The organism is Micromonospora sp. NPDC050686, assembly GCF_040654475.1.
Classification (GTDB): domain Bacteria; phylum Actinomycetota; class Actinomycetes; order Mycobacteriales; family Micromonosporaceae; genus Micromonospora.
The window spans coordinates 1-41207 of sequence record NZ_JBFAID010000060.1; the positions used below are offsets into that span (position 1 = coordinate 1).

Annotated in this window: 32 protein-coding genes and 2 pseudogenes; 20 read left to right on the forward strand and 14 right to left on the reverse strand. The window is 74.2% G+C overall.

What is annotated here, in order from left to right; all coding sequences use genetic code 11:
• Positions 1–91 (forward strand): annotated as a pseudogene (locus AB0H57_RS27785) (ParA family protein); the annotation flags it as partial.
• An 85-nt stretch (positions 92–176) separates the two neighbouring features.
• On the opposite strand, the gene AB0H57_RS27790 reads toward AB0H57_RS27785, so the two are convergent.
• Complete coding sequence (locus tag AB0H57_RS27790) at positions 177–1319, reverse strand: class I SAM-dependent methyltransferase (RefSeq protein ID WP_357511434.1); 1143 nt, start codon at positions 1317–1319, stop codon at positions 177–179.
• A gap of 158 nt (positions 1320–1477) precedes the next feature.
• Positions 1478–3427, reverse strand: a complete 1950-nt coding sequence (locus tag AB0H57_RS27795; protein ID WP_357511436.1) for a hypothetical protein — start codon at positions 3425–3427, stop codon at positions 1478–1480.
• 317 nt (positions 3428–3744) lie between these two features.
• Between AB0H57_RS27795 and AB0H57_RS27800 the strand changes: the two genes are divergently transcribed.
• Positions 3745–4521 carry a sulfotransferase gene (locus AB0H57_RS27800; RefSeq protein ID WP_357511438.1) on the forward strand — a complete coding sequence of 259 codons (777 nt, stop codon included), beginning with the start codon at positions 3745–3747 and terminating at the stop codon, positions 4519–4521.
• 94 nt (positions 4522–4615) lie between these two features.
• Here the strand turns inward: AB0H57_RS27800 and AB0H57_RS27805 are convergent, their stop codons facing one another.
• Genes AB0H57_RS27805 through AB0H57_RS27825 form a run of 5 tightly spaced genes read right to left on the reverse strand, consistent with a single transcriptional unit; the run spans position 4616 to position 11019 of the window.
• A complete protein-coding gene (locus AB0H57_RS27805) occupies positions 4616–5614 on the reverse strand; it encodes a glycosyltransferase (protein ID WP_357511440.1) in 999 nt (332 codons plus the stop codon).
• Positions 5611–7281, reverse strand: coding sequence for a glycosyltransferase (locus AB0H57_RS27810; RefSeq protein WP_357511442.1), 1671 nt, complete (start codon positions 7279–7281; stop codon positions 5611–5613). The genes AB0H57_RS27805 and AB0H57_RS27810 overlap by 4 nt, the downstream gene beginning before the upstream one ends.
• Positions 7278–9113, reverse strand: coding sequence for a hypothetical protein (locus AB0H57_RS27815; RefSeq protein ID WP_357511444.1), 1836 nt, complete (start codon positions 9111–9113; stop codon positions 7278–7280). The genes AB0H57_RS27810 and AB0H57_RS27815 overlap by 4 nt, the downstream gene beginning before the upstream one ends.
• 47 nt (positions 9114–9160) lie before the next feature.
• The gene (gene galE, locus AB0H57_RS27820) at positions 9161–10303 is read right to left on the reverse strand and encodes a UDP-glucose 4-epimerase GalE (RefSeq protein ID WP_357511446.1); all 1143 of its coding nucleotides are present in this window, start codon (positions 10301–10303) and stop codon (positions 9161–9163) included.
• Between the two features lie 53 nt (positions 10304–10356).
• Positions 10357–11019 carry a TetR/AcrR family transcriptional regulator gene (locus tag AB0H57_RS27825; RefSeq protein WP_357511493.1) on the reverse strand — a complete coding sequence of 221 codons (663 nt, stop codon included), beginning with the start codon at positions 11017–11019 and terminating at the stop codon, positions 10357–10359.
• A gap of 195 nt (positions 11020–11214) precedes the next feature.
• Between AB0H57_RS27825 and AB0H57_RS27830 the strand changes: the two genes are divergently transcribed.
• Together AB0H57_RS27830 and AB0H57_RS27835 are read left to right on the forward strand one after the other, a co-directional pair.
• The gene (locus AB0H57_RS27830; protein ID WP_357511448.1) at positions 11215–12111 is read left to right on the forward strand and encodes an ABC transporter permease; all 897 of its coding nucleotides are present in this window, start codon (positions 11215–11217) and stop codon (positions 12109–12111) included.
• On the forward strand, positions 12098–12904 hold the full coding sequence (locus AB0H57_RS27835) for an ABC transporter ATP-binding protein (protein ID WP_357511450.1): 807 nt from the start codon (positions 12098–12100) through the stop codon (positions 12902–12904). Before AB0H57_RS27830 ends, AB0H57_RS27835 begins: the two co-directional genes overlap by 14 nt.
• Positions 12905–12910: 6 nt before the next feature.
• Here the strand turns inward: AB0H57_RS27835 and mgrA are convergent, their stop codons facing one another.
• Complete coding sequence (gene mgrA / locus AB0H57_RS27840; protein ID WP_357511452.1) at positions 12911–13960, reverse strand: L-glyceraldehyde 3-phosphate reductase; 1050 nt, start codon at positions 13958–13960, stop codon at positions 12911–12913.
• On the opposite strand from mgrA, the gene AB0H57_RS27845 reads away from it, so the two are divergent.
• From AB0H57_RS27845 to AB0H57_RS27875, 7 genes are all read left to right on the forward strand, one after another.
• Positions 13959–14930 carry an aldo/keto reductase gene (locus AB0H57_RS27845; protein WP_357511454.1) on the forward strand — a complete coding sequence of 324 codons (972 nt, stop codon included), beginning with the start codon at positions 13959–13961 and terminating at the stop codon, positions 14928–14930. The two genes, mgrA and AB0H57_RS27845, sit on opposite strands and share 2 nt — an antisense overlap.
• A 4-nt stretch (positions 14931–14934) precedes the next feature.
• Entirely contained in the window at positions 14935–15432 is a 498-nt protein-coding gene (locus tag AB0H57_RS27850; RefSeq protein WP_357511456.1) for a hemerythrin domain-containing protein, read from the forward strand.
• Between the two features lie 74 nt (positions 15433–15506).
• Positions 15507–16787 (forward strand): histidine kinase, encoded by a 1281-nt coding sequence (locus tag AB0H57_RS27855; protein WP_357511457.1) that lies wholly within the window; start codon positions 15507–15509, stop codon positions 16785–16787.
• A complete protein-coding gene (locus tag AB0H57_RS27860; RefSeq protein WP_357511459.1) occupies positions 16784–17434 on the forward strand; it encodes a response regulator transcription factor in 651 nt (216 codons plus the stop codon). The genes AB0H57_RS27855 and AB0H57_RS27860 overlap by 4 nt, the downstream gene beginning before the upstream one ends.
• A 287-nt stretch (positions 17435–17721) precedes the next feature.
• Positions 17722–17856: an FxSxx-COOH cyclophane-containing RiPP peptide gene (fxsA, locus tag AB0H57_RS27865; protein WP_357511461.1), complete on the forward strand. Its 135-nt coding sequence runs from the start codon at positions 17722–17724 to the stop codon at positions 17854–17856.
• Entirely contained in the window at positions 17838–19040 is a 1203-nt protein-coding gene (locus AB0H57_RS27870; protein WP_357511463.1) for an FxsB family cyclophane-forming radical SAM/SPASM peptide maturase, read from the forward strand. Before fxsA ends, AB0H57_RS27870 begins: the two co-directional genes overlap by 19 nt.
• Complete coding sequence (locus tag AB0H57_RS27875) at positions 19037–21097, forward strand: HEXXH motif-containing putative peptide modification protein (RefSeq protein ID WP_357511465.1); 2061 nt, start codon at positions 19037–19039, stop codon at positions 21095–21097. Before AB0H57_RS27870 ends, AB0H57_RS27875 begins: the two co-directional genes overlap by 4 nt.
• On the opposite strand, the gene fxsT is transcribed toward AB0H57_RS27875, so the two are convergent.
• Both fxsT and AB0H57_RS27885 read right to left on the reverse strand, forming a co-directional pair.
• Positions 21066–25121, reverse strand: a complete 4056-nt coding sequence (gene fxsT / locus AB0H57_RS27880) for an FxSxx-COOH system tetratricopeptide repeat protein (protein WP_357511467.1) — start codon at positions 25119–25121, stop codon at positions 21066–21068. The genes AB0H57_RS27875 and fxsT overlap by 32 nt on opposite strands.
• Positions 25108–26391 carry a TIR-like protein FxsC gene (locus AB0H57_RS27885; protein WP_357511469.1) on the reverse strand — a complete coding sequence of 428 codons (1284 nt, stop codon included), beginning with the start codon at positions 26389–26391 and terminating at the stop codon, positions 25108–25110. Before AB0H57_RS27885 ends, fxsT begins: the two co-directional genes overlap by 14 nt.
• 285 nt (positions 26392–26676) lie before the next feature.
• Between AB0H57_RS27885 and AB0H57_RS27890 the strand changes: the two genes are divergently transcribed.
• The 4 genes from AB0H57_RS27890 (at position 26677) to AB0H57_RS27905 (ending at position 31978) form a co-directional block, all read left to right on the forward strand.
• A complete protein-coding gene (locus AB0H57_RS27890; protein ID WP_357511471.1) occupies positions 26677–27741 on the forward strand; it encodes a hypothetical protein in 1065 nt (354 codons plus the stop codon).
• A gap of 127 nt (positions 27742–27868) precedes the next feature.
• The gene (locus AB0H57_RS27895; RefSeq protein WP_357511473.1) at positions 27869–29410 is read left to right on the forward strand and encodes a sigma 54-interacting transcriptional regulator; all 1542 of its coding nucleotides are present in this window, start codon (positions 27869–27871) and stop codon (positions 29408–29410) included.
• Positions 29411–29413: 3 nt separating this feature from the next.
• On the forward strand, positions 29414–31366 hold the full coding sequence (locus AB0H57_RS27900; RefSeq protein WP_357511475.1) for a VWA domain-containing protein: 1953 nt from the start codon (positions 29414–29416) through the stop codon (positions 31364–31366).
• A 135-nt stretch (positions 31367–31501) separates the two neighbouring features.
• Complete coding sequence (locus AB0H57_RS27905) at positions 31502–31978, forward strand: hypothetical protein (protein WP_357511495.1); 477 nt, start codon at positions 31502–31504, stop codon at positions 31976–31978.
• Between the two features lie 47 nt (positions 31979–32025).
• Here AB0H57_RS27905 and AB0H57_RS27910 read toward each other — a convergent pair whose 3' ends face one another.
• Complete coding sequence (locus tag AB0H57_RS27910) at positions 32026–33003, reverse strand: helix-turn-helix domain-containing protein (protein ID WP_357511477.1); 978 nt, start codon at positions 33001–33003, stop codon at positions 32026–32028.
• 71 nt (positions 33004–33074) lie between these two features.
• Here AB0H57_RS27910 and AB0H57_RS27915 point away from each other — a divergent pair, with 71 nt between their 5' ends.
• Positions 33075–34373 carry an MFS transporter gene (locus AB0H57_RS27915; RefSeq protein ID WP_357511479.1) on the forward strand — a complete coding sequence of 433 codons (1299 nt, stop codon included), beginning with the start codon at positions 33075–33077 and terminating at the stop codon, positions 34371–34373.
• Positions 34374–34389: 16 nt separating this feature from the next.
• On the opposite strand, the gene AB0H57_RS27920 is transcribed toward AB0H57_RS27915, so the two are convergent.
• On the reverse strand, positions 34390–35145 hold the full coding sequence (locus AB0H57_RS27920) for an RICIN domain-containing protein (protein ID WP_357511481.1): 756 nt from the start codon (positions 35143–35145) through the stop codon (positions 34390–34392).
• Between the two features lie 284 nt (positions 35146–35429).
• Between AB0H57_RS27920 and AB0H57_RS27925 the strand changes: the two genes are divergently transcribed.
• The 4 genes from AB0H57_RS27925 to AB0H57_RS27940 all read left to right on the forward strand — a co-directional run bounded on the left by AB0H57_RS27925 (position 35430) and on the right by AB0H57_RS27940 (position 39678).
• Complete coding sequence (locus AB0H57_RS27925; protein WP_357511483.1) at positions 35430–36827, forward strand: FAD-binding oxidoreductase; 1398 nt, start codon at positions 35430–35432, stop codon at positions 36825–36827.
• A complete protein-coding gene (locus AB0H57_RS27930; RefSeq protein ID WP_357511485.1) occupies positions 36824–38167 on the forward strand; it encodes a class I SAM-dependent methyltransferase in 1344 nt (447 codons plus the stop codon). Before AB0H57_RS27925 ends, AB0H57_RS27930 begins: the two co-directional genes overlap by 4 nt.
• 97 nt (positions 38168–38264) lie before the next feature.
• Positions 38265–38825, forward strand: a complete 561-nt coding sequence (locus AB0H57_RS27935; RefSeq protein ID WP_357511487.1) for a helix-turn-helix domain-containing protein — start codon at positions 38265–38267, stop codon at positions 38823–38825.
• Complete coding sequence (locus tag AB0H57_RS27940) at positions 38818–39678, forward strand: SRPBCC family protein (RefSeq protein WP_357511489.1); 861 nt, start codon at positions 38818–38820, stop codon at positions 39676–39678. The genes AB0H57_RS27935 and AB0H57_RS27940 overlap by 8 nt, the downstream gene beginning before the upstream one ends.
• Positions 39679–39747: 69 nt before the next feature.
• On the opposite strand, the pseudogene AB0H57_RS27945 reads toward AB0H57_RS27940, so the two are convergent.
• Positions 39748–39903 (reverse strand): annotated as a pseudogene (locus AB0H57_RS27945) (transcriptional regulator); the annotation flags it as partial.
• A gap of 89 nt (positions 39904–39992) precedes the next feature.
• The gene (locus tag AB0H57_RS27950; protein WP_357511491.1) at positions 39993–40520 is read right to left on the reverse strand and encodes a DUF6244 family protein; all 528 of its coding nucleotides are present in this window, start codon (positions 40518–40520) and stop codon (positions 39993–39995) included.
• Positions 40521–41207: the final 687 nt, after the last annotated feature.

Consider the following 41207-nt stretch of genomic DNA (forward strand, 5'->3'; position numbering starts at 1 on the left):
GGAGGTCTCGACGATTCTGCTCACCATGTACGACCGGCGTACCCGGCTGGCCGACGCCGTCGAGCAGGACGTCCGAAACCACTTCGGCGACAACGCCGATTCGTTTCGCGTACCCGGGCGGTTGAGCGGGGCCCCCGCCTATACAGAATGCGTTGACAGGGGCCCCTCCTTGCGCCTCAGCCGACCGGCTGGCCGGTGCGGGGTTCGGTGGTCGTCCAGGTGCCGGGGGTGGTGGTGCGCAGCACCGAGGCGTCCTTCTCCAGCTTCAGCCGCTCCTCGGTGATCGCCGGTGCCGCCTCGCGCCAGAGCTGGACCACCTCCTGCTCGTCCTTGCGGATCAGGTCGTCGAGCACCACCACGGCGTCGTCGGCGAGCCGGTCGCCGAGCAGCGGCATGGCGGGGAAGCGGGCGTGCGGGCCGGTGTCCGCGGGCGGACCGTCCACGAAGAGCAGCCCGATGCGGTCCAGGTCCCGCCAGGCGTCGGCGGCGTACCAGCGGTAGGTCTCGCCGCCCACCTCGATCGGCTCCAGCGGCGCGTGCCGCACCTCGGCCAGGTCCGCCACCCCGTGCGCGTTGAGCAGGGCGACGGTGCGCCGGGCGTACTCCTCGTCGTGCTCCAGGGCGACCACCTTGCCGTCGATGCCGAACTGGCGCATGGCCAGGGCGGACCAGAGCGTGGAGAGCCCGCTGCCGCACTCGACCACCAGCTTCGGGCGCTCGTCGCGCAGGATGCTCACCAGCACCAGCAGCACGTCCGGCGAGGCCGCCCAGCCGCGCATCGGGGGGATCCGGTTGCCGACCGGGATCATCGCGTAGAGGTTGAGCAGCGCCTCCACCCCGTGGTACGCGTTGGCGTTCTCCTGCCGGGAGGCCCGCTTGCCGCGCTCCTCGCAGCGGTCGACGGCCTTGGCCAGCCGTTCGACGCCGGCGTCGGCGGCCTTGCGCTCCTTGCCGAAGTGCTCGGTCAGCCGCTGGTCGAACTGGGTGCGCAGTTGCTGGTCGTGGGCCCGCAGCCGCTGGTCGAGGTGGTCACGGCCGGACTCGACGAGCTGGCTGAGCCGCCACAGGTTGTACCGGTGCTGGCGGTTGGAGCGGAGGATGGCGATCACCACCAGCCCGATCAGCACCACCAGCAGCACCGTGTTGGCGTCGCCGGCGCCGGCGGCACCGATCGCGATCGCGGCCACGGCGGTCACGACCGCCACGAGGATCACCGCGGCCGGCTGGCCCAGCTGCCGGCCGAGCGCCGCGAGGCCCTGCCGTGCCGAGCGGGGGCCCGGTGGGGCCGCCGCGCCGTGCCGCTCGTCGGTGCTCTGCATCGGCGCTCCTGGGAATGAGTTGGGAGTCTGCGGGCTGCGGGCATTATATGGCCGCGTGAACGATTCGAATCAAGAGCGCAAACTATTGCGAAACAAGGGAACGGGCGGTCTCGGCGCGCACCGCCGAGGCCGCCCGTTCCAGGGTGCTCGTCCGCCGCTCAGCTCGTGCTGTAGCCGGCGAAGTAGCTGCGGGCCCGGGCCACGTCACCGTGTAGCAGCGCCGCCCAGGCGTCGATCACCGCGGTCGGGTTGACCTTCTCGCGCATCTCGGCCCGGGCCGCGGCGGACCGCTCCGCCCAGACCTCGGGGTCGGCGTTGGCCAGCACCGCGGCGGCGGCGTCCGGCACCGAGTCGGGGATCCACCGGTTGTCGTAGATGTCCCGCGCGCCGGGCCACGGCCGGATCACCGGCGCCGCGCCGGAGGCCATGCCCTCGGCCAGGCCGAGGTGGAAGCTCTCGATGTCGCTCATGGACAGGATGTTGCCGACCTTGCGGTACCAGCGGCCCATGTCCCGGCCGGGGGCGTCGAAGACCACCGCGCCGCGCAGCAGCGGGTCGCGTTCGATGCGCTCCTGGCACCAGCCCACGTACTCGCGTTCCTCGGCCTTCGGCCAGACGTACTCGTTCTGCCACGGCGGCAGGGAGCGGACGAACATGGTGAACCGGCGGTCCTGCCGGCGTACCTCGGCCAGCAGGTCCAGGGCCAGGTCGAACCGCTTGTTGGCCCACTCCATGCCGACGAAGCCGATGTTGAACCGGGCCTCGGGCAGCTTGGGGCGGTCGACCCAGTCCCCGTCGAGGAAGTTGGGGATGTAGACCAGTTTCTCCTGCGGCCAGCCGATCTCGTTGCGGATCCGCCGGCCGATCGGCGGGGAGACGTGCACGACCGCGTCGACCTTGTCGATGTCGATCATCGCCGGGTACGGCGCGTCCAGCTCGAAGCGGTGCAGCCGGACCACCAGGAACTGGTTGGGCTTCTTGCGCTCGGCGAACCAGGCGGCGCTGGGCCGCGCCCACTCCGCGATGATCACGTCCGAGGTGTCGGCGAGCTGCTCGGTGCGGTCGGTCTTCATCGAGACCCGGGGCCAGTCGTCGAGGGTGATGTCCAGGTCGGTGCGGGCGTCCAGGCGGTGTGCCAGCTCGCGGATGAACTTCAGGTCGTACCCCGAGATCATCGTGTCCAGCGTGCGGTCCGGCTGCGCCGGGCCCTGCGGCAGGGTCGCCGCCAGCACCTCCCGGGCCCCCCGCTCCTGCGCCTGCGCCGTCCACTCGGTCGGGAAGGTCTCCGGCAGGCCCGGCATCGGGATGCTCTTGGCCTCCTGGTCCCAGCCGAGCCGGTTCGCCGGGGCCCAGGCCGCGTCCGTGCCGCGCAACCGGGCGGCGGCGAAGGAGTACGGCATCTCCTCCCGCGCGGACGGCGCGGCGGGCCCCAGCAGCCGGCGCCACAGCGCCAGTTCCTCCGCCTCGGGGGCCACGTCGTCGGGGAGCTCGTCCTCGGCCGCGCCCGCGCAGTCCGGGCAGGGCCGATCGGCGGCCAGCGGCGGCAGCACCACGACCCGTGGGCGGGCGCTCACCGTGCCCCGCTCGACCGACTCCCGGGCCAGTTCGCTGTCGGTGATGAAACCGCCGATCTTGCCGGCGACGGCGTCCAGTTCGTCGGCGTACCCCGACTCGGCGCCCTGAATGATCCGCTCGGCCGGCAGGGCCAGTGACCAGATCAGCCGGCCCGGCGCGCCGCCGGCCAGCGCGGCCGCGGCGGCGCGCGGTGACTCCGCCACGATCAGCGCGGCGCCCGCCAGGCCGGGCACCGGCTGCGGCGGCGCGGGCGCCGCCACCGGGACGGGGGCCGGGCGGCGCTGCTGCTGCACGGCCCGGCGGGACCGGCGGTACGCCTTCACCAGCGGCTGCCGCAGCGACGGGGCCAGCCAGGCCAGCTTCGGCTGCTGCGGCGGCGCGGGGCGCTTCGGCTGCGGCTTGGGCGGCGGCTGCCAGGTCGTCTCGGTCACGCTCGCCCCGGCGGCCGTGAACGCCGACCGGAACGTGTTGCGCCAGCAGCAGACCCCGGGCAGATCGGGCCAGCGTCCGTCGCGCAGGAGCACCACGGACATGGCCCGGTCAGGGCTGGCATCTTCCATCGGGTGGGGTCCCCCTCTTGGGCCGGCCCCCGGGTCCTGTGCCCGGACCGGGCCCTGTTCGTATCTGACGGAAAAGGGTGGTGACGTCACCGGCGGCCCGGCGGCGGCGGGCCCTCGGGCGAGGAGCGCGACCGACGGTGGCAACTTCGCTGACAGGATAGACCGGGCCCGCTCGGCGAAGCGGAGCAGGCTTCACCCGGCGGGGCGGCGGCCCGGCACTGGGGTAGAGTCGCCCGGGTCCCGCCCGGAGTCAGCTGCCGGGCGGACCGATTCTCGACGTGGAGAACCCGTTGCGCGCACCCCTGGCGTCCCGGCTGAGCCGCCGGGCCGACGACAGCCGTCAGTACCGCTACGTTTTCGTGGTCACCTACGGGCGATCCGGGTCGACACTGCTGATGGGGCTGCTCAACACCATTCCCGGCTACCGGATCCGGGGCGAGAACGACAACTCGCTGTACGGGCTCTACCAGGCGTGCACGGCGATCCGGGAGGCGTACCCGAAGCGGGCGGAGAACGGCTGGTCCACCGGGGACCCGTGGTACGGCGCGGACCGCTGGCGGCCGGACGCCTACCGGCGGGCGCTGCTCGACGCGTTCGTCGGGCACGTGCTGCGCCCCGAGCCGGGGGACCGGGTGCTGGGCTTCAAGGAGATCCGGTACACCGCAGAGCACATCAAGGACCTGAGCGGCTACCTGGACTTCCTGCGCACGGCCTTCCCGCAGTCGAAGATCATCTTCAATCACCGGCTCCCCGCCGACGTGGCGAAGAGCGCCTGGTGGGCGCAGAATCCCAAGGCGTTGGAACGGATCCAGGCCGCCGACACCCGGTTCAACCAGGTGCCGGCGGACGACCGGCACTTCCACTTCCACTTCGACCGGATCGACGACAGCCTGGACAACATCCGGGAGCTGTTCGGTTTCCTCGGCGAGGAGTTGGACGAGGAGCGGATCCGGGCCACCCTGGCCACCCCGCACTCGTACCAGCCCGGCGAGGCCCCGGCCGGCTCGCCCGCCCGCCGCGCCCGCAACCTCGCCCGCCGGGTCATCGTCCGGCTCCGTCGCCCCTGACCGGGCACCGTCGCCGCCGCGCCGGCCGGCGGTCTTCGCTGCGTGGTCACCCTCCCGTCCGGGTCGGACGGACGCCGGACCGGGCCGTCGAGGGTCAGCCGCCCCGGCCCAGCCGGCGGTAGACGGCCCGCAGCCCGGCGTACGCCCGCCAGTCGTCCCGGGCGACCAGCCGGTGCTTCAGGCCGGCCACGCCCCCGGGCAGCGGGTAACCGCCGGCCGGCAACCGCCGCCGGTAGTCGCGGGCCATCCGGTGGAAGAAGGACTCCCGCAGGTCCGGCGGCACCCGGCGCTCGTTGCCGACGATGACCAGGTAATGGTCGATCATGACGCGGAACAGGTCGGCGCGGAACCGGTCGTACCGCGGCGCCGCCCCGTCCACCAGGTCGAAGACCCGCTCGTACTGGTCGAAGACCTCGAAGTGCCGGCGGCTGGGCGTCTTGGTGATCGCCCCGACGTCGCCCCGCTGGCGGTAGCAGTAGCAGACCCGGTCGAACAGGTCGATGCTGGCCGCCGCCAGCAGCAGCGCGTGGCTGTACGAGACGTCCTCGTACCAGCCGGGGGCGAAGCGCAGGCCGATCCGGTCCAGCAGCCGCCGCTGGACCACCTTGGTGCACGCCGACTGGGCCAGCCGCAGCAGCGCCGGCCGGTCCGCCAGGCTGATCGGCGCGGGCGGGCGGTCCAGCGCGCCGGGCGGGCTGCCGGGCAGCACCCGGCCGTCGTCGAAGACCTCCTGGTGGTTCACCACCAGCACGTCTGGCCCGGTCTCGGCCAGCCGGGCCAGCACCGCCCCCACCGAGCCCGCCGGCACCCAGTCGTCGGCGTCGACGAACCAGACGTACCGCCCGCGGGCCCGGGCCAGGCCCGCGTTGCGGGCGCCGCTGAGGCCGGCGTTCTCGGCCAGGTGCAGCACCCGCACCCGGCGGTCCCGCTCGGCGTACGCGTCGAGCAGCGCCGGGCTGCCGTCCGGCGAGCGGTCGTCGACCGCCACGATCTCCAGCTCGGTGGTCGGCTCGGCGAGCAGCGAGTCCAGGCAGGCCGGCAGGAACTGCTCCACGGCGTACACCGGTACCACCACGGAGAGGGTCGGCGTCACGGCTGCGCGTCCTCCACCCCGGTCGGCTCGTCGTCGGTGCGCCGGGCCGGGGGCAGCGGGCGTCGCTTGAGGCGGTGCTGCACCCGGGCGGAGAGCCGCCGGCTGGCGAGCGTGCCGACCAGCATGGTGGCCTTGGCCAGCGAGCGCATGCCGGCCACCTCGACCGCGCTGGGCACCCACCGGGCACCGCCCAGGGCCGGGTCGGCGATCATGCGGATCCCCTCGGCGAGCTGGCGCGGCTCGACCCCGGCCAGGTCCACCACCCCGACCATCTCGGCGGGGACCCGGCGCGCGCCGTGCACCTCGGTGACCACGTCGGCCAGCGGCTCGCCGCCGGCGCCGATCCGGTCCACCCGGCCCAGCGCGGCGGTACGCCACAGCCGGGTGGCCGGGCCGTCGTCGGCGCCCGAGGGACGCAGCTCGACCAGGCCCAGCTGGTCCCGGTCGGCGAGCTCCACCAGCCGGCCCACGGCGTGCGGCCCGAGCCCGTGGGTGGGCGGCACCTCCAGCCGGTACGCGGCCGGGAACGGGCTGGCCGGGACCGAGGTGACCAGCCGCACCCGCGGGTCGCCGCGGTACGTCTCGGCGATCAGGCGCAGGTCCAGGCGCGGGTCGGCGAGCACCCGCCGCCGGCCGTCGGGCAGCTGGTCCCACGGCCCGACCAGGTTGACCACCAGGTCGGGCTCGTCCCCGCCGAGGATCGCGTCCACCGCGGTACGGACCCGTTCCAGCGGCTCGTCGCCGACCTCCAGCACCACGTCGACCAGCGGCACCGACCAGGCGGTCGCGCCGACCTTGCGCAGCCAGCGTGGGTACGGCATCCGGTCGGCGAGGTAGGGCTTGTTGTACCGCTGCACCTGCTCGCGGGCCCGCATCACGTGGGTCGGGCCGAGGTGCCAGCTGCCGGCCAGCGGCTCGGGCACGAACAGCGCGCCGGCCTGGGCGAGCCGGTAGCCCAGCTCGGTGTCCTCGCCGAGCCGCAGCTCGGTGTCCAGGCCGCCGCACGCCTCGTACAGCTCGCGGCGCAGTGCCGCGGTCGCTCCGACGTGGATGGCGAAGGCCAGGTGGTCGGCGGCGCGTAGCTTGTCGGTCCGGTCGATGTACCGCTCGACGTAGTCGTGCGGCTCGCCGGCGGTGTCGAAGAGAGACTGTGGCGTGCCCTGCTCCCAGTGCTCCAGCACGCCCGCCGGGGTCGGCCAGTCGGGTGCGCCCGGCCGGGTGTCCACGAAGCGCTTGTAGCCCAGGGTCACCGCGTACGGCACCTGGTGGTGCCAGCGCAGCTGGGCCTCGACGTGCTCCGGGTACGCCACCATGTCGGCGTCCAGCCAGTGCAGCACCGCGCCGGTGCTGACCGTGGCGCCGACGTGCAGGGCGTTCGCCCGGCCCCAGCCGGTCGAGTGGTCGCCGGCGCGGACCAGGCGGGTGTGCTTCGGGCGTACCGGGGGCAGCTCGATCGGCGGCGTCGAACCGTCGTCGACGACCACCACCTCCAGCAGGTCCTCCGGGTAGGTCTGCCGGCTCAGCGAGGCGAGGGTGAGGTCCAGGCTCGGCTGGCAGTCGTAGGCCGGGATGATCACGCTGACCGTCAGCTCGGGCCGCCACTGCCCGAGGGCGGGCACGGTCAGCGTCGACCAGTCGTTGCGGTGCACGCGGGGGGTGGGGGTCATGCGGTTCCGAACGTCTCGTGGGGCGGCAGTCCGGTCCACTGCCGCAGCGGGTTCTGTACGAAGTAGTCCAGGCCGGGATCCCAGGTGTGCCCCTCGCCGTGCCGGGTGTAGAGGAACCCGAACCCGTGGGTGCGGTACACCAGGCCGCCGGCGTCGAGCACCCGGTCCAGCAGGGCCCGGTCGATCGACCGGTTCACCGGCCGCCAGCCGCCGGCCGCCTCCAGGTCACCCCGGGACAGCAGCATGGTGCCGCCGGCCACCACGTCGTCGTAGAACTCGCTGGCCATCCGGCGGCGCACGGTGAGGTCGCGGGGTTCCAGGTAGACGAACTCGGCGCCCTTGCCGACCACGGTGGCGCCGGAGTAGTGCCGGGCCAGGACCAGGTCCCAGACGTGTTCCACGCCGTACCGGTCGTCGTCGTCGACCTTGGTGACCAGGGTGCCCCGGGCGTACCGGGTGATCTCGGCGAGCGCCTCGCCGAAGCAGACGTCACCGGCGACGGTGACCACCTGCACGGGCAGCGGGCAGGCGGCGACGGCGGCGGCCACCTCGGGGGGCAGCTCGACGCCGTGCAGGCCGACCACGACCTCCAGCTCGGGGTAGGTCTGCCCGGTCAGGTCGCGCAGCGCCACCACCAGCCGCTCTGGGCGGCGGGTCATCAGCAGCGCGGTCACCGACGGCGGCCGGGCCAGGGCGGGGTACGCGGCGGTGGCCCGGGGCAGGGCCAGCGCGGTGGCGTGTCGGCGCAGCGCGGCCCGGCGCTGCCGGATGCTGGCCAGCTCGCGGTCGATCGGGTCGGCGTCCGGGCCGGGTGGGGCGGCGACGGTGAGCCCGGCCAGCTCCGGCCCGAGCAGCTCGGCCACCTCCGCCGGGAGGTCGGGGGCGTGCACCAGCAGCCCGGTCATGGCGAGCTGCGCGACGGTGGCGGCGAGCGCCGGACCGCCGGCGCCGGCCGGCGCGGTCACCGAGCCCAGGTCGCGCAGCACCGCCGACTGGCGGCCGTCGAGCGGGTCCCCGACCCGGCCGGCGACGACGGTCTGCTCGCCGGTGGTGATCCGCCAGCGCGGTGTCCCGTCGACGGCGTCGATCAGCAGCCGGCCGGTGGGCATCTTCGCGCCGTACTTGTTGCGGCCGATCGGGTTGGCGGCGCCCGCGTCGACCAGCACGAGGGGCCCGCCGGTCGCGGTGGTCACGCCGGTCAGGTCGCCGGTGAGCCGGGCCGCGGGCACGTTGAGCCGGCCGGCCGGTGGCTCGGCGGGGACGTCCGCGCCGGCGGGGAGCAGCCGCAGGTCGTACGGGCGGACGGGGGCGTCGCCCGGCTCGGGGCCGGCCGGGGCGCGGGTCACCGCGCCGGGGCTGAGCCAGCCGGGCAGGCCGCCGTCGACGGCCAGGTCGGCGGCGCCCGGGGTGGGCAGCGCGGCGGTCGGCCGCAGGGTGTCGAGCACGGCGGCGACGACCCGGTGGGGCGGCAGCGGGTCGGCGAGGGTCACCGAGACCTGGGCCGGGCCGGTGCCGGCGCGGGGCAGGGAGAGCTGGTGGCCGAGCAGGCCGGGCAGCGGGCCGAGCCGGCCGGACCAGCCGGGGCGGGGGGCCTGCCAGCGCTCCACGACGACCCGCAGTTCGCGTACGCCGGGGGCGTCGGGGGTGCCGAGCGCGTGCCGGGCCAGTTCGCCGACGGTGGCCACGGTCAGCTCGCCGGGGCGCCCGCCGACCGTCGCCGGTTCCGCCCAGTCGGCCAGCCGCTTGGGGGTGACCTCACGCAGCCGCCGGGCGTAGTTCCCGAGCCGCCGGCGTACGCCCGCCACGACCCGGCGCCGGGTCACGGCCGCCATCCCGATCCTCCGGCCCGCCGCTGCGCTGTCGGAAACACCGAAAGAAGCTAGCACGGAGCGGGGCCGCTCCCGGCGGCGACGGCGCCCGCCGCCGGCGGCCGGTCCGGGGTGGACGGCCGGCCCTCGGCGGGCGTGGCGGGGGCCGGCGGGGTGGGCTGCGGGCCGAGCACCTCCGCGCGCCGTTCGGCCCAGCGCAGCGAGTCCCGGATGCCGTCGGCGACGGAGTGCGTCGGGGCCCAGCCGAGCAGTTCGCGGGCTCGGGCGCTGCGGGTGTACGTGCCGGCGGAGTCGCCCGGGCGGCGGGCGGTCTCCTGGACGTCGACCGGCCGGCCGACGACCTCCTCGAAGGCGTGGACCAGTTCGCGCACGGTGGTGCCGTCCCCGGTGCCCAGGTTGATCACGGTGTACGGGTCGCCGCCGGCCGGCAGCACCGCGTCGAACCGGCGCAGGGCCAGCACGTGCGCCCGGGCCAGGTCCCAGACGTGTACGTAGTCGCGGATGCCGGAGCCGTCCCGGGTGGGCCAGTCGGTGCCGGTGAGCTGGAACGTCTCGCCGCGGGAGGTGGCGATGAGCCGGCCCAGCACGTGCGTCGGCTCGGCGATCTGCAACCCGGTCCGCAGTTGCGGGTCGGCGCCGATCGGGTTGAAGTAGCGCAGCGACAGCACCCGCAGCGGGTATGCCCGGGCGCAGTCGGCGAGCATCTGCTCCAGGATCGCCTTGCTCCGGGCGTACGGGCTGAGCGCCTCGATCGGGGAGTTTTCGTCGACGGTGAAGTCGTCACCCGGGCGGTAGATCGCGGCGGAGGAGCTGAACAGCAGCCGGGTGCAACCGTTGCGGAGCAGGCCGTCGACCAGCTCCAGCGACTTGGCCACGTTCTCCCGGTAGTAGCGCAGCGGGTGCGCCACCGACTCGGGCACCACGATCAGCGCGGCGCAGTGCACCACGGCCTGGATGTCCGGGTGCTCGGCGAAGATCTTGTCGAGCAGCGCCGCGTCCGCCATGTCGCCCGGGTAGAAGATCCGGTCCCGGGTGAACTCCTCCCGGCCGGTGCTCAGGTTGTCCAGGATCACCGGGGTGATGCCGTTCTCCAGGCAGGCGGTGGCCACGGTGCTGCCGATGAAGCCGGCACCGCCGACGATCAGGACCTTCGCCTCGGGCCGGGCAGGCGTGTTCTCCGTAGGGGCGAGCATGGTCGGTGCCTCCTGGGCGTCGGGTCCGGGTGCGGGGGCGGTCGGGTGCGGGGTCAGGCGGTGACGGGGGCGCCGTCGGCGGGGGTGGCGGGCGCGACGACCGGGGCCGCCGGTTTCGGGGCCGGCGCCGCCGGTTTCGGCACCGGCGGGGACATCAGCTCGGAGCGCAGCGCGGCCGTGGTGACGGCGGCGAGCCGGGGCAGGTAGCCGGACGGGAGCCGGGTGCGCGAGATGGCCAGCCGCCAGTACAGCGGGCCGATGATCAGGTCGACCGCCGCGTCGGTGTCGATCCCGGGGGAGAGCTCGCCGCGCTCGATCGCCCGGCCGAGGATCAGGTCGGCCACGTTGCGCTGGTTGGCGCGCAGCGCGGCCTGCAGCGTCTCGGCGATCTGCGGGTTGCGGGCGGCCTCGGCGAGCAGGTCGGGGACGACCTGGGCGGCCAGCCGGTGTTGCAGCACCTGGTTCACGATCTGTAGCAGGATCTCCAGGTCGTCGTGGAGCGAGCCGGTGTCCGGCAGCGGCATCTTGTGAACCGCCAGCTCGGACACGATGTCCAGGACCATGGCGAGTTTGGAACCCCACCGGCGGTAGACCGCGGTCTTGCCGACGCCGGCCCGGCGGGCCACCCGCTCGATCGACAGGCGTCCGTAGCCGACCTCGGCGAGCTCCTGCATGACGGCGGCGCGGAGGGCCGAGGTGATGTCTCCTCGGAGCACGGCCGCGCCGGCCGGAGCGCGCTTGTTCTGGGTCACGCGACCCAATGTAGCGCAACGACGGTACCGTTGCGTCTCGACGTACCGTCGACTACATTCGGCGCAGCGTTGAGACGGTGCCGTTCCAACCGAGTGACCGCTATACGCTGAGTGACGGATGCTCCTTCCAGAAGGACCGAGAGATCGGAGCACATCTCCATGCCCGACACGGCGTTCGCCGATCCGGACGCGGGCCTGTCCCCGGCCGAACTGGCCGCCCGGCACGGCCTCGGGTTCGCCGGCACGAGACCGACACTCGTGTCCTACGCCCGGCAGCTCTGGGCCTACCGGCACTTCATCACGGCGTACGCGAACGCCCGGGTCTCCGCCTCGTTCAGCCTGACCCGGCTGGGCCGGCTCTGGCAGGTGCTGACCCCGCTGACCAACGCGGCGGTCTACTACCTGATCTTCGGCGTGGTGCTGGCGACCAGGCACTCGATTCCGAACTTCATCGCCTACCTCTGCACCGGCCTGTTCATCTTCCTGTTCACCCAGACGGTGGCCCAGGCCGGCGTGGTCTCGATCACCGGCAACATGGGGCTGATCCGGGCGCTGCACTTCCCGCGCGCCTGCCTGCCGATCGCGATCTCGCTGATCGAGCTGCAGAACATCGCCGCGTCGATGGTGGTGCTGACCGGCATCGTGCTGATCACCGGCGAGCCGCTGACCTTCGAGTGGCTGCTGATCCTGCCGGCGCTGGCGCTCCAGATGATCTTCAACGCCGGGCTGGCGATGGGGCTGGCCCGGCTGGGCAGCAAGGTCACCGACCTCAAGCAGGTCATCCCGTTCGTGATGCGCACCTGGATGTACGGCTCCGGCGTGTTCTACAGCGCGGCGCTCTTCGCCGAGCACCTGCCCAAGTGGGCCGCGGTGGTCGTCGAGGCCAACCCGATGCTGGTCTACATCGAGCTGATCCGGCACGCGATGCTGGAGAGCGCGCCGCTGTCGTCCCCGGTGTCGCACCTGTGGCTGCTGGCGGCCGTCTGGTCCCTGGCGGTGGGCATCGGCGGGTATGTCTATTTCTGGCGAGGGGAGCAGGAGTATGGGCGTGGCTGAGGTCGCGGAGCGTCCGGTCGAGACCGGTCAGCGCATCCCCACCGTGATCGTGGACGACGTGCACGTCGTCTACCGGGTGCAGGGCCCCGGCACGCCGGGCAGCGGCTCCCCGGTGGCCGCGCTGAGCCGGATGCTCACCGGCAAGCGCACCCCCGGGCTGCGTGAGGTGCACGCGATCAAGGGCGTCAGCTTCACCGCCTACAAGGGCGAGGCGGTCGGCCTGATCGGCAGCAACGGCTCCGGCAAGTCCACCATCCTGCGGGCCATCGCCGGGCTGCTGCCGATCGAGAAGGGCGGGCTCTACACCGCCGGCCAGCCGTCCCTGCTGGGCGTCAACGCCGCCCTGATGAACGACCTCTCCGGCGCGCGCAACGTCGAGCTGGGCTGCCTCGCGATGGGGATGAGCAAGGCCGAGGCCCGCCGGGCGGGTCCCTCGATCATCGAGTTCTCCGGGATCAACGAGCGCGGCGACTTCGCCTCGCTGCCGATGCGCACCTACTCGTCCGGCATGGCCGCCCGGCTGCGGTTCGCCATCGCCGCCGCGAAGAAGCACGACGTGCTGCTCATCGACGAGGCGCTGGCCACCGGCGACGCCCGGTTCCGCAAGCGCAGCGAGGACCGGGTGCGCGAGCTGCGCGCCGAGGCGGGGACCGTCTTCCTGGTCAGCCACAACAACCAGTCGATCATCGACACCTGTGAGCGGTCGGTCTGGCTGGAGTCCGGGCTGATCCGGGCGGACGGCCCCACCCGCGACGTCATCAAGGAATATCAGCAGTACATGAACCGCAAGTGACGGCGCTCACCGGCCGAGGAGCTGGTCGATCTCGGCCAGCTCCTCGGCGGTGAAGTCGAGCCGGTCCAGCGCGGCCACGTTCGTCTCCAGCTGCGCCACGCTGCTCGCCCCGATGATCAGGCTGGTCATCCGCTCGTCCCGCAGCGCCCAGGCCAGCGCCAACTGGGCCAGCGACTGCCCGCGCCGCTCGGCCACCGCGCTCAGCGCCCGGATGGTCGCCAACCGCTCCTCGCTCAGGTCGCTCTCGTTGAGGAACACGCTGGTCCGTACCCGTGAGTCCGCCGGGATGCCGCCCAGGTAGCGGTCGGTGAGCAGGCCCTGCGCCAGCGGGCTGTACGCGATGCACCCCGCCCCGACCTCGGCGAGGGTGTCGAGCAGGCCGTCGTCCTCGGTCCAGCGGTTGAACATCGAGTACGACGGCTGGTTGATCAGCAGCGGCGTACCCAGCTCGCGCAGGATGGCGGCGGCCCGGGCGGTCTGCTGCGAGTCGTAGTTCGAGATGCCGACGTAGAGCGCCTTGCCGGAGCGGACGATCGCGTCGAGCGCGCCCATCGTCTCCTCCAGCGGGGTGTCCGGGTCGAACCGGTGCGAGTAGAAGACGTCGACGTAGTCGAGCCCGAGGCGGCGCAGCGACTGGTCCAGCGACGAGATCAGGTACTTGCGGGAACCCCACTCGCCGTACGGGCCGGGCCACATCAGGTACCCGGCCTTGCTGGAGATCACCAGCTCGTCCCGGTACGGGCGCAGGTCGGTGGCGAGCAGCCGGCCGAAGTTCTCCTCCGCCGAACCCGGCGGCGGACCGTAGTTGTTGGCCAGGTCGAAGTGGGTGATCCCGAGGTCGAAGGCGCGCCGGACGATGTCCCGTTGCCGCTCGAAGGGGCGGTCCGGGCCGAAGTTGTGCCACAGGCCCAGCGAGATGGCCGGCAGGCGCAGCCCGCTGCGGCCGCTGCGCCGGTAGGTCATGGATTCGTAACGGTCGTCGCTGGCGAGGTAGGTCACGACTGAAGACCCTAATCCCCGTCGGAGCCCCGTCGGCTTGGGTAGCTTCGAGGCCATGCAGTTCGTCCCGATCGACACCCCTAAGCCCGTTTCCAAGATCGGCCTCGGTACCTGGCAGTTCGGTTCCAAGGAGTGGGGCTACGGTGCCGACTACGAGCGCCGGGCCGCCGACATCGTCCGGCGCGCCCTCGACCTGGGCATCACCCTGTTCGACACCGCCGAGCTGTACGGCTTCGGCCGCAGCGAACGGATCCTCGGCGCGGCCCTCGGCGACGACCGGGACAAGGTGGTGGTGGCCAGCAAGATCTTCCCGGTGTTGCCGGTCGCCCCGGTGGTGCAGCAGCGGGCGGTCGCCTCCGCCGCCCGGCTCGGCGTCCGCCGCCTCGACCTGTACCAGGTGCACCAGGCCAACCCGGTGGTCGCCGACACCACCACCATGCGGGGCATGCGGGTGCTGCAGGACGTCGGCCTGGTCGACGAGGTCGGGGTGAGCAACTACCGCCTGCGCCGCTGGGAGTTCGCCGAGGCCGCCCTCGGCCGGCGGGTGCTGTCCAACCAGGTCCGCTACAGCCTGGTCGACCGCGAACCCGAGGACGCCCTGATTCCGTACGCCGAGCGGGCCGGCCGGATCGTCATCGCGTACAGCCCGCTGGCGCAGGGCTTCCTCTCCGGCCGGTACGACCCGAAGCACCCGCCGAGCGGGCCGGTGCGCCGGGCCAACCCGTACTTCCTGCCGGAGAACCTGGAGCGCGGCGCCCCGCTGATCGACACCCTGCGGCAGGTGGCCGACGCGCACGACGCCACCCCCAGCCAGATCGCCCTGGCCTACCTGATCCGGCACCCCAACGTGGTCGCCATCCCCGGCGCGTCCGGCGTGGAGCAGGTGGAACGCAACGCCGCCGCCGCGGAGATCGACCTCACCGACGACCAGTACGCCGCGCTCGGCCACGCCGCCGGCCGGTTCCGACCGGTCACCGGGCTGGCGGCGGCGCCCAGGCTGATCCGCGCCCGCCTCCGACGAAAGTGAGCCGATGGACGACATCACCGCGCTGATCCTCGACGACCACGCCGCCTTCCGGCGCGGCTTCGCCCGGCTCGACGACGCCCGGGACGACGCCGAGCTGCGCGCCGTCTGGGAGGCCCTCGCCCTGCACCTGGACGTCCACGCCGAGGCGGAGGAGGCCATCCTCTATCCGCACCTGGTGCGGCACGGGGACGACGGCGCGGACGAGACCGCCGACGCCATCGGCGACCACAACAAGATCCGGGACGCCATCGCCGAGTCGAAGCGGCACCCGGTCGGCTCGGAGCCGTGGTGGGCCGCGGTCGGGCGGGCCCGCCGGGAGAACAGCGAACACCTGGCCGAGGAGGAGGACGAGGCGTTGCCCGACTTCCGGCGGCACGCCAGCGTCGAGCTCCGCGCCGAGCTGGGAGCGCGCTGGCTGACCTACTACGGCGAGCACAAGTCCGGCCGTGACCTGTCCTTCGCCGACAAGGACCCGGCGCGCTACGTGCAGGACCATCGCTGACGGTCGCCGGTGAGTCCGGGGTCTCCCCGACGTGGGGGAGTCGGGGCGGTGGGCGGCGGGGGCAGAATGGGGCGGTGACGGTTCGTGGCGTGCTGGGGCCGCTGGTGCGTGGGAGCACCTGGCGGCGCGGGGTGTTCCTGCTGCTGGGCGGGGTGCTCGCGCTGCCGTACGCGCTGCTCGCGGCGACCTTCGCGCAGATGTTCGGCAAGTCGGTGGTGCCGCTGCCGACCGCGGTGGGCCTGCTGTCGGTAGCGGCGGTGATCGCCGCCGTGCCGGTGTTCCTGGACGGCAGCCGGTCGCTGGAGATCGCCGCCGCGCGGTCGCTGCTGAAGGTGGACCTGCCGGACCGCGCGGACGGCTACCGGCTGGACCGGGAAACCCGGGTCCGGGCGGCGCTCTGGATCGCCCTGCACCTGGTCACCGGCGGCCTGGTGCTGTTCGCCGCGATCAGCGCCTTCCCGATGGCGCTGGTCTTCATCGCCCAGCAGTTCGGCCTCGACACCGGCGCCGGGGACGCCCTCGGGCCGCTCGCCGGACGCCACCCGGCGTGGCAGACGCTCGCCGGAGTCGTCCTGCTGGTCGGCCTCGGCTACGCGGTCGCCGGCCTGGGCGCGCTCGCCGCGTCGATGGCGCCGGTGCTGCTCGGCCCCGCGCCGGCGGAACGCATCGCCGCGCTGGAGGCGCGCGCGGCCCGGCTGGCCGAGCGCAACCGGTTGGCCCGCGAGCTGCACGACTCGGTCGGCCACGCGCTCACCGTGGCCACGCTCCAGGCCGGCGCGGCGCGGCAACTGCTCGACGACGACCCGGAGTTCACCCGCCGGGCGCTCACCGCGATCGAGGAGACCAGCCGGCAGGCGATGGACGACCTGGACCACGTACTCGGCCTGCTCCGGCAGACCGAGCGGGGGGACCGGCCGGCGGCGGTGCGGGCCCCGCAGCGCACCCTCGCCCAGCTCGACCGGCTGGTCGACGACACCCAGGCGGCCGGGCTGCCGGTGCGCGCCCGGATCAGCGGCGACCTGGGCGGGCTGCCCCCGGCGGTGTCCCGCGAGGGCTACCGGATCGTGCAGGAGGCGCTGACCAACGCGGCCCGGCACGGCCGCGGGCCGGTGGGCCTGCGGGTCGGCGTCGCGGCGGACCCGGAGCCCGGCGCCCCGGACGGCGACCACCCGCGGCTGGAGATCGAGCTGGAGAACGAGTTGGCGGCCGGCGGGGGCCGGGGCGGCGGCGGACGCGGGCTGGACGGCATGCGGGAGCGGGTGCTGCTGCTCGGCGGCCGGATGACCGCCGGGCCCGACGGTGGGCGGTGGCGGGTGCGGGTCGGCCTGCCGGTGCCCCGAGGGGAGTCGCGGTGAGCACCGATGTGCTGATCGTCGACGACGACGAGCTGATCCGGGTCGGGCTGCGGGCGATCGTCGACGCCCAACCCGATCTGCGGGTGGTGGGGGAGGCCGCCGACGGCGCCGAGGTGCCGCCGCTGGTGGCGCGGTTGCGACCGCGGGTGGTGCTGATGGACGTACGGATGCCGGCGATCGACGGCATCCAGGCCACCCGCCGGCTGCTCGCCACCTCCACCGACCCGCCGCGGGTGCTGGTCATCACCACGTTCGCCAACGACGAGTACGTCTACGAGGCGCTGCGCGCCGGGGCGAGCGGGTTCCTGCTGAAGCGGGCCCGCCCGGCCGAGGTGGTGGAGGCGATCCGGGTGGTGGCGGCCGGCGAGTCGCTGCTGTTCCCGGCGGCCATCCGGCAGCTCGTCGGACTGTACGGGGGGCGCGGCGGGGACCGGCTGGGGTCGGCCCGGCTCACCGAGCGGGAGGCCGAGGTGCTGCGGCTGATGACCACCGGGCTGTCCAACCCGGAGATCGCCGCCGAGCTGGTGGTCGGGGTGGAGACGGTGAAGACCCACGTCGGCAACGTGCTGGCCAAGCTGGGCGTGCGTGACCGGACCCAGGCGGTCATCGCCGCGTACGAGTCGGGGTTCGTCCTCCCCACCGGCTGACCCGGTGGTCGGCGGATCCCGTCCGGACGCTGGATTTCGGGTGTCCGGGCGGCCGACGACAATGTCCGCGGCAACACTGGAGCGTTGAACCGGATGACCCGCCCGGTCCCCCGCGTGATCCGCGCGATGCCGCTAGGATGGCCCGGTTCGTCGGCGGGTTCGGCGGTAGGGGACGGGCTCTGGTCCGGCGGCTCCCGCACAAGTCATCGCTCATTCGGGCGCGAGTCCCTTTCGCGGGTGGACGGATCACTATGGATAGGACCGAAGACGGCTCCCAGGGTGTCCTCGTGGACCTCAGCGACGTGAGCCTGGCCGATCTGCCGGAGCTGGACCAGTCGGCGTTCGCCTACTCGCTGCGCCGGATCCTGGAGGAGGTCGACCGCCCGCGCGACGCGGTCGCCGGGTGGAACTCGGCGATGTGACCGTGTCGGGCGACGGGCGCGGCGCAGCGGTGGCGGACCGGCCGGCCCCGGCGCGGCCGGTGCCCTTCTCCGAGTTCATCCTCAAGGTCCACAGTCGGTGCAATCTGGCCTGCGACTACTGCTACATGTACGAGCTGGCCGACCGCAGCGCCCGTACCGACCCGCCCCGGATGTCGCCCGACGTGTTCGCGCGCACCTGCCGGCGGATCGGCGAACACGTCCGTACGCACGGGCTGGACACCGCGCGGGTGGTGCTGCACGGGGGCGAGCCGTTGCTGGTCGGCGCCCCGACGCTGGCCCGGATGGCCGACCGGCTGCGGGCGGCGGCCGGGCCCGCCACGGCCCGGATCACGGTGCAGACCAACGGCACCCGCCTGGACGGGCCCGCGCTGTCCGTGCTGGCCGACGCGGGCGTGCGGATCGGGGTGAGCCTGGACGGCGACCGGACGGCCAACGACCGGCACCGGCGGTACGCCTCGGGACGCGGCAGCTTCGACCAGGTCGACGAGGCGCTGCGCCGGCTCGCCGGCCGCCCCGAGGCGTACGCGGGCATCCTCTGCGTGGTCGACCTCGCCGCCGACCCGCGGGACACCTACGAGGCGCTGCTGGCGTACCGGCCGCCGGTGGTGGACTTCCTGCTGCCGCACGCCAACTGGGAGACTCCGCCGGCCCGGGCGGACGGCGACGCCACCGGGTACGGGCGGTGGCTGGCCCAGGTCTTCGACGCCTGGTACGACGCGCCGGTGCGGCGCACCCGGGTCCGGCTCTTCGAGGAGCTGATCAACCTGCTGCTCGGTGGGGACAGTCGGACCGAGTCGCTGGGGTTGAGCCCGGTGGCCGCGGTCGTGGTCAACACCGACGGCGGGTACGAGCAGGTGGACACCCTGCGGTCCAGCTATCCGGGTGCGGTCGACACCGATCTGACGGTCTTCGCGCACTCCTTCGACGAGGTGCTCCGGCACCCGGCGGTGGCCGCCCGGCAGGCGGGGGTGTCGGCGCTGGCCGCCGGCTGTCGGGCCTGCCCGGTGCACCGGGTCTGTGGGGGTGGCAACTACCCGCACCGGTACCGGGCGGGCAGCTTCGCCAACCCGTCCGTCTACTGCCAGGACCTGCGGCTGCTCATCGACCATGTGGCGGGCCGGCTCCGGGCCGACCTGGTGGGCCTGCGGGGGCGGGACCGGTGACCGGCTATCACCGGCTGCGGCCCGCCGAGTTGGACGCGCTGGCCGCCGGCCCGGCGGACGCGGAGATCGTGCGTACGCTGCGGGCCGGCCAGCTCAGCAAGCGGATGCTCCAGTTGCGGGCGGTGCTGGACCTGGCCGGTCCGGGACCGGCCGGCCGATGGTTCGCGCTGCTCGCCGCCGCGGTGCGCCACGACCCGGCGGTGGGGCCGGCCGTGCTGGCCCTGCCGCACACCGGGGCCTGGCTGGCGGTGACCCTGCGCCGGCTGCGGCACGCCGCCGACGGTGCCGAGGCCGGGCCGCCGGCCGGCCGGACCACCGCGGGTCTGGGCCCGCCGGCCGGCCGGACCACCGCCCGTCTCGACCCGCCGGTCGGGCCGGTCGGGCCCGACCTGGGCTATCTCGGCGCGCTGGCCGCCGCGGCGGCGATCCGGGCCGGCCTGGACTTCGAGCTGACCGTGCCGTCGGCGGACGGCACCGTCTTCCTGCCGTCGCTCGGCCGGGCCCGGGTCGGCGCCCCCGGTCCGGTGCCGGTGTCCCGGGCGGGCGGCCGGATCCGGGTCGGGCCGGTCGAGGTGCCACCGCCGGCCGACGAGCCGCCGGGTGTGGGGGTCGAGGCGGACGGCTGGTCGGGGCTGCACCGGCTGGTCAGCACCGCTGGCGGCCTGACCCTGCGGGTCTGCCTCGACGACCTCGACCCGTACCGGGACTGCCACCGGCTCTGCGCGACCGACCGGCTCGACCCGGCGGCGGTGCGGCGCTGGCAGCGGTTGCTCGACGACGCCTGGCCGATCCTGGTGCGGCACCACCGTGGGCACGCGGAGGCGATCGCCGAGGGGCTGCGGGTCGTGGTGCCGTTACGGTCCGACTCGGCCAGTGCCGGGGTGAACGTCACCAGCATGGACGCCTTCGGCGCGGTGTCGATGACCCGGCCGGTGGACGGGCCGGCCCTGGCGCTGGGCCTGCTGCACGAGTTCCAGCACGCGAAGCTCGGCGCCGCCATCGACGTCGAGCCGCTGTACGACCCCGACGACCGGCGCTACTACTACGCGCCCTGGCGCGACGACCCCCGCCCGCTCGGCGCCGCCCTGCAGGGGGTGTACGCCTTCGTCGCGGTCACCGAGTTCTGGCGGACCCGGCGGACGGTACTCGCCGACGGCGGGACCCGGCTGGCCGAGGTGGAGTTCGCCCGGTGGCGGGACCGGGTGGCCCGGACCTGCGCGGACATCGAGTCGTCCGGGCGGCTGACCCCGGCCGGCCACCGGTTCGTCGGCGGCGTACGCGCCGTCATCGACGGCTGGCGGGACGAGCCGGTGCCCGCGGCGGCGGCCGCGCTGGCCCGGGAGGCCGCCGAGGACCACTGGACGGGGTGGCGGCTGCGCAACCGCCGCCCCGAACCGGGGCCGGTGCAACGGCTCGCCCGGGCGTGGCGGGCGGGGCGGCCCTGCCCGGCGGTCACCGTCCGGGTCGACGTACGCCCGGCCGACGGCCGGTGGTTGAGCCGCAGCCCCCGGCTGGACCTGGTCCGGTTGCGGCTGGCCGACCCGGACCGGTTCGACCGGCTGCGCGACGGCACCGAGCGCCTCGCCGACGTGCTGCCGCAGGCGTCGGCGGGCGACCTCGCGCTGGCCGCCGGGGACCACCTGGCCGCCCGGGCGTGGTACCAGCGGCAGGTGCGGCGCGAGCCGGACCGGCTGGCGGCCTGGGTCGGGCTGGTGCTGGCCGACCAGCGGTTGCCGCCGGCCGAGGCGGCGGTGCGCGCCGACCCGGAACTGTGCCGGGCGGTGCTGTGCGCGGTGGCCGCGACCGGCGCGGCGGCGGACCCGCTCGACCTGGCCCGCTGGCTGGCCCCGGTGCGCTGCGTGCCGGCGACGGACGAGCCGACGCAGCGCCACCCGGCGCCCGTCCCGGCACCGGCGCCCGTCCCGGCATCGGCATCGGCACCGGCACCGGCACCGGCACCGGCACCGGAGCATCGGCCGGACCCGACGCCGGGCGACCGGTCCGACCCGGCCGGGCCGGCGTCCGTCACGTCGGCGGTGGCTCCAGATCGCAGTTGAGCCGGTTCGCCTCGACCAGGGCGATGGTGTTCGGATGGTCCTCACCCAGCACCCGGCGGAACAGCGGCATGACCTCGTCGCGCAGCGTCCGGGCGCCGCGGTGGTCCCCGGTGACGCTGAGGCTGGTGGCGAGGTTGTTCGCCACCGCCAGGGTGTCCGGGTGCGACGGCCCGAGGATGCGGCGGGCGCGATCGTACGTCTCCTGGTCGCTGGCCAGGGCCGCGGCGAACTCGCCCCGGTCGAACCAGCAGTTGGCCAGGTTGATGTTGGCCGCCAGGGTGTACGGGTGGTCCGCGCCGATCCGCTCGGTGAACCGGGCGACCACCTCGTCGGAGAGCGCGAAGGCCACCTCCGTCTCGCCCGCCTTGCGCAGGAAGATGGCCAGGTTGTTGGCGTAGGCGAGGGTGAACAGGTGGTCCTCGCCCATGTTCTGCCGGTACCACTGGTGCACCGGCCGGGCCCGGCGCAGCGCCCCCGCGTCGTCCCCGATGGCCGACTCGTCGCAGGCCAGGTTCATCGCGCTGGCCTGCACGTCGGGGTGGTCCGGCCCGTGCCGGCGGCGGGACCGCACCAGCACGTTCGAGCTCAGCTCGTGCGCCTGTTGCAGTTCGCCGAGCTTGCGCAGGGTCACCGCGTAGTTCTTCAACACCCGCAGGGTCTCGCCGTCCTCCTCGCCCAGCACCTGCCGGTGCGCGTCCACCGCCGCCTCGAGCACCCGGCGTGACTCGAACAGGTCGCCGGTGTCCCGCAGGTCACGGCCGTACTGGCCGTAGGAGAAGAGGGTGTACGGGTGCATCGGGCCGAGCCTCTCCCGGCGGCGGGCCAGGGTGCGCTCGTCGAGGCGCAGCGCCTCCCGCAGGTCGCCGACCAGCCGCAGCGAGATGGCCAGGTTGTGTGCCGCGATCAGCGCCCGCGGGTGGTACTCGTCGAACACCTCGCGGGCCAGTTCCTCGGTGCGGGTGTCCAGGTCCCGGGCACGTTCGAAGGAGCCCAGGGCGCGCAGGTCGGCGGCGAGGCTGCCGGCCACGATCACGGTGTATTCGTGGTCCTCGCCCAGGGTGCGGCGCAGCCGGTCGTGGACGTCCCGGTCGATGTCGTACGCGGCCTGGTAGCGGGCCTCCAGCCGCAGGGCGTTGGCCAGGTGGAACCGCATCAGCAGGGTCTGCGGGTCGTCCGGGCCGTACCGCTCCTGCCACAGCGTGATCGCCCGCTCGGCCAGCTCGGCGCAGGCGGCGAAGTCGACCCGGCTCCACATGTAGCGGGCCACGTCCAGCAGCAGCTGCCGCACCTCCGGCTGGTCGGAGGTGAGGGTCTTGGACGGCAGCACGTGGGGCCAGAGGTCGGCGTAGACCTGCCAGTAGTCGGGGTGGTCGGGGTCGTTGGGGTTGGCCGCGGCCAGGATGGCGTGCACGTGCCGGCGGTTGGCGTCCTTCTCCTCGTCGGAGAGCGACTCGCGGATCAGCTCCTGCACCAGCGGGTGCATGCGCAGGCTGGTCTGCCCGGCGTCGTCGGCGCGTTCCGGCCCGCGCCGCCGCCCGCCGCCCCGGACGCTGTCGATGCGGGCCAGCGCGTAGCGGCCGACGTCGCGCAGCGCCCGCCCCATCAGCAGCGGGTCGCGCAGCGACGGGTCGTAGGGCAGCAGCACGTTGATGAACGTGTGGCCGGTGATCAGGCTCATCGGGATCGGCTCGGCGGCGAAGAAGGCGCAGACCTCCAGCAGTTTCGCCGCCGCCGGGTTGCGTTCACGCAGGCTGTCCAGCGAGACCAGCCAGGGCTGGGCGCCGGTCTGCCGGTAGTCGGCCGGCAGTTCGCTGGCGAGCATGTCCGGCAGGTAGCGGCGGACCCGGGTGAGGTACTGGTCGGGGGACTCGCCGGTGGTGGCCAGCCACGCGCCGGCCTGCTCGATGGCCAGCGGTAGGTCGCCCAGCCGGGTGGCGATCCGCTCGGCGTCGCCGATCGGCAGGTGGTGGGCGCGCCGGCGGAGCAGGGCCAGGCTCTCGGTGCGGTCGAACGCGCCCACCTCCAGCGTCCGGGCCTGCGCGGCCCAGGAGTGGTTGCGGGTGGTGACCAGCACGTGCCCGGGGCCCTGCGGCAGCAGGTCGTGCAGCTCGGTGGGCTCGTCGGCGTTGTCCAGGACGAGCAGCCAGCGCCGGTACGGTCGGCCGCGGCGCAGCGCGTCGAGGACCCACAGCACGCGCTCGCTGACGTTGCCGCCGAGCATGGTGTCGGTCTCGGCGGCGATCCGGTCGGCCAGGTCGCCCAGGGCGAGCCGCAGCACGCTCGGCTGCTGGGCGGAGATCCACCAGACGACGTCGTACTCGGCGCGGAAGCGGTAGGCGTACTCGAGGGCGATCTGGCTCTTGCCGACGCCGCCGAGGCCGTGCAGCGCCAGCGGCCCGTGCTCCGCCTCGGCGGTGGAGAGCCAGTCCCGCATCTCCTCCAGCAGCGGGCCGCGCCCGACGAACTGGACGTTGCGCGGCAGCGGCACCCGCCAGACCGGCGGCTCGTTGCCGGGGAAGCGGCGGCGCCGCTGGCCGTCGCCCTGCTCGGGCGCGGGCCGGGCCGGGTGGTCCAGCGCCTCCAACAGCCGGGCGGTGGCCTCCTGCTCGGTGAGGCCCACCAGGTCGACGGGGATGCGGTCCAGGAACAGACCGGGGGCGCGCGAATTGTCCAACCGGACCGGCACCAGGTAGCCGCTGGCGATGCCGGGGTCGTGGCTGGTCGCCCGGGTCCACAGGTCGGCCGCGTTCGGCGACTGCATGTATTCCTGGGACAGCAGCACGATCAGCCGGGCCGCGTCGGAGAACCCGACGCCGGCCCGGTCGCCGCGCGCCGGGTCGGCCGGGAAGTCCACCTCCCGCATCACGGCGCGCAGGCCGGCGGCGCGCAGCTCGTCGCAGATCCACTCCGCCCAGGCCCGGTCGAGGGCCGCGTAGCTGACGAAGACGTCGGGGGCGGCGCCGGTGGGCCGCTGCCGCTCGAACTTGGCCAGCCACTGCCGGCGGAGCCGGTCGTCGAACTGCGGCAGGTCGTCGACCGCGCCCTCGGTGATCGCGCGGGTCAACCGCTCGTACGCGGCGAGCAGCGTGCCCTCCTGGTGGGGGCGGTCGCCGAACGCGGCGAGGATCTCCTCGTACGCGTAGTAGGGCTGGTAGTGGATCTCGATCTCGCCCCAGTACCGGTCGCCCTCCTCGGGCGAGAGGCGGGGCAGCAGCGGGGTGAACCGGCGTCGTGCCTGGTCCCGGCCGGCCTCCAGCTTGAGCTGTTCGGCGTTGTCCACCCGCATCGGCACCGGCAGGATCCGCACCGGCCGGTCGCCGCGCTGCCGGACGATCGACCGGGCCACCGCCGCGGCGCCGTCGATGCTCTGCTCGTTGAGGGTGAACGAGGTGACCACCACGTCGGGCAGCCGGACCGTGCAGATGCCGGCCCCGTCGCTGACCCCGGTCCGGCTGTCGATCAGCACGTAGTCGTAGTTGTCCCGCATGCTGGCGGCCAGCGCGTCGAGGAAGGTGTTGCCGCCGAGCTTCTCGAAGAACGCCTGCCAGTCGAAGGTGCTGACCGCCTTCGTGTACGACGAGTCCTGTCGGCCGGCCGGCAGCAGGTCGAGGTAGCCGGGCCGGACGGGCCGGGCGCCGCCGGTCACGTCCCGCTCCGGCGCGGGGAAGCGCCACTCCAGCGACACCGCGTGCCGCAGCACGTCCGACGCCGCGTCGACCCAGTCCGGATCATCCGTCTCGGCCGACGGGCGGACGGCCGCGTCGGCGAAGTCCCGGGCCATGTCGATCACGCCGCGGGAGGTACGCAGGTCCTTGTCCAGCAGGAACGGGTGAAAATACTTGTGCAGGCCGGGTGATTCCAGGTCCCAGTCGACGGCGAGCACCCGGTAGCCGTTGGCGGCGAGGATCCAGGCCACGTTGGCCAGCGCCATGGTGCGCCCGGTCCCGCCCTTGTACGAGTAGAACGTGATGATCCGGCCCTCGCTGCCGCCGGTGCTCGTGCCGTGCGGGTCACTGGTCGTCACGCTGCTCCTCCGTTCCGGGCTCGTCGCCCCAGGGGCCGTCGAGACGGGGTGGCGAGGTGTCCGTGGACCGGTCGGGGGGCCGGTGCACCGTCCCTCGGCGGAACACCCGGTTGCGGGCCACCTCCAGCACCTCCGGAAGCTCCTCCTCGAAGGCGCGGTGGGTGATGATGTTCGACCGGTACAGCTCGTCGTCCGAGGTCAGCTCGTCGAAGATCTCCCGGCAGGCGCGGGAGAGCGACTGCCAGTGCTCGCGGGTCTCGGGGTCGTCGCGGCTGCTGGGGATGAGCACGGCGGCGGTGGCCTGCTGGTCGCGCAGCGCCGCCGAGGCGTGCGCCACCAACGCCTCCCGCCGCTGCGGCAGGCGGGTCAGCCAGGCGTCGACGATCAGCACCAGGATCTGGTTGTACCGGGCGGCCAGCTCGGCGCTGCGGGGCAGCCGGTCCATGTGCACCACTGTGGAGTGGTAGCTGTGGTCGGCGGCGATCTCCCGGGCGTAGTCGATCAGCGGCTCGGGCATCGGCGGGCGGTACGGCGCCCACTGCAACGGGTCGTCGCCGTAGCCCGTGACGTCCTGCCGCACGCCCCGCATCTCGTCCCGGTCGGACGCGGCCACGATGAAGTGCACCAGCATCGGGCTGGTGGTGTCCGCCCCGCCGGCGGTCACCCGGCCGGCCGGGCCCGTGGCCCGCGCCTGGTGGAAGGCGCTGGCGACCGCCTCCAGGTCGATCGAACGGTGGTGCTCCGGCAACGGGTGGGCCTCCACACTGGACACGATCTGGGAGGCCAGTTCGAAGAGGAAGGTGCGGTAGTCGTCGCTGTGCCGTTGCAGCCGCATCAGCTGCCGTACGCCGAGCCGCTGGTAGAGCTCCCCGAGGCTGTCCGACGAATATTGCAGCGGCTGGGCCATCGGGTGGATCCGGCCCGGCTGCGCGGGGATCCACATCAACGGCTTGAGCAGGGAGGTGTCCACCCGGCGCTGGCTCTCGAACCGGGCGGTGCGGTCGGCGAACAGCTGCCACTCCTGGCCGCACGCCTTGCTCTGGAAGTACCGCGGGGTCATCAGGGCCAGAAAGGACCGGCAACTGCCCAGCGCCTCGACCAGCCGCTGCGGCCACCGCTCGCCGAGCAGGATGGTCCGGTCGACGAACCCGACCTGCTCGTCGCGGGCCAGACCGGCGATCAGCCGTACCTCTGCGCTGAGATCTTCGTAGAAGCGTTGGACGAGTGCGTCCTCGTCGCCCCTCGCGTAGCTGAGGAAGAAGTACAGCACCGCACCTCCGCGCCTGGGACTCTGGCCATGGGGGTGGCCGGGTCGTGGCCGTCGCCGGGCGGGCCAGATGCCAGTGGCCTTGGCGGCGGGAGCTTAACCGCGAGTATAGGGGCGGAAGCGGGGCGCGACAGCCCGCCGATCGGCGTATCCGGAGCGCTTCTCGGATCTCACGCCGCGTACCGGTCGGGGATTGCCGACGCTGGTGGGGCCCGGTCCCCCGGCCGGGGGACCGGGTTGCTCCCGGCGCGGGAGGAGAACCGTCGCCGGCCGGTCGAGGCTGGAGCCATGGAAACCCGAACCTCTGCTCCCGTCGGTCGCCGGCTCGGCCTCGCCCCGCCGCTGGCCGCCGCCTGGCTCGCCGGTTGGGGCCTGCTCGCACTGGTCGGCACGCTCACCGGCGCCGGCTACCCGTTCGGCGCCAACGACCCGTACGGCGACGGCGCCAACCTGCTGCGGTCGGTTCCGGTGCCGGCCGGACCGCCGGTCTTCGCCGGGCTGCTGCTGCTCGGCGCGATCGTCGCCCTGGTGGCGTCCGGCTCCACGCCGCTGCGCGGCCCGCTGCGCGCCCTGGTGCTCGGGTACGGGTGGACGTTGGCCGCGTTCCTGGCCGTGGTGGTGCCCGACGTGCGGGTGCTGATGATGCTCGGGTACGCCCCGATGCTGCTGCTCGGCGCCCCGTTCGGCTGGCCGCCGGTCGACTACTCCACGCTGTTCACCTGGGCGCTGTTCGCCCGGGGCGCCGCCCTGGTCGGCGGGGTGCTGCTGGCCGGGGCGCTGCTGGTCTGGCGGCGGCGTACCGCCTCGGCCTGCCTGGCCTGCGGCCGGGGCGACGCGGCGGGCCGCTGGACCGAGCCGGCCGCGGCGGCCCGGTGGGGCCGATGGGCGGCCTGGACCGCGGCGCTGATCCCGCTGGTGTACGCGGCGACCCGCTTCGCCTGGCTCGCCGGGATCCCGCTCGGCATCGGTACGGACTTCCTGGCCGAGATGCGCGAGACCGGGCTGGTCTGGGCCGGCGCGGGGCTGGGCGCCTTCGCCACCGTCGGGGCGGTGCTCACCCTGGGCCTCGTCCGGCCCTGGGGGGAGCGGTTCCCGCGCTGGCTGCCGGGGCTGGCCGGCCGTCGGGTGCCGGTGGCGGTCGCGGTGGTCCCGGCCGGGCTGGTCGCGCTGTCGGTGACCGGGGCGGCGCTGGCGCTGCTGACCCTTCCGGAGTTCTGGCGGCTCACCGAGGACTTCAGCGCGGCCGAGGCGCCGATGCTGCTCTGGCCGCTGTGGGGGCCGGCGCTGGGGGCGGCGGCGCTGGCGTACCACCTGCGCCGGCGGGGTGGCTGCCAACACTGCGGCCGGGGCTGACCCGGCGTACCGTGCCGGCCGGCGCCCGCCGCGGCGCCGGCCGGTTCGTGCCCTCCGGCGCTCCCGCGTCCGATCCGGCGCCGCGGCGGGGCGGGAAGCGGGCGGCGGCGGGCGTGACCGCGCTAGCGTGGTCCGGGTGACTGCGCCAAACCAGGCAATTCCGGTCCCGCCCGCCGACCTGCCGGGCACGCTCGGCGAGCTGCGCGCGGCGGGACACCGCTACCGCACCGTCAAGCAGGAGCTCCGCGACAACCTCCTGGCCCGGATGCGCACCGGGCAGGAGCGCTTCCCCGGCATCGTGGGCTACGAGGACACCGTGCTGCCGGAGGTCGAGCGGGCCCTGCTCGCCGGCCACGACATGGTGCTGCTCGGCGAGCGCGGCCAGGGCAAGACCCGGCTGATCCGCTCGCTCGGCGCGCTGCTGGACGAGTGGACGCCGGTGCTCCCCGGCTCGGTGCTCAACGAGCATCCGCTGCACCCGCTCACCCCGGCGTCCCGCGCCCTGGTCGCCGAGCGGGGCGACGACCTGCCGGTCGGCTGGCTGCACCGCTCGATGCGCTACGGCGAGAAGCTGGCCACCCCGGACACCAGCGTCGGTGACCTGATCGGCGACGTGGACCCGATCCGGCTGGCGCAGGGGCGCACCCTCGGCGACCCGGAGACCATCCACTTCGGGCTGGTGCCGCGTACGAACCGGGGCATCTTCGCCGTGAACGAGCTGCCCGACCTGGCCGAACGCATCCAGGTGGCGCTGCTCAACGTGCTGGAGGAGCGGGACATCCAGGTCCGCGGCTACCAGTTGCGGCTGCCGCTGGACCTGCTCCTGGTGGCCAGCGCCAACCCGGAGGACTACACCAACCGGGGCCGGATCATCACCCCGCTCAAGGACCGGTTCGGCGCGGAGATCCGTACCCACTACCCGGTGGAGCTGGGGATGGAGCTGGCCCTGATCCGGCAGGAGGCCGACCTGGTCGCCGAGGTGCCGGAGCACGTGCTGGAGGTGCTCGCCCGGTTCGCCCGGGCGGTGCGCGAGTCGCCGTCGGTGGACCCGCGGTCCGGCGTCTCCGCCCGGTTCGCCATCGCCGCCGCCGAGACGGTCGCGGCGGCCGCGCTGCGCCGCGCCGGCCTGCTCGCCGCCCCCGCCGCCGGCTCCACCCCCGTGCCCGCCGGCTCCGGTGAGGTGTTGAGCGGGGGCCCCTATACAACGGGAAGCGTTAACAAGGGCCCCCTCCTTTCCGCGGCGGAGGCGCCGGTGGCGCGGGTGGGCGACGCGGTGTCGGTGACGTCGACGCTGCGGGGCAAGGTGGAGTTCGAGAGCGGCGAGGAGGGGCGGGAGACGGAGATCCTGGCTCACCTGCTGCGCACCGCCACGGCGGAGACCTTCCGGGCCCGGCTGGCCGGGCTGGACCTGTCCGGGTTCACCACGCTGGTCGCCGAGGGCGGGGTGATCGAGACCGGCGAGCTGGTGCCGTCGGCGGAGCTGCTGCGGCAGGTCGGCACCGTGCCGGGGCTGGCCAAGGCCCTCGACCGGCTCGGCCTGGGCGACGCGCCCACCCCGGCGCAGGCCGCCGCGGGCATCGAGTTCGTCCTGGAGGGGTTGCACCTGACCCGCCGGCTCGGCAAGGACGTCACCGAGTCCGGCCGGACCGTCTACGGCGGCCGGGGCTAGGCGATGGCCGGCAACCGGTTCCGGTACGGGCAGTGGCGCGGCGGGCCCGACCCGCTCGCCCCGCCGTACGACGTGCGGGCGGCGGTGGACGCGGTCGGCGCGGAGGTGCTGGCCGGCGGCAGCCTGCGGGAGGCGCTGCGCGACCTGCTGCGGCGCGGCCCGCAGGGGCGGGGCGGCCTGGACGAGCTGGCGGCCCGGGCGCGGCGGCTGCGGCGCGAGGCGCTGCGCCGGGGCGACCTGGACGGGGCGGTGACCCGGTCACAGGCACTGCTCGACCAGGCCCTCGCCGCGGAGCGGGACGCGCTGCGCGAGCGGGACGACGACGACGCCCGGTTCGCCGAGGCGGTGCTGGACAACCTGCCCCGCTCCACCGCCCGGGCGGTGCGGGAGCTGGCCGGGTACGAGTGGGCCAGCGAGGAGGGGCGGCAGACGTACCAGCGGATCCTCGCCGGGTTGCGCGGTGACGTGCTGGAGCAGCGCTTCGCCGGGCTGCGGGACGCGGCGCGGGTGGCCGGCGACCCGGCGGTGCAGCGGCAGCTCGCCGAGATGATGCGCGACCTGAACCACCTGCTGGCCCGGCACGCCCGCAGCGAGGACACCACCGACGCGTTCGCCGAGTTCATGGGCCGGCACGGGGAGTTCTTCCCGGAGCGGCCCCGCGACGTCGACGAGCTGGTGGACGTGCTGGCCCGTCGGGCGGCGGCCGGTGAGCGGCTGATGCGGTCGCTGTCGGACCGGCAGCGCGAGGAACTGGCCGGGCTGATGCAACAGTCGCTCGGCGACCGGCTGGCCGGGGAGCTGTCCCGGCTCGACGACCAGCTGCGGGCGCTGCGGCCCGACCTGAACTGGCAGCGCGGCGAACGGGTACGCGGCGAGCCGGCGCTCGGCTACGGCGAGGCGACCGGGGCGCTGGACGAGATCGCCGAGCTGGACGAGCTGCTGGACTCCCTCGACCAGGACCAGCCGGGGGCGACGCTGGACGAGGTGGACGTCGACGCGGTGGCCCGGACGCTGGGCCGGGAGGCCGCCGACGACGTACGCCGGCTGCGGGAGCTGGAGCGGGAGTTGCGCCGGCAGGGCTGGGTGAGCCGGGACGCGGACGGGTTGACGCTCAGCCCGAAGGCGCTGCGCCGGCTCGCCGCCACCGCGCTGCGCCGGGTCTTCGGCGAGCTGACGGCCGGCCCGCGCGGGCAGCACGACCTGCGTGCGGCCGGGGCGGCGGGCGAGGTGAGCGGGGCGTCGCGGCAGTGGGAGTACGGCGACGAGCAGCCCCTGGACGTGGTGCGCACGCTGACCCGGGCGGTACGCCGGGCCGGTCCGTCGGTGCCGGTGCGGCTGGCGGTCGAGGACTTCGAGGTGGTGGAGACCGAGCGGCGGGCCTCGGCGGCGGTGGCGCTCTGCGTCGACCTGTCGTACTCGATGATCTCGCAGGGCCGGTGGGGTCCGATGAAGCAGACGGCGCTGGCGTTGTCGCACCTGGTGGCGACCCGGTTCCCGCAGGACGCGTTGCAGATCGTGGGGTTCGGGCGGGAGGCGGCGGCGCTGACCCAGCAGGAGCTGGCGGCGGTCGAGCCGGAGCTGGAGCAGGGCACCAACCTCCAGCACGCGCTGCGGCTGGCCGGCCGGCATCTGCGCCGGCACCCGGGCGCCGAGCCGGTGGTGCTGGTGGTGACCGACGGTGAGCCCACCGCCCACCTGGATCCGGAGGACGGTGAGGCGTACTTCCACTGGCCGCCGCTGCCGGAGACGATCGAGGCGACCATCCGCGAGGTGGACCGGCTGACCCGGTACGGTGCCACGATCAACCTGTTCATGCTCGGCGACGACCCTGGCCTGCGCCGCTTCGTCGACGCGGTGGCCCGCCGTTCCAAGGGCCGGATGTTCACCCCCGACCCCGACGACCTGGGCGAGTACGTCGTCGCCGACTACCTCCGGGCCCGCCAGGGCCGCCGCTGACGCCCCCGCCCCCACCCGCCACTCCCGCCGATCATGGACTGTGGCGCTGGGCAGAAGCCACTCGTCTGGATGAACCGGGCGCCATAAGTCCATGGTCGGCGAGGGCGGGCGGGGTTGAGTGGAGGGGTGGACGAGGTGGACAGCGGGCAGCTGCGGCGGGCGTACGAGGCGGTGCTCGCCGAGCTGGACGGGGGCGGGTTCGGGCCGCCGGAGGACGGCGAGTTGAGCGCCGACCAGATCGTGGCGCACCTGGCGGCCAACGACGAGCTGATGAGCGAGGCCACCGAGGCGGTGCTGGCCGGTTCGCCGTTTGCGTACTACGACCTGGAGACCATTCACCGGCCGCAGCTCGACGCGCTGGTCGCCGAGTGCGGGGGCCTGGACGGGCTGGCCGCCCTGCTGCGGGCCACCAGCCAGAAGCTGTGTGTGCTGGCGGACCGGCTGGGCCCGGCGGCGGAGACCCCGGTGGACACCGTGCTGCGGGAGGGCTTCGACCTGGACGTGGACGAGTCGCTGCCCTGGGGCCGGGTGCTGGACCTGCACACCCGGGTGCACCTGCCGATGCACCTGGCTCAGCTGCGCGCCCTGCGCCGTCAGCCCCACCCGGCCTGATCCGTAGGTCGCGCTGATCTTGAGGGGTCGGGGGCGGCGGGAGTGGGTCAGGTGGGGGTGCGGCGGAAGGTGCGGCGGTAGGCGGACGGGGAGACGCCGATGCGTACCTGGAGTTGCTGGCGCAGGGCGGCGGCGGTGCCGAAGCCGGACCGGTGGGCGATCTGGTCCACGGTCAGGTCGGTGGTCTCCAGCAGCAGCCGGGCGTGGTCGGCGCGCTGCTGCGCCAGCCACTGCGCGGGGCTGAGGCCGGTCTCGGAGCGGAAGTGCCGGGTGAAGGTGCGTACGCTCATCCCGGCGTGCGCCGCCAGGTCGCGCAGCGCGACCGGCTCGTGCAGCCGCCCCCGGGCCCAGTCCCGGGTGGCGCCGGTGCCGTTGCGCGCCTTGGGCGGGACCGGCCGTTCGATGTACTGGGCCTGGCCGCCGTCGCGCCAGGGTGGCACCACGCAGCGCCGGGCCGAGCGGTTGGCCACCTCGCTGCCGTGGTCGGTCCGGATGACGTGCAGGCAGAGGTCGATGCCGGCGGCCACCCCGGCCGAGGTGAGCACCGGGCCGTCGTCGATGAAGAGCACGTCGGGGTCCAGGTCGACGCCGGGATGCAGGCGGCGGAACCGGTTCGCGTACGCCCAGTGGGTGGTGGCCGGGCGGCCGTCGAGCAGGCCGGCGGCGGCGAGGACGAACGCGCCGGTGCAGATGGACATGATCCGTGCGCCTCGCTGGTGGGCCGCCCGCAGCGCCTCGGCGACGGCGGGTTCGACAGTGCCGTCGGTCAGCGGCGGCCCGGCGTGGATGCCGGGGACGACGACGGTGTCGGCGGACTCCAGCAGCTCCAGCCCGTGGTCGGGGAGGACCTGGAAGCCGGCGGTGGAGCGGACCGGCCGGCCGCCCGGGGTGGCGGCGGTGATCGAGTAGAGCGGGGTGCCCTGGTCGGTGCGGGCGGTGCCGAAGACCTGGGCGGGGGTGCCGAGGTCCAGGCCCACCACGTCGTCGACGGCGAGCACGGCGATCCGGTGCGGAGCGACGGTCATGGCCCGATTATTGCGCCTCATGGCTTTCCGGCCACTCGCCGCCGGCCCGCCGGCCCCGCAGACTCGGCAGCGTGATCCGACACCGCCCACATCCGGCCTGGTACGTCGCCGCCGTCGCCTTCGTGGCGCTGGTCGGCGCGGCCGGCTTCCGCGCCACCCCCGGTGTGCTGCTGCACCCGCTGCACGCCGAGTTCGGCTGGCCGCTGGCCACCATCTCCGCCGCCGTCTCGGTCAACCTGCTGCTGTACGGGCTGACCGCCCCGTTCGCCGCCGCGCTGATGGACCGCTTCGGCATCCGCCGGGTGGTGTCCGGCGCGCTGCTGCTGGTCGCCCTCGGCAGCGGCCTGACCGTGTTCATGACCGCGAGCTGGCAGCTCGTCGCCGCCTGGGGCGTGCTGGTCGGGCTGGGCACCGGCTCGATGGCGCTGGCGTTCGTGGCGACCGTCACCGGGCGCTGGTTCGTCAAGAGGCGCGGGCTGGTCACCGGAGTGCTGACCGCGGGCGGGGCGGCCGGGCAGTTGGTCTTCCTGCCGGTGCTCGCCGTGCTGGTCCGCGACCACGGTTGGCGCGCGGCGGCGCTGGTCGTGGCCGGGGCCGCCCTGGCCGTCGTACCCCTGGTGGCCTGGCTGCTGCGGGAGCACCCGGCGGATCTGGGCCTGCCGCCCTACGGCGGCACCGAGGTCGTCCCGCCGCCGCCGGCCAGCGGCGGGGCGGCGGCCCGGGCGGTCGGCGCGTTGGCCGCCGCGGCCCGGACCCGGCCGTTCTGGCTGCTGGCCGGCGGCTTCGCGATCTGCGGCGCGACCACCAACGGGCTGGTCGGCACCCATTTCGTGCCGGCCGCCCACGACCACGGCATGGCGGAGACCACCGCCGCCGGGCTGCTCGCCCTGGTCGGGCTCTTCGACATCGTCGGTGCGCTGCTCTCCGGCTGGCTCACCGACCGGGTGGACAGCCGGCTGCTGCTCGGCGCCTACTACGCGCTGCGCGGGGCGTCGCTGCTGCTGCTGCCGAGCCTGTTCACCGGCACCGCCGAGCCGAGCATGCTGGTCTTCATCGTCTTCTACGGGCTGGACTGGGTGGCCACCGTGCCGCCGACGGTGGCGCTGTGCCGGGAGTACTTCGGGGCCTCCGGCGCGGTGGTCTTCGGCTGGGTGTTCGCCGCCCACCAGGTCGGCGCGGCGGTCGCCGCGACCGGCGCGGGCCTGGTCCGCGACCGGCTCGGCGACTACGCCCTGGCCTGGTACGTGGCCGGCGCGCTGTCGATCGGCGCGGCCGGGCTCTCGCTGCTGCTGCGCCGCCGGGGCGCGGTGCCTGCGCCGGTCCCGGCGGTCCCGGTGGCCGCCGGCCGCGCCTGGAGCTACCGGGGCTGACCGCTGGTGGCCGGGGTCAGCCCAGGGTCCACTGCTGCTCGGCGGTGGCGGTGCAGGTGGACTGCTCCAGGACCGCCCCGACGGTGGTGGCGTTGTCGCGCACCTTGAGGCACTTGCCGCTGTGCACCGGGGTGAACAGCACCGGCCCGGTGCCGATGGCGACCACCCGCCACTGCTGGTTGGGCTGGCCGTGGCAGGACCACTGCTGCACCACCGCGCCGTCGTCGCCGCTGCCGCCGTCGAGGTCGAGGCACTTGCCGCTGGCGGCGTTGGTGAGGGTGACCACGTCGCCGTCGACCGGGGTGGCCACCCACTGCTGCTCGGGGCCGCCGGTGCAGTCGACCAGCGTCGCGTCGGCGCCCTCCGGGTCGTCGCCGGCCACGCCCACGCAGAGCCCGGAGGTCGCCGCCCGGACCACCTGGGGGCCGGTCGGCGGGCCGGCCGGGGCGGGCGGTGGCGGGGGCGCGGTGGTGGCCTCGGGGGTGGGTGACGGTTCGGCCGTGGGAACGGGCTCCTCGGTCGGCTCGGCGCCCGCCGACGACTCCTGCGCCGCCGGCTGCTGGGTGGCCGCGGCGGCCGGGACCACCGGCTCGTCGCCGCCGCCGCCGAGCGCGCCGGTGGCGAAGAAGGCCCCGAGGAGTACGCCGACGGTCCCGATCGCCACGGCGGCCCGCAGCAGCGGGTCCCGGGGCAGGCCGGGCACGCCCGGTCGGCGGCGGGCGGCGCCGTAGACGGTGCCGGCCGGATCGTTGCGGTCATCGGAGACGGCCATGGGGGCATCCTGACGCACGCCGCCGTCCCGGGGCCAATCGCCGCCCCGCGCGGTCACCCTCGGTCGACCGCCCGGCGGGCGGCTGGCCTGGTCAGCCGACGATTGTGACGTCCTTCCGGAAGGCCCCCCGTCGCTCGCGGCGATCACGAGGTCGTTCCACAGACATGTTCTCCACGCTGTGCCGGCCGCCGCCGTCCGGCCACCGGTGGCGGGTGCGACCGCCGGTGGTGAAACGCCACCGTGGACGTCCCCCCGGTCGGGCCGATCTAGCGTAATGTGATCTCATGCGCGCTGAGCGTGTGGATCATCCGGTTGACCATGATCAGGCGGTGGACGCCCTGCGACGGTCGTACGCCGCGGTGCCCGCCGGTGAGCCCGTACGGCTGGCCAAACGCACCTCCAACCTGTTCCGCCCGAGATCCACCCCCCGCACCCCGGGGCTGGATGTCAGCGGCCTGACCGGGGTGCTCGACGTGGACCCGCGGGCCCGCACGGCCGACGTGCAGGGCATGTGCACCTACGAGGATCTGGTCGACGCGACCCTGCCGCACGGCCTGATGCCGCTGGTGGTGCCGCAGCTGCGGACCATCACCCTGGGCGGGGCGGTGACCGGGCTGGGCATCGAGTCCACGTCCTTCCACAACGGCCTGCCGCACGAGTCGGTGACCGAGCTGGACGTGCTCACCGGCGCCGGTGAGATCGTCACGGCCCGGCCGGTCGGCGAGCACGCGGAGCTGTTCCGCGCGTTTCCCAACTCGCTGGGTAGCCTCGGCTACGCCACCCGGCTGCGCATCGAGCTGCAACCCGTCCGCCGGTACGTGAGCCTGCGCAACGTCCGTTTCACCCGGCTGGAGGAGCTCACCGACGCGATCGGGGAGGTGATCGAGAAGGGGGCCTGGGCGGGCGAGCCGGTCGACGCGATGGACGGGGTGATGTTCAGCCCCGGCGAGGCGTACCTCGTGCTGGGCACGTTCACCGACGAGGCGGAGCGGCCCAGCGACTACACCGGGCAGGACATCTACTACCGGTCGTTGCGCCGGCGCACCCGCGACGCCCTCACCGCGTACGACTATCTGTGGCGCTGGGACACCGACTGGTTCTGGTGCTCGGCGGCGTTCGGGGTGCAGCACCCGGTGGTCCGCCGGCTCTGGCCGCAGCGCTACCGGCGCAGCGACTTCTACCACCGGCTGGTCCGCCTCGAGCACCGCCACCAGGTGGCCGCCCGGGTGGACCGGTGGCGGGGTCGGCCGGCGCGGGAGCGGGTGGTGCAGGACGTGGAGATCCCGCTGGCCGAGATGGCCGGCTTCCTGCGCTGGTTCGCCGGGAACGTGGGGATGACGCCGGTGTGGCTGTGCCCGCTGCGGCTGCGCGAGCCGGCCGGTCCGGGTTCGGCCCGGGCCTGGCCGCTGTATCCCCTCCAACCGGGCGAGACGTATGTGAACATCGGGTTCTGGGGGAGTGTGCCGATCGCCGATACGGCGACGGACGGCGACGTCAACCGCTCGATCGAGCGGGCGGTGTCCGAGACGGGTGGGCACAAGTCGCTCTACTCGGACGCGTACTACGACCGGGAAACGTTCGACCGGCTCTACGGCGGCGTGGTGTGGCGCGCCGTGCGGGACCGCTACGACCCGGAACACCGGCTGACCGGACTGTACGAGAAGGCGGTAGCACGGAAATGAGCCTGACCGACCGAACTCAGGGGGCGGCGAGCACGCCCTCGACACCGCCGCCGGGGGGCCGGCGGGCGGGAACGACCGTGGCGGACGTGGTCCGGGCGGTCACCACCGGCACCCTGCCGGTGCGGATCACCGCGTACGACGGCAGCGCCGTCGGACCGGCCGACGCCGGGATCACCCTGTCCATCCGTTCCGAGCGGGGCCTGTCGTATCTGCTCACCGCCCCGGGCGACCTGGGCATGGCGCGGGCGTACGTCAGTGGTGACCTGGGGCTGGAGGGGGTGCACCCGGGCGACCCGTACGAGGCGCTGCGGGTGCTCAAGGACGATCTGCCGCTGCGGCTGCCGCCGGTGGCCGAGGGGCTGGCCCTGGTCCGCGCGCTGGGCTGGGAGCGGCTGCTGCCGCCGCCGCCCCCGCCGCAGGAGGCGCTGCCGCGCTGGCGGCGGGTGCTGGGCGGGCTGCGGCACTCCAAGGGCCGGGACAGCACGGCCATCTCGCACCACTACGACGTGTCGAACGCCTTCTACGAGAAGGTGCTCGGCCCGTCGATGACGTACACCTGCGCGGTGTTCCACAGCGCGGGCGACACGCTGGAGCAGGCCCAGGCGGCCAAGTACGACCTGGTGGCGAACAAGCTGGCGCTCAAGCCGGGGATGCGGCTGCTCGACGTGGGCTGCGGCTGGGGCGGCATGGTCCGGCACGTGGCCCGGGAGTACGGCGTCAAGGCGCTCGGGGTGACCCTGTCGAAGGCGCAGGCGCAGTGGGCGCAGGCGGCGATCGAGCGGGAGGGGCTGACCGAGCTGGCCGAGGTGCGGCACCTGGACTACCGGGACGCGCCGCGCGAGCAGTTCGACGCGGTCTCCTCGATCGGGCTGACCGAGCACATCGGGGTGCGCAACTACCCGTCGTACTTCCGGGCGTTGCGGGAGCGGCTGCGCCCGGACGGGCGGCTGCTCAACCACTGCATCACCCGGGCGGACAACCGGGCCCCGCACCGGTCCGGCGCGTTCATCGACCGGTACGTCTTCCCAGACGGCGAGCTGGCCGGGCCGGGACGGGTGATCAGCGAGATCCACGACGCCGGGCTGGAGGTGCACCACGAGGAGAACCTGCGCCAGCACTACGCGCTGACGCTGGCCGGCTGGTGCCGGAACCTGGTCGAGCACTGGGACTTCTGCGTCTCGGAGGTCGGCGCGGGCACCGCCCGGGTGTGGGGGCTCTACATGGCCGGGTCGCGGCTCGGGTTCGAGCGCAACGACATCCAGCTGCACCAGGTGCTGGCCACCCGCACCGGGCCGGACGGTGAGTCGACGTACCCATTGCGCCCGGACTGGACGCCCTGATCCCTCCCACCGCCGACGAGGAAGGCCGCGCGGGCCGCGCGGCCTTTCGTCGACCCTATTGACAAGAAGATTTTGTACGTACAAACTTGTTTTTGCGATGAGAGACGTCCTGTACCTGGAGCAGATCGAGCAGGCCGAGACCCTGCTCAAGCCGCAACGCGTCGACGTGCTGCGGCAGCTGGCCGAGCCGCGCACCTGCACCGAGGTCGCCGCCCGGCTGGAGCAGACCCCGCAGCGGGTCTACTACCACGTCAAGCAACTCGCCGCGGCCGGGCTGGTCGAGCAGGTCGCCACCCGCAAGGTGCGGGGGATCAACGAGGGGATCTGGCAGGCCGCCGCCCGGTCGTACTGGCTCTCTCCCCGCCTCGTCGGCCGCATCGGCGGGCTGCGCCGGGTCCGCGACGAGCTGAGCCTCGGCCACCTGCTGGACCTGATGGAGGAGGTCCAGGCCGACGTCGCCGCGCTCGACCGGTCCGCGCCGGAGTTGCCCTCCATCGGCGTCTCCGGCGAGATCCGGGTGCCGGCCGACCGCCGGCAGGAATTCCTGCACGACCTGCAGTCCACGCTGCAGGACCTGTTCAGCCGCTACGGGGGCGCCGAGGGCGACGCCTTCAAGCTCGCCGTGGCCTGTTATCCGAAGGGCGAACCACATGAGTGACCTGTTGACCATCCGCGTACGCCTGGCCGCTCCCGTCGAGGCCGTCCGGCGCGCGCTGACCGACCCCGCCGAGCTGCACGTCTGGTTCGCCGAGCACGCCGAGGTGGCGCTGCCCGACCGATACGAGTTCTGGGGCCGTTACACGCCCGACGGCGACGCCCCGCACCAGCGTCCGCTGCACGTCGACGAGCACACCCTGCGCTTCGCCTGGGTGCTCGACGGGGTGGAGACCACCACCGAGCTGGCCCTGGCCCCGGACGGCCCGGACGCCACCGTCCTCACCCTCACCCAGTCGCACTGGAGCTTCGCCGACGCGCTCGCCGGCAGCACCATCCGGGGCGTCCTGCAGACCTGGTGGTCGCTGTCGCTGGCCAACCTCGCCGCGCACCTGGAGGGGCAGCAACTGCTGCCCCGGACCGACTTCACCTCCGCGGACCTGCGCGGCGAGTTGCTCATCGGCGCGCCCACCGACAAGGTCTGGACGTCCCTGACCGACTCGGAGCAGGCCAGCGCCTGGTTCGGCTACCCGATCGGCATCGAGCCCTGGGTCGGCGGCCGGTACGCCATGGGCGGCTTCGACGCCGGCTACGCGGCCAAGGTGGTCGACCTGGAGCCGGGCCGCAAGATCTCCGTCGACTGGGGACCGACCGGGGTCACCACCTGGGAGCTCGCCGAGTCCGGCGGGAAGACCAAGCTGACCTTCGTGCAGAGCGGCTTCGACGAGACCAACCCGCCGTACGGGGCGTGGAGCGGGACGGTCTCCGGGCTGCACGAGCTGCGCCGCTTCCACGAGGTGGCGGACTGGCAGCCGATCTGGCTCGGCGTGGAGATGCCCTCGGGGGCATCGAGCTGACCTCTGGCTCCGGCTGCTGCCCGTCCCGCAGCGATGCGGGACGGGCAGAAGTCAGTCCGCCCCGTGGCCTTGCTGCTGCGGGCCGCGGGCGCGCTGGCTCTCGGTATGGCGGTGTCCTGCAACCTCGGCCAGCAGTTCCTGCTTGGCGGCTTCCACCGCCTCCTCGCCACCGGCCCGCCGGACGTACTCCGCCCGGATGTCCCGCCAACGAACAGAATCGGTCACGGCATCTCCTCTCCTCCCACGCCCGCTTCCTCAGGCGCGTTCGTGCGTCAGCCTGCCTTCCACGCCGGCGGCGACGCCGTCGGCAGGGGTCAGTCGCCGGTCGCGCCGAGCTGGCGGGCCTCGGCGATGGCCGCCTCGACGGCCTGCCGGGCGCCGGTGGTCCGCTGCACCACCAGCGTCAGCACCTGCTTGACGCTGTCCAGCGCGGCCAGCAACGGCCCCGGCTGGCCGCCGTGCAGCACCGTACGGGCGAGTTGCTGCACCTCACCGACCTGGGCGATGGTCCGGGCGGTCGCCTGCCGCGCGGCGTCGACGGCCTGCCGCACCGGGGCCAGCCCGGCGATCGTCTCCTGCGGGGTGGCCTGCTGTGGAACGGTGGTGGTGACCTTGGTCGCCTCGCCGAGGGAGGTGGCGAGCCCACCCAGCCCGCCCTGGACGTCGCCGATCGCCCCGCGTACCCGGACCACGCCGGCGGCGACCGCCGCGAAGCCGGCGCCGGCGGCCCGCAGCGCAACCTGCTGGGCCTGCTTGTCGGCGGCGCCGACGAGGCCCTGCGCGCGTTCCACGCCGGCGGTCAGCGCCCGCAGTTCACCGGTGATCTGCTCGATGTGCGACACGGGAGCCGGCTTCCTGATCGACGAGGGTGAGGATGCCGTCGAACCTACCGGGGCGGCCCCGGCGCCACCAGGCGGCGGGCGGACGCCGGTCGACACGGCGGAGCGATGCGGTCGCCGGCCGGGAGTGCCGGTGCGGACGCTACGAACTTGATGTCGTGAACGAATCACCTGGCCGCGGCGACCGATGGGCGCAGGCGGTTGACCTGGGGCCGCCGGCGATGCGTGCCGCGCTCTGATTCGTTTACGACATCAAGTTGGTAGGCGCGGCAACAGACCTCCGACCGGTGCGGACGGCCGGACCGGCTCACGACGGGAGGACACGTGCGCCGGCATGTGCAAAAGGTGAGCCCGGTGGGTAATGGCGGGCGATGTTCTTCATCTTCGGTCTGCGGACAATGGTCGACCGGTCGGGCGTGGTCCAGGAGGTCTGCCGCAACTGCGGCAACCGGGCGGCCCAGGTGATCGCGGGTCACCAAGTTCAGCGTCTCTGATCAGCTAAGCGATCCTGAGTTTTCCGGGATCGTTTCCCACCTGGGTGGGGTGGCGTGGGCGTGGAGATGGAATCCGGCGCCCAGTGCTGCTCCTTTCGGCTGGTGGCCGGTGGTGGGTGTGCTGATCGTGTTCACGCCCTGGTGTCGGTGGGCTGCGCGGGGCAGCCTGTTCCGGTCCGTTGGTGCGTGTCCCTCC

Coding starts and splice junctions, on each gene's coding strand:
- AB0H57_RS27845 (WP_357511454.1), top strand. CDS start 13,959: ATGCAGTTCGTCCCGATCGACACCCCTAAGCCCGTTTCCAAGATCGGC.
- AB0H57_RS27850 (WP_357511456.1), top strand. CDS start 14,935: ATGGACGACATCACCGCGCTGATCCTCGACGACCACGCCGCCTTCCGG.
- AB0H57_RS27795 (WP_357511436.1), bottom strand. CDS start 3,427: ATGTCCGTGGTGCTCCTGCGCGACGGACGCTGGCCCGATCTGCCCGGG.
- AB0H57_RS27890 (WP_357511471.1), top strand. CDS start 26,677: ATGGAAACCCGAACCTCTGCTCCCGTCGGTCGCCGGCTCGGCCTCGCC.
- AB0H57_RS27900 (WP_357511475.1), top strand. CDS start 29,414: ATGGCCGGCAACCGGTTCCGGTACGGGCAGTGGCGCGGCGGGCCCGAC.
- AB0H57_RS27910 (WP_357511477.1), bottom strand. CDS start 33,003: ATGACCGTCGCTCCGCACCGGATCGCCGTGCTCGCCGTCGACGACGTG.
- AB0H57_RS27835 (WP_357511450.1), top strand. CDS start 12,098: ATGGGCGTGGCTGAGGTCGCGGAGCGTCCGGTCGAGACCGGTCAGCGC.
- AB0H57_RS27790 (WP_357511434.1), bottom strand. CDS start 1,319: ATGCAGAGCACCGACGAGCGGCACGGCGCGGCGGCCCCACCGGGCCCC.
- AB0H57_RS27815 (WP_357511444.1), bottom strand. CDS start 9,113: ATGGCGGCCGTGACCCGGCGCCGGGTCGTGGCGGGCGTACGCCGGCGG.
- AB0H57_RS27930 (WP_357511485.1), top strand. CDS start 36,824: ATGAGCCTGACCGACCGAACTCAGGGGGCGGCGAGCACGCCCTCGACA.
- AB0H57_RS27830 (WP_357511448.1), top strand. CDS start 11,215: ATGCCCGACACGGCGTTCGCCGATCCGGACGCGGGCCTGTCCCCGGCC.
- mgrA (WP_357511452.1), bottom strand. CDS start 13,960: ATGGCCTCGAAGCTACCCAAGCCGACGGGGCTCCGACGGGGATTAGGG.
- AB0H57_RS27925 (WP_357511483.1), top strand. CDS start 35,430: ATGCGCGCTGAGCGTGTGGATCATCCGGTTGACCATGATCAGGCGGTG.
- galE (WP_357511446.1), bottom strand. CDS start 10,303: ATGCTCGCCCCTACGGAGAACACGCCTGCCCGGCCCGAGGCGAAGGTC.
- AB0H57_RS27935 (WP_357511487.1), top strand. CDS start 38,265: ATGAGAGACGTCCTGTACCTGGAGCAGATCGAGCAGGCCGAGACCCTG.
- AB0H57_RS27920 (WP_357511481.1), bottom strand. CDS start 35,145: ATGGCCGTCTCCGATGACCGCAACGATCCGGCCGGCACCGTCTACGGC.
- AB0H57_RS27940 (WP_357511489.1), top strand. CDS start 38,818: ATGAGTGACCTGTTGACCATCCGCGTACGCCTGGCCGCTCCCGTCGAG.
- AB0H57_RS27810 (WP_357511442.1), bottom strand. CDS start 7,281: ATGACCCCCACCCCCCGCGTGCACCGCAACGACTGGTCGACGCTGACC.